The organism is Virgibacillus subterraneus (assembly GCF_900110695.1).
GTDB lineage: Bacteria > Bacillota > Bacilli > Bacillales > Amphibacillaceae > Lentibacillus > Lentibacillus subterraneus.
Window position 1 is genome coordinate 346,029 of record NZ_FOEH01000003.1, and the last position, 57,671, is coordinate 403,699.

Consider the following 57,671-nt stretch of genomic DNA (forward strand, 5'->3'; position numbering starts at 1 on the left):
AGCGCACCTGTTGTGAGCGGGTAGGATTTCCCGTTTGGTCCAATATCTTCAACTGTTACGACGAATTGTGCATCTTCGGTTGTTGTTTTTGCATACAAGGAAGCACTAATAGGCCCAGCCAACACCTTAGCCTCTTCAAATGGTTCGGTCGTATAGGTTAAGCCGCCGACTTGTGATGTCCAGTCATTTCGATCCATAGTTGGTAAGCCTAACAATTCTCCAATGAAACTTGAAGCCCCCATACTCGATTGTTCCGTCTGAAGCGTAAAAGGACTGCTTACCATTCTCCAATCAATATAATCTTTGCCAAAGAGGAACTTAGGTTTCTCAGTAGATAGATAACCGTCATTAAGTGATGGGGCAGTCCACGTTCGTCCATCCCTAAAATAATAAGTCTTTACATCTGACTGTTTAAACGGATAATGAGTAGTGTTGACCCAACGTTTAGAGCGTAATTCAAACGCATGGAGCGGTGTTTTAGTTTTATCAATTCCCGTCTGTTTTCCTTTCAGCCATCTATCAAACCACTGAAGTCGAAGCTCTTTCAGCCGTTCATTTAACAGAGCGGTTGTATGAAACCATGGCCCCATAACGAGTTGATAGCGTCCAGTCACAGGTTGTGATTCCGACATCGGAGCGTTAACTGGCCTGCCAGCATATGCGTTTTGTAAGCTCGAGTAATTCAGTGGTGTACCACGCTGGAAAATATCAAACCATCCGCCAACCATAAATGCCGGAATCTTGTTATCTGCAATTCTATTTAAATAATTATTCGGTGAACGGCTTTCCCAAAATGTCCCTGCGTATGATATTTCTCCTCCAGTTAAAAGATTTGTTACAAGTGGAGTATAGTAATTTCCCAGTTTTCCAGTTCGCTGCAGTTGTGTTTCAATCGCGCCTAATGGGTCCTCAGCTAAATCGTCCGGTGGAAGGAGATCAAGTGCTCCACGTAAACCTAACCAAGGCAGGCTGAACTCCACATTCGGAATACCTCCCTGTGTGACGGTGTCTTTGTAAAGATCGTTAGCAGCAATGACTGGAAAAATAGCTTTTAAAGGAGAATCTTTCCCAACAAGTGCAGCCGTATAAAACTGGTTAATTCCTAAATATGAGGCCCCAGCCAACCCAACTTTACCATTTGAACCGGATAGATTATGGGCACTCCAATTTACAAGTTCTGCACCGTCTTTCCTTTCACGTTCCCCAAAAAATTCCCAAGATCCTTCCGATGAACCTGTACCGCGCACATCCACGGTGACGTTAATATATCCTCGTTTAACTAAGTACGGGAAGTGTCCTGTTGCTCCAGCAAGGTCCGTTGAAAGATGCGAAGTTGTTTTCTTATATGGTGTTTGTGCCAATATCACAGGGAATTCTTCATCAGCGTGCTCTCCAGTCTCAGGGTTAGCTGGTCTGTATACATCCGCTAACAAAGTCACTCCATCCGACATAGTAATGGGTACATTATGTTCCACTGCAATTTCATAGGAAGCGGATTGAGGCTGCCATTTCCCTCCAGGATAAGAGGATGCCTGAACACTCTCCTTATTAAAAAGAGAGTATCCACTGAAGATGAGACTGAATACAAGTAAACAAAATATCAATTTTTTTATCAAAAAAACACCTCTGTAATTTTCTATAAATTATGAGGTGTATTGAATTACTATTCAATCCCTTAAAATGTAGGGTTATCACAGAAGTCAGTCTGGGACAAGGAACCTGTCCCTCATGTCCCGCGTTTCTCTAATTCTGTTCGGATATTCATATGGTCGTCTTTGGTGTATGGATAGAGGAATGTTGCGATTAGTGCCATGATGACGAAGATGCCTGGTGCGATGCTCATTGTCCATTGGATGGTTGTCATGGCTGTTTCGCTTTGAACTTCGTTTGCTGTATAGCCGGACAATTCAAGAATAACGCCGATCAAAAATATGGCTATGGAGTTAGTAATCTTCATGAAGAAAGTCATCACTCCAGCATAGACACCTTCACGCCGTGCTCCTGTCTGGTACTCATCCATATCAACCACTTCCGGCAGCATCGCCCATGGAAGCACGTGCGCAACGCCATATCCTATACCAACAACTGCCCCGATAATATAAACGACGAAATCAGCTGAAGCCTGTGATACCAACAGCCACCCGGCCTGTCCCGCAATCCAGATAAACAATCCAATTATTAGTGCACTTTTCTTACCTATTATTTTGGTAAGCTTTGCCCAAACAGGCAGGGACAAAATACTGATACCAATTACAATGACAAATAGAATCTCCATATCAAATTCACGATTCAGCCAGTATTTCATGTAGTAAATGACGAAACCTTCAATAATATTCGCAGCTGCATAACACCCAACGTATATCCATAATAAATATTTCAATGCTCGATTCTGCCGTAAATGATTAAATTCTATTTTAAATTTAAACGTTTCTGGTTTGGGGGCATCCGCGTTTTCTCTTGTAAAGCCAAACATAATAAGTGCTAACGTCAAAAGGAAAATCCCAACACACATTGCCATGATCGACCATCCGTATTGATCGGCAATCATTTTTGGGATCGTCGCTGCAATCAGCCCAAAAAACAATTGGAAAAAAATCCGGTAATTATTGATGCTCGTCCGTTCATCATAGTCTGTGCTATATTCGGTGATAAGTGAGATGTATGGTACATGGAACAATGTAAGTGATGTCATAAATAATATATAAAAGAGGGCGTAATTCAGAAAAGTTATCAATTGATCATCAAAACCAACCTGACTCCATAGAAGCGAGAAGAAAATCGCAAGTGGAACTGCAGCTACCAGGAAGAAAGGACGTCTTCGGCCCCAGCGTGTTTTGGTCCGGTCAGTAATGACCCCAATGAATGGGTCAGAAATAGCATCCCAGCCACGGCCAATCATGAAGATTGCACCTGCTAATGCCGGTGAAAGACCAACAACATCTGTCATGAAATATAAAAAGTAAAGCCCAAGAATGGTAATCCCAACAACGGAAACACTTTCTCCGGAACCAAACAGCATCTTACGGCCAAATACTTTCATCCTAATTCTCCCTTATATTTTTTTACCATATCTTAAGTACCTCATGAAAATGGTTAATGCAATTCGCTAGAAAAAGGTAGCTTGATTCAATATATGTTTAAGCGTTGTATTTATAATTAAGAATTCTAGATTCATTCTGCGATAACCTCTATTCACTATCATTCAATTACGAAAAAATATTTATCTATTCCATGCCACTTTTTCCCCGCTACATACGATAATAATAGTGACCACCTCTTTCTATATATACAATCGAAGGCCAGGCTGAAAAGGTGGCAATAGTACGTAAAAAAGGGAACTTCTCATCAAAAAGAAGTTCGCTCATTACAAACAATATTGGACTAACATCATTTTGTATTACCGAACGATTCGCCTAACACCAGCAATATATAGCACCCCCAGCATCACGAACAGTCCCAGAAAGCCATTACGAAATCCAATGGTATCGATCATCAGTCCGAACAATGGAAACAGGAGCATAATGATGAAGCTCTCGACTACGCTAATCATCGAAAAGAAGGTAGCACGGACACTGGATTCCAATCCCCCCTGGATGAAGTTCGAAAATATTGGTTCGTATAGTGTCACAAGCTGCGAAAGAATCAGGAATGACAATACGATTGCCCAGTCCGGCGACAAGGTGAATAACAGGAAAAACACAAGATATAATAGATACCCATAGTTTGTAATACTGACAAAGCTCCATTTTGACTCAAGTCTGTATGCTAACTTGGCCATTAAAACACCAAGCAGCCCTTCAACTGTGAAAATAATTCCGATTGTCATCGAGCCGTAACCCAAGCGTGTGAAGTATTCCTGACCATAAAAAGTCAGGATGACGATCGATGTTCCAATCATGATAAAAAAGATGATCGGAATATGGGCAGGCTGATTGGTTCGCCAAATCCTGATGCCTGACTTTAGCTGATTTATCCATTGCTGCTTTATACCGGTATGGGAGCTGGAATTCTTCTCCCGTTCTGGTTCGTGTAACATGGCAATTGGAATCAGGGCCAGCAAATGGGTGATAATAATACCTCCATAAACAAGCTCCCAGTTGATTTCAGCCATCCAGCCACCAGCCAGTTTGGCAAAGCTAAGCGATAGCAATGCAAGTGCCGTCATGTTACCAAATACTCGTGTATACTGTTTTTCCTTACCTTTTTCTTTCAGTGTGTCATAAATAAGTGCTTCTTCTGCACCTGACTGGAATGTGATACTTGTTCCAAGTGTCATGAGCGCCAGGCCGAATAAGGAAAGTGAATCACCGACAAGCATGAAAGTTCCATACCCAACACTTAAGATGTTACCGATAAACAGACTCACTTTCCGGCCGTAAACGTCGGCGATTATCCCGGTTGGAATTTCAAGCAGGACGACACTTAAGTGCATCAGTGCCTCGACTATTCCAATCTCACTCATGCTTAGTCCTTTGTCATTCAAATAAATAACCCATAGAGCCCTGTCAAAAAATAACTGGGCGACAAATATATAAATATAAATAAACCGAATGTTTTTTGTTAAACTTGTTGTTTTCAATGTTAGATCCTCCGTGAACTGACGCAAAAAAACCACAGGCAAAATAACTTACCTGTGGTGCGAGCGAAGGATGAACCTTTCTCGATTACATACCGATAATATCAGGGCAAGAAATTTTTACGTCAGATAAGTTTTTTGAAATGAAAGCTAAAATTAGACATACGTATCCAATTTAGCTGAACAATTCCAAAAACAGTTGCCATGAACGCAATAAATCGTTTCACTTCATGCACAACTTTAACTAACGTAAACATTTCATCTGCCTCCTTTTCTAATAAGTTAATTACATAATAAATCAACTTGGATGAAAAAACAATCCCTGTTGTAGCTATTTTATTATAGCCCAATCAATGGGACAAGGAACCTGTCCCCACGTCCCGCAAAAACAAACATGATTTGTCCTTCTCCTGAATAGCAATATAGAAAGAGGGTCTATCAGGAGGAGTAACTATGCTGCAATTAATGTTGGAAATATTTACGAGCGAACGTATAGCGGAAGACATTTTATCAAATCCAATTACCGAGCTTATTTTCGTGATTCTGTTCATTAGCTTTTTCCTTACCGTTTTGGTTCATCTTGGTCTATTTACGAAGCTTAAAAAAATAAGAAATTATATAGAAACAACAGATCAAATGGATATTGAACCACTTAACACATTTAAGGCACAGTTTGACAGAATTCGTGACAAGGAATCGGTGAAACCGGAGACTTTTGTACAGGAGAGATTTTCCGGTTGGCGTGTGTTTAATGTGCCTGTTGTCAATCTCATCAAAATGGTTCAGATGACCGTTTCCATTTTTATATTGATTGGGGTATTGGGGACGTTTATCGGTCTGACAATTTCACTTGGCAGTATTAATGCGACGGGCGCTCAATTGGTTGAGAATATAGCTGCAGTTTTATCAGGAATTGATGTGGCATTCTACACGAGTATAGCGGGGATGGGGCTTTCTCTAATCATGACCGTACTTATTAAAATCTTTAACACCGAATATATGCTTACGGATATTATGTTAAAAGTAGAATCCAATCTAGATGGGGATGAACAGGAAGGGATGAGCCGGCTGATTGAAGTGTCAGAAACCATAAATCATTCCATTCAGCATTTGCAGGAAACGAATCAGGAATCACTGACAGGGATTGAGAACGCATTTTCAGGCTTTCAGGAATATACAAGCGGGCTGCAGCAATCTGCAAAAGATCTGGCCAAGTTTAATGAAGGGCTTTCCAGCAATCTGCAGGAATTTCAGGAACTGTTCCACCATATGAAAGAGGTGACAGATGGGTTTGGCGAATCAACCAAGAATTTAAATGACAACTTTGATTCACTGTTTTCCTATTTTAAACGAATGGATGGAAAAAATGAGCGTATGGCTAAAGCGTTTGAGAATACCTATGAAAAAGTGAAGGAAGTTTCGACAGCTCAAATGGATACTCTGAATCAATTCGAGGAATCTGTTGTCGAATTAAAATCGTTTACGTCTTCGGTCATGGAAGGGCAGGAATCCATACAAGCTGCATTTGAAAAAATTACGCAGAAAAATAATGACCTGGCAGATAAAATGGATGCGCATAATAAAGAATTTAAACAGGTTTTCGGAAGCGATCTCAGCTCCAAACTGGCCGGAATCATCTCCTACATTGGTGAGCTATCAAAGCAATTTGATAAGATGGGTGATTCGATTGTCCAGTTGCCGCAAGCCCTTGATGTGATCAATCAAACACAGGCTGAATATAAGTATCTGTTAACAGATCGTTTTGACGAGCTGAAAGAATTTAACCGAACGTTTAATAGTCATTTGAAAGCACATTCTGAGGAATCAAAGGCATTTGAAAAACAAATAAATGAAGCAACCCATACGTATGAGAAAGTCGGACTGCAGAATAACCAGCTGATTAACGACATAAACAAGACGATATCCCAGATGAACAATACGTTCAATCAACGCGAAAATCAGTTGGAAGTAAGTGTTGACGCTTTAAAAAATACACTCTCTAACTATGTGGCTAATCTGGAGGGGGTACTCGGAGATAAGCTTGATAAGGTTGCACGAAACATAACTGATTCAATGGAAATGACGAATGAAGGGATCAAGAAGGAATTCCAGGAAATACGGCGTCTATCTGAAGAAATCCAACAAAGCAATTCCCGTTATACCCAACAAACACTTCAGGATCTCGGTCGTGAGATACAAGGGTTAAATCGGCAGCTGAATTCCTATAGCCAGCAACCAAGAAATAACGGTATAGGGTTGAGACAAAATGACTACTAAATACCAGCGACTCTTTAAAAAGGAGCAGGATGACGGACATTTTTGGCCATCGTTTACCGACCTATTGACAATTATCTTATTATGCTTCATCTTAATTTTCATTACCATGATGATCATAAAATCCCTGCAAATCGAAGAAATGAAAAAGACGATTGATCAAATAATGGGAGTACGAGCCAAACTCGTTAATGAGCTGCAGACGGAATTCAGCGGTTCAACTCTGGACATTGAAGTAGATGAGAAGACAGGTGCAATCATCTTTGATACAGAAATTTTATTTGCATATGATAAGTCCGAATTGAAGCCAGAGTCATTTCAGTTTTTGGATGAATTCGTCCCTAAGTATCTGAATATCTTGCTGCAAAACGGCTATGAAGAATATATTGCAGAAATCATTATCGAAGGTCACACCGATCGTGACGGCAGCTATTTATACAATTTAGAACTCGCACAGGAAAGGGCATACAGTGTCGCAGCCTACATTCTCAGCGATGATTTTCAATATAAAAATATTCAAGACCATCTGCAGGAAAAATTAACAGTGAACAGTAAATCTTATACCGACTTTCGCACGAATGAATCAGGTGATTACAGTGCGGCTGATTCCAGAAGGGTGGAATTTAAATTCAGGCTGAAGGATGAGGAGATTCTTGAGAGGACGCGTGAAATTCTAGCGGAATAGGCGGAGGATAAGGGACCCATCTTTCGACAGTTGAGCGGACACTACCTAAAACTCGAAGGGGTTTGATTTCTTTACCCGCACCAACATAATGAAGGTTGCGAAGAAAGATTTAACTTAACTTAGCTTTTTATAAGTGGATATTGGATTGGCCAAAAACTAAAAGACTAGAATTTTTAAAAGGGTTATACAATTGCTGGAGATAAAACAAGCTATCATTTTATAGTCACCAATAGAGGGGCACTATTAGTCACCCTTGCTTTTTCTTTGCTAATTCATCACGGTCAAGTGCTCGTGGTGGCTCTTCCAACCACCCGTATTTAATCATCAATCTAGCCCCTTCATCCGCAAATTTTAAGTTTTCCGCTACAAGTCTGCTGTACATGACTCCAAGATCTCTTCTAGGGCTCACTGACATACTAGCTCCATAATAACCAACACTGATTGCCGTTAAGGCTGTAGTATAGAACAGCATCTTTCTATCAGAAAACGTGTATGTGATTGAATCCGTAACCTCTGTATCCAATGTCGTAGGACTAGGAATATCACATTCGCTTAAATAAGATCCAAATATCTCACAATGTTTTTGTGCTATTTCTTTCCCTCTTAGAATAAATTCAGTTACATCCTTCTTATTTGCAACCTGACTATACCCAATCATAGTGGCTGAGCCTAGTGCATTTCTTTGGAAATTGGCATAAAGATTCGTAATTTCAGTACCAGTTAATGGTCTTTTCTCTCCAAGGTATCCGGCAAGAAAGCTTTTCTTCTCCACAAAATCGAAGTTCTCAGGGGTTGGAAGAAGTGGTGGCTTCATATATAACCCTTTTTTTAACAATAGATCATTGGTCTTCTTAAGAATATCATCTGATTCACGTAGACATTCACTAAAAAAAGTATAAATATCTTCTCTCACCGCAAGTGGTAATGCTACGCTATATGCATTCAGCCCCAATTTACCTAAATTGTTAGTAGAGAATAAAGAATAAGTATCAGTAAATAACCTAGGAGCCGTAACGTCCACATCTTCATCTAACTTAAACCCGTGTGGAATAGGATAGTTTTCATTATTTAGTATTTTTGATATTGTTTCGATATGTGATTTTGATATATCCAAAGCATACTGAAGTAATGCCTTTATTTCCATATCTTCAGCTATATTAACTTCGTATTGTAAATGACAAATGACACCACTATCATTCATATACGTGTTCCACAAATTGGTTATTTCAGCAGAAGTTAACTTCATTTTTTTCATCACCTTTCATTTATTTTTCGTCCAACAAATATTTTAAGTCACTAGTTAATAATTTACCCATAATCATGTGAAATATGAACATCAGTGTTTTTCCTTTTTTTTCATTAGAATCAATTTCATAATTCAAAAATAAAGCAGTAAATCCAAACTATCTGTAAATGCTAGACCTGTTGATTTCCATTGCAGGCGGACGCTTTCACCCTCAGGGTACAAGTGCGACATCAGTTCAAGCTGAAGGGACAGAGGGTCAGGTTCCTTGTCCCTGTTTGGGACGAGGGACCTCACTACGTCCCCATAAAATACTCAAGTATTGCTTAGTGTGTCCAATAAGGAAACGATGCACCTGGCTGTTACCGTTTAGTAACACCAATATTACAGTTTGATGAAAAAAGTAATTGCGAGAATTATGGACAGGAAGAATCCATACATTGTAAGGATGTATTTGAAAATTAAAGGAGTATGTGAAAACACAGAACAGAGCCTTGGAATGTACCATAGTGTAAATGTGAACGTTTAGGTAGCAGCTATGGAGGTGTTTTTAATGGCTTTTTTTATAGGAATATTAATTGCATGGTTGTTCTATTTTAATTATTTAAGAAAACCCGCGGAAAACAGCTACATCCCCTCATTCAAATTAAGGTATGAAAACATTGGTACGGACCAAAATGAAAAACGGGAACGGATTGAGCCAAGCTTCATTACTCGATATATCAATGTACTCGAGGCTGATGGAGGGCGAATTATTAACCTTAGCAGGCAGGTGAAGGAGAATGCTGTGGAAGTGTTCGAATGTGAAGATCAGGATAGTGCGGATAATACAATTGACCTGTTATTAACAACATTCTCAGGATCAGTAGCAGACCACGATGCACGTCCTTTATACATCAACATTACAAATGAAGATCAAATTATACATATAACAATTAGCAACGATAGGGATGACAATGCAATAGAAGTTGTTAAGTGTATGGATGAAAGAGAGTGCAAGGATCTTATCCGAAAAGTGGAATCACATTATGAAAAATATAGACCGGTGCTTGTCTTTATGCGAGGGAGCATATGATTTTTGGAGCCAAATGGATGTGGCGAAATTGTAAGTGTAATGAGTGGATCCCCCCAAATTAAGTATCCTATCCAAAGTGAAGGGTTGGGGACGAACCAATGTTTTAAAAGGAATCTAAAAGTCAGGTTATTTGTCGGCAGATAAGAAAGTATAAATCCTTTCTTACTGCATAAGTGCAACTAGGCTTATCTATATTAAGGCTTGGAGATAAGCCAAGTTTTCTAAGCGGACACAGGAGCCGCTATTTTGCTAAAAAACAGTACTTTTTGGATATAAGCGGACACACTGGACCTTATTTTACATATATCAGGATAAGACGGGGATGTTTTTGCCAAATAAGGGCTCTGGTGGCCGCTAAAGTTCTCTTGTGGGTTTACACCAGTCATCAAGCTTCTATCAATATGCAGCCGAAAAGGATTTGAAAGTGTCAATTTCTTTTGCAAGGGTAGTTTGCATTTTTTCGCCGCATTCTTCGCTGCAGACTGCGAATAAGCCGTCCCATCCATTTTTCTTGGCTTCAGAATCAGCTGTAGTAACGATCATCGGAACACTTGTCCTTCGTGAATTTAAATAAACTTGGACAATCTCCCCTTCCTGATCCGAGTAGTCAATTCCCTCAGCAAACTTGACATTGAGAGCATGTAATGGTTGATCATCAGCAATTTTCTTCATACACCATGCACATCTGAACATTGTCAAATCTCCTTTCTATAAATACGTATTTTTCAACCAGAGAGCAGGGGCATCCTAAACTTCCAACCCTGCAATCCCAAAACCACCGGGTCCTGCATGAGTTGAAATCATAGCTCCAGCTTGCATCCATTTTATATTTTTAAAACCATTTTCTTTAGCGATTTCTTCCACCCGCAGCTTGAGACTTTCATCTAGTCCGATTGAATATTGGAAGTAAAGCTGCTCCCGGTCAATGTCGAATTGATTTAAATAATCATACAAGAGCTTTTCAGCAACGCTACTCATTTTACCGCGATATTTTTTAGTTGAAACCAGTTTTCCATCAATTAATTCAATCCGTGGCTTTAATTTTAACAAGGCCCCTCCAAGATAGGCGACATTGCTTACACGGCCACCTGCTCTTAGAAACTCTAAGCTTCCGGGTACGAATGCCAATCTTGATTTTGGAATAATAGCTTCTATTTTTTCTACTAGACGATCAGGTTCAATTGCAGGTTCATTCTCCAGCAAGGTAGCAGCATACATCACAATAGCTGCTAATCCACCTGTAACGTTTAAAGCGTCAATTAGAAAGAGATCATCAAAGTCCTCAGAGGCGATCACTGCACTTTGAAAAGAAGCGGATGCTTTTGACGTATATCCAATGTGAACAATGATGCAATCAGGATAATCCGCCTTTATATTCGTGAAAAAGTCATGATATTCATGAGCATTTGTGGCAGTTGTAGACGGTATCTTTTTTGTACGATCATAATAGTCATAAATATCTTGTACGGCTAACGAACCATCTAAGTAATCCTTCCCATCCATGATGACATGCATTGGCACCACTTGAACAGCATGCTTCTCCGCCAAATCCTCTGGTAAATCTGCTCCACTTTCTGTCGATAAAATAATTCTTCTCATCGTACATCCCCTTTCGTATAAAAAAGCGACTCTTGTACGTCCTACATTACGTGTGACTAATTATACAGAAAAGGGGGTAGTTATTCATTAAATAGGATAGGAATATTTATCGACACTTTTTCCGCACAACAAATGATTGTTATAGTAAACCTTCTTCTAATATATAATCGAACGACCGGTCTTAAAAGCTGTCATCTAGAACCAAATCTTGTAATAAGGGTATGAGCATGTTGATGTAGAGATGGATAGACTTATACATATTTTTGCATAGTCTATTTCGTTGGATAAAACGAAGTGAAAATAGCGTGTAAAGTGAAATCTTCTAAAAAAAGTCGCACATGTATATAAGTGGAAAGTTATGGGGAATAGTCAAAAACAAAATACGACTATCAAAATATTGGTTTCATAAAGGTTAAATTTTGGGTCGAGATTATGGCTAATGCTAGGAGACTATCGTTTATAAAACGATATGGATTATAGTATTAATGTGAGGATTCATTAGCAGTTTTGGACCTTTGTAAAGGAATTGGACTTTACGATAAATGTGATGAGAGAAATAATTTAGACTTAATATCAGTGCGTTGAAGCAACTGTTCGGCTGACAAGTGTTATTATCCTTCCTAGTAACTTAAGTTCTTTTTACTTTGACATCACGGTATTTAGTGATTATACATTTATCAATTTTTGTATTTTTTACACCAGGGAAGTGATAAAATATACTATATAATATTTTTTATTAGGGGTTTTATATGGTGCATAAACACATAACAATAGATGTAATTGACCTTATGACAGGCATAGAATTTGAGGAATTTATTAGTGATTTATTCACGAAAATGGGATTCACCTGCGAGATAACTCAATATTCAAAAGACCAAGGAATTGATGTGATTGCTTTAAAAAATGGTAGTGGTTTTGCTATCCAGACTAAAAGGTATAAAGAAAGTAGTAAAGTTCCAAATTCTGCTATACAAGAAGTTGTTGCGGGTTTGAATTACTATAATATAGAAAAAGGAATAGTTGTTACAAATAGTTATTTTACAGAATCGGCAAAAGACTTATCAAAATCAAACAATATAATACTTTGGGATCGAAGTGAATTACAATTAAGGATTAATCAATATTATAGTGAAATAGATAATGCATTGTTAAGTGAAACTGAATCTTTAGAAAGGAAATATTTATTGGGTAAAATTGCGTTTCAAAACTTCAAAAATAAAGATGCGGCAAGATGGTTATATGAACCCGCACAGTATCAATATAAGGATGCTAGACATATTTTTTCTGAGTCACTTTATTTAATAGCAAGAAATGAGTATCACAAGAAGAAGGCGATAAGGTGGTATACCCTTGCCTCAAAGTATGGTAATTTGGATGCTCAAAAACAGATTACTCTCCTTTCTTATAAATTGGGAATGGAGTATAAAAACAATAATAATAATGAGAAATCAGTAAATTGGTTCTTATATTCTGCTCGTAATGGGGATGTGAAATCACAATATCAATTAGGCATGAACTTCTTTAATACAAAATCATTCTCAAAATCAATAAAATGGTTTTCCTTGGCATCTAATAATGGTTGTAAGGATGCCACAAGTATGCTTAATCTACTACTTACATTGATCGAAGCAGAACAAGGTAATAAAGAAGCCCAAAATAGCGTCGGAGAAATTTATTCTAGTGGGGATATAATAGACAAAGACCTAGAATTAGCACATTACTGGTTTGAAAGTTCAAGTAAGGAAGGACACCGAGACGCAAAGAGAAAGTTACCGACTTTGCAGTTTGAAATTGGACAATATTATTATAATGGAACAGTTCCCTATAACAAAGACAATAATAACGCCCTAAAATGGTTTACTTTAGCATCTGAAAATGGTCATAAGAATGCAAGTGTGTGGAGAAAATACTTATTATTATTAACTAAAGCAACTAAGGGTAATGCTGAAGCACAGTTTGAAATTTGGGATATGATAACACAAGATGATAATCAGCTTCTTTCACCAGATGAAGAAGCTTTTAACTGGCTTGTATTATCAGCCGAAAACGGTTATGAACGTGCCCAGTTCGTTCTGGCAAAACACTATGAATATATACATAGGACAAGTGATGCAATTAAGTGGTATAAAATTTTAGCAGAAAAAAGTGATGAATTAGCCCAACTTAAATTAGGAGATTATTACTTTTATAATTCGAATAATAATAGAGTGTATTTGTTGGAAGCACTTAAATGGTTTAAGAAGTTATTAAAAAATACTGATAACTTAATAGCCAAAGAGAGAATTCCATCAATACAATATAGGATTGCCGAACAGTTGTTGGAAGATTCTCCATCTATTATTACCATGGAGGAAGCCCTCGAATGGTATAACCATGCTGTTAAGAATGGGTCTTCGATTGCAAAGGAAAAACTGGACATAACAAAATACAAACTAGCTCAACAATACCTTGAGACCAGCGAAGAACAGCTTTATGGCCTTCAATTGTTACGAGAATTAGCTGATACTGGAAATCAACAAGCTCAAAAAGAAATTGGGGATATTTATTTTGAAGGTAAGTTAGGAATAAGCAATTTAAAAGAGGCTTTAAAATGGTATACTCTAGCCGCTGAAAATGATTACTTCATAGCTAGGGAAAAAATGAACAAAACAAAATACAAACTAGCGCAACAATACCTTGATACCGGTGAAGTGCAGCTTTATGGTCTTCAATTGTTACGAGAATTAGCTGATACCGGGAACCAACAAGCTCAAAAAGAAATTGGGGATATTTATTTTGAAGGTAAGTTAGGAACAAGCAATTTAAAAGAGGCTTTAAAATGGTATACTCTTGCCGCTGAAAATGATTATTTCATAGCTAAGGAAAAAATGGACATAACAAAATACAAATTAGCTCATCAACACCTTGAGACCGATGAAGAACAGCTTAATGGTCTTCAATTGTTACAAGAATTAGCTGATACTGGAAACCAACAAGCTCAAATAGAAATTGGAGATATTTACTTTGAAGGTAAGTTAGTAAGAAGCAATTTAAAAGAGGCTTTAAAATGGTATACTCTTGCCGCCGAAAATAATTGTTCTATAGCTATTGAAAGAAAAAAATATCTATTTCTATTATTGGAAGCCACTAACAATAATCCAGAAGCTCAATATCAGGTTTGGGAAAAATACAGAAAGGAGCCAAGTCAAATACTGTTGGATAAAAAACCACTTGAGTGGCTTTTACTTTCGGCAGAGAACGGTTATGAACAGGCACAACTAACTGCAGGAGAATACCTTCTAGATAATCAAAATGTGTTAGACGGCTTAAAATGGTTAAGAGTTGTGGGTAAAAAAGGTAACTGGGTGGCTCAGACGAGACTAGCTAATTATTATGAAAATAGTAATGACAGACGTGAATTTATAAAATGGTATACTAGATTGGCGGAGACAGGAGACGAACTTGCACAATTCAAACTGGTTGAGTATTACGAGGAAAACGAAGAAACTAATGAGGCATTGAGGTGGTATACTGTTTTAGCAGAACGCGGAAATATTTCGGCCCAGTATAAACTAGGAGAATACCACTTTAACAACAATCCTCTAAGTATAGAATCCTTGATAGAATCCTTGAAATGGCTTGAAATTCTAACAAAAAATGGAGGGTCAGCAAAGAATCTGATTCCCAAAGTATTTAATAGTCTAGCTGAAAACATAATAAAAAATAACCCAAATCCACTTGAGGAAATAATTAGATTATATAAGAATAAGGTTGGAAGGACAAACCTAAATGAAATGCAAAGTTCGAATAATTATAATCTTGCTCAACAATATTTGGATACCAAAGATGAACAGTCAATAGGTCTTGAACTGTTGCAAGAATTAGCTGGAAATGGGGATCAGAACGCTCAACTAGAAGTTGGTCACATTTATTATGATGGAAGAATAATAAAACGCAATGTAAGAAAGGCTTTAAAATGGTATGTATTGGCTGGAATTCAGGGTGTTAGAGAAGCTCAGTACCTGGTAGCCAAAATCAATTATTATGGACAGATAAGGGAATCAGATAATAATAAAGAGGTAGCCTATGAATGGTATAAGTTAGTAAGTAGCACAGGTCATTTGAAATCTAAACTTATGTGTCAAATAATTCTAGCAGAAAAAGGTGATCGAAATGTACAATTTCAGCTTGGTAAATCCTACGAGGAGGGCTTATTAGGAGAAACTAATTTTGAAGAAGCTATTGCTTGGTATAAAGAGGCGGCAGATAGAGGGCATAACAAAGCACAGTGGAAAGTTAATAATCACTTTTATAAAATTGGTATGGATTATTACCGAGACAATTTTTCTAATGTCGAAGAAAACAAAAAGAAGGCATTTTATTTTTTTAAAAATGCAGCAAAGTTTGGAAATAAAGAAGCTCAGTATTTTGTTGGAAAGATGCTACGAGAGGGTGATGGGGTTGAAATTAATAAAAGTGAATCCCTCAAATGGCTAGAGATGGCCGCGAGTAATGGATCAAAAAAAGCTAAGCTTATGATTAGGTTAGACTTCTAAAAGTGAAATTATATTGGTGACCTAGTGGAGTAAACCTAATAAAGTATATTGTACCTCCAGAACCTTTGTCATTAATATCTTGCAAAACAGATCTATAATGCAGAACAATTAAGAGCTACGAATACAATTCAAACATATTGATTTGTCACTCGGAACTATTCTGAATACTTCCGAGTGACAGGCACTTCAACTTAAATATATTAATCATGGGTTACGGGCTTAAGAATAACTTCTTTTATTAACGAATCAAAGGGTAAAAAAGGTATTATTATACCAATTAATAAAACTAGCTTTCTGTATTCTGTCTAACTGTTTACCACTATAATACCTACCAAATACGTAATATAGTCCATTCGATTAGGAGAAATCTGAAATTTTATTGCCCAACTCCTGGAAAATTCAATGTTTCTTCTATTTCGTCATCTATACTTATAGCTCTAGATTGTAAAATCCTTTAACCTTTTTTGAAAAAACGAGAAGTAATACAATCAACTAAACCATTTTACACATGAAGAGACGTTATTTATTAGTAAGAATAAAGTAGATAGAAAAATTCAAAAAACTAATAAACGGTATAAATCTTAAGGAATTAAGTTAAATTATTTGTAACTGTTATGGTATTATAATAGTATCGTATTTACCTATAACGGGGGTGCAAATATGAAGGACATTCAGATATTTCTAAAATATTTTCAAAGAGATATGAATTGGGAGATATCAGATAGTAATTATCAAGAGACCAAGATGTCAATGTTAAATAATTTTATGCTCCTTTCAACTGAAGTAAGTGAAATAGCTGAAGAGTTTAGGTCTATTTTCAATGAGACATCTGATTTAGCTAATGAAGGAAACTTATGTGAAGATGAAGCGTTTGATATTGCTAAGGAAAAGTATAAAGTGAATATTGGAAAGGAACTGTCCGACTGTATTGCATATTTGGTTAAATTTGCAAATTACTTTAATATTGACCTTGATGAAAGTTTTTATACTAAAATGGATGAAATAAGGTACAGGAAAAATAGAGATAATTAGAAAATTAATTTGGGGTGTTATTCTTGAACAAGAGTGATTTTATAGAAAAAAACTGGGGGCAGGAATCAATACTTGAATTGTCTGACACCCTGGGAGTTAGTATAAACGAAATACTTAATATTGCATTGGATTTAAAGCTATACAAAATAGATACACCCAATATTGCTAGAAGATGGACAGAAGAAGAAGAAACTTTTTTAATTGAACATTCATACCATTTATCTGTACGTGATGCTAGTAATTTGCTATATCGATCACATTACGCCACTTACCAAAGGATAAGGTATCTAAACTTAAATGAGATGATTAATAAAAGTAAAGGGTGAACGAAATGACCAACTTTCAAGAATTAAGTAATTCACTAAATGGGTTAAAGTTTATTGATTTATTTGCAGGCATAGGTGGTTTTCATGCAGCTCTAAAGGAATTTGGAGCCAAATGTGTTTTTTCTTCAGAATGGGATAAACATGCACAAAAAACCTATAATGAGAACTATGGTATTATGCCAGAAGGAGATATTACAAAAATCGAAGCAGAAGAAATCCCAAGGCATGATATTATCTGTGCAGGTTTTCCTTGTCAGGCTTTTAGTATATCTGGTAATCAAAGAGGATTTGAAGATGCTAGAGGAACTCTTTTCTTTGATGTAGCAAGAATTGCTAAACATCATAAACCTAAGGTAATATTTATGGAAAATGTTAGAAATTTCGAAAACCATGATGATGGTAATACGTTAAAAACTGTTATAGGTGCCTTAGATGATATCGGCTATGACGTTTGGTATAAAGTTTTAAATGCGAGTCATTATGGCTTGCCACAGAATCGGGAAAGAATTTACCTTATTGCAATAAAAAAAGACTTGAATGTGAAGAAATTTGATTTTCCTAATCCGACCTATAAACAAATATGTTTAAGAGATATAACACTTCCTGATGGTGAGACTGAGAAATATACTATAAATAGAAACGATATAAGAGTCGATTATTCAAAAGTTCCAGGTGAATCTCTTTTTAATGACAATCCTCTTAAACCAATTAGGGTTGGTACGATTAATAAGGGTGGGCAAGGTGAAAGAATATATAGTGATCTTGGACACGCAGTAACGCTGTCTGCATATGGGGGCGGTCCAGGCAGTAAAACTGGATGTTATCTTATAAATAATAAAATTAGAAAACTTGCCCCAAGAGAATGTGCAAGATTACAGGGATACCCAGACCATTTTAAAATCCCTGTCAGTGATGCACAAGCGTGGAAGCAATTTGGGAATAGTGTTCCAATTAATGTCTTACAACATATAGTTAAGTCACTTATAATTACACCGGAGTTATCTTCACTGTTTGACTCCGAAAAAAGTGAAGAATATAAAGAGGTTATTGCAGGTTAATAGAAATGCTACTTATAAGATGTAGACTTATAAGTAGCATTTTTTTATGTTGGTAATAGGAATCCACCATTTACTGGAGAGATGAGACTGTGAATTACAGAAAATTGTTAGGTGAAAATATAAAAAAATACAGAAAAATCAGGAGGATCTCACAAGAACAATTAGCTGAAAGAAGCAAATTACATAGAACGTATATTGGTGCAACTGAAAGAGGAGAAAGAAATATATCTATAGATAATATTGAGAAAATATGTAAAGCATTGGACGTTAATTTAAAAGATTTAATTAATGATAGGAGATGAGATAAAATGAAAGATTGGGAAAAGTTTGAAGTTGAATCAACGGAATATTTAAATGAACAATTTAAACATATTCCTGTTTCATTTGTGCAAGAAGGTGGATACAATTCTTATTCCAGTGATATAGGGGTGAAAAATAAAGGCGGAAAAACATTATTTTCTGTTGAAGCAAAGTACTCCCCATGTCAAAGTGGACAATTTGTAGTTAAGGAGGAGCAAAGTACATATAAATTAACCCAAGACAGTATGAGTGAAAATAGTAAGTACACAAGAGAGATAATTGATCAGTTAAATGATAACTTTGCTTCTTATTCACCCAAAGGGCAAAATGCAATCGATATTGAATCAAAAAACGAAAACCTAGCTAATTGGATAAAAGAACACTATAAAGACAAAGAAAGTTACTTTGTTATTTCTTCAACTAAGCTTCAAGATTTTAAGGCAATAGTTCCAATTGATGATATTGATAAATATTTTGATGTCTCAGCTTGTATAAGAAGAAAAAGAAGCGGGACTAGTCATATATCACAAAAGAGAAAAGAGGAGAGTGTAAGGCAGCTGAAGGAGCATTATGAACATTTTAATTTGAATGTTATAAATGTTACTGAAGAAAAAAAAGGAACCGAAAGAAGAACATTAATTGAGTTTGATGAGAAGGTAACTTTTGATAGAAGCGATCTTTACTTCGGCGATGATTTTTTTCTTTCTCCAAAACCCAATACTGATGTCTATTATGTTAAAACGAGAGCAAAAACAAATAACTTAAATGTGATTTTTAGCCTTCAATACAAAGGTGCTGAAAATAACTTCGGTAAAGAAAATTTAGAGAAATTTATTAACAGGGAAATCGGTTAAATGACTTTTGAAAAACCATTAATTACTTATCAATCACATGTAAAACCTTATGGTGAACATTTCAGACTTGTTGTAATAGATGATAAGACACTTTATGAAATTGATCAGTTTGCAAAAAGCATAGTTAAAGTTAAAAAGAATGAAAGCCATCACAAATATGACAATAATTCACATTATAAACGGTATTTTACGGGAACATTGGGTGAAGTTGCTTTGGAAAAGTATTTAAATGTTTCTGGTATTGTTAATTGGTCTATCGGTGATTCAAAAAAATACCATGAACCAGATTTAAAGAATATTGGAGTTAACGCTGGAATAAAGACAGTAGATTATGGACTATTTCCTATAATTTTTAAAAAAAGTTATTCCAATGAAATAATTATGATTAGATGGAAAAAGCGGTATGTATATATATGTGGATTGGCGTCAAAGGAAGTCTTATATAAATATCAATCAGATGATTTAATAAAGGATCCAAAACTAAAAGCTAGAGGAACGAAAACAGGCTTCTATGGATTTGAACAATTGCAAGGCTTTACCAATTTAGATGAACTAAGAAGAATAGGGACATAATAAGTACTAACAAGCAATAGTCTAAAGACTATTGCTTAATTTATAACAAATATTATCAGGTCTCCTTATTCACTATTACTCATACTAATCTTTAACTGCTTTTTAAAACTATCTGACAGTACTTCTTGCTTTAATGCTTCATCTAATAGCTTTAACAAATCTTCCTCAGTGACTTCAAGTGGTCTGAGAATAAGTTTTTCTTCTCCGCTTGGTATATGTTCTTTACCATTATAATATGACTTTTTGGTTGTGTAATGTCCAAATCTTATTTTACTATCTTCTTTAAACCGTAACTTTTCAATAGTATTTAATTTATTATTATCACCGATACTGACTTTTTTTACCGATATAGGTAGGGTATTTTTTATTTTTTTCTCTAATTCTATTACTTCTTTATCAAAGCTAATTAACCCAAATTCCATAAGTAATTTGGAAACTGCTAGGTTAATAAGCGAATTCTTCCTTGTGTTTGTTTGGTTCATTAATTCATTAAGAGCATCATAAAGGATGTCGGTCATATATGCACTATATCGTACTGTTTCGTTGGAATCAGATTGATTCTTAGACAATTAAAATCAAACCCTTCAAATTTATATTGATGTTATTATATAATTATATGTTATAGTTGTATAATTTACAACATTCAGATGTATGGAACCTCTAGGAATGCTCAGCTATTCGATAGTAGAGCAACATTAATATCATAATAATTAAGTATAGGATTTCGGCTAAATCCCCCATAATATAACCATTGGATTTGACTATACACTTCTGTCATGCCCGATAGCCACCGAATTTCCACAGACACATACCAGTACGTTGATATTGTTTTTTCAATATATAATGAGATACATTTATCCGAAGCTGTACAAGGTTTTTAAAATTGATAAATGATTGTTGATAAAAGAAGGGTGATGCCTTATATCTTGGATGTGACTGTAGAAGATCCAATTGCATTCAAATTCAGTTGGGCTGTGGGTTGGAAAGGTGAAGAGGTTTTTACTTGGATTAATTGGAATTGGGACTTTTCGTTTAATCCCCATATGATACATGACGGCAGCTCGTCTTCCTTCATACGTCGAACAGTTTTCTAAACAAGATAATTGGATAAGCTGCCATGGTGTTTTTTTAACGAATAACTGTTGATTACGTTCGATTACTATCGTACTATAGTCAGCATGGGCTACAGGTAGCAACGCCATGGTATCCTGATTGATTTGATAGCTGAGTAAAACTTTATTCACTATTAAAGTTGGCTCCGTACTTGAGGATGGAAAAGTAGGTGAATTAGGGGGGAATAGCGTTTTACTCATGGGATTTATATTCTTTCATTTCTAATTTAATTAAGGCGATTAAGGGATCTATTCTAAAGTTGAGTGCTTCAGACAACTTAACCATTATGACAAAAGATGGTGATTGTAAACCTTGCTCAATTCTTCCTACATATTTATCACTGAGGTCTGTCTTCTCAGCTATTCCCTCTTGAGTAAATCCTTGTTCTATTCTTTTCCATTTTAAATGCTTTCCTAATAGTTGATGAAACAGTTCCTTCTCTTCCAATGGGTATCTTCCTTTTTAAATCAATTATCTAGCTCCCATGAAAGAGGCGCCACAACCTATAAGTAACAATTTGTAAATAATTGTAAAAAAATATATATTATTTTTTAGTGAAAAGGAGTATGCCATTAATTAGCCGGCATTCTCCTTTTAAAATTTACCCCTAACTTCCAGGAGATATAATCAAAATGATATTTACTGACAAGGTCTTTCGATTTTCGACCCACTTTTACCATGGAAAATCAAATTTTATGTCGAAATTTGAAAGTTACGCAGGATGAAAGTTTATCAATCTTCTTCTATGATAAGGAAAATAGTTAAGGAGGAGAAAAAATGAAGAAAGAAGAAAAGCTGACGTTTGACGAAGTTTTCGAGCAAAATGAAAGAAGGATCCACTACCATATGTTGAAGCTGGGAATTAAAGATCCACATCGGGAATTTTACGTAGAGGGGATATACGCAATGTGGATGGCTTACAAGAAATATAACCCAAACAAAGGCCCACTTGGAACCTACTTCAACTACATCATTCGCAACCGCCTCATCGACATGCTCCGCCAGAAAACAAGGGAAGACCACAACCAAAGCAAGATAACCCATAAAGAAATTTGTGAAGTTGATAATGGTAACAGCTGCGGAGAAGCAAAAACTCCAGTGATTGATACGTCGGGCGTTACACTACCGGACTGTGAGTTTTGGCATAGCGTGAAAGAGATGCTAACAGAAAACCAGTGGAAATGGGTGAAATTCTACATTATAGAAGGTATACCATTACAGGAAATCGCCCAGCAGGAAGGTGTCTCTGAGGATGCTGTGAAAAGCTGGGGAAGGCAGACTAGGAGAAAATTAAAGGGTGAAAAAGAAGTTTTAGTAAGGCTCTATAAATAACGGGATTATCAGATTGACCCCAAGCATTTCCCTCTTAAAATGAGGGAGATTTGCTCGGTGAACCTACATAAAGAAAAGGATGGTACCATGAATTACATAAAAGAGATTAACGCATTTTATGATCACATTGAACGAAATCCATTATCCGCATCCGCTGTAACGTTATGGCATGCACTGATACATATTAACAACAAGGCTATGTGGGCAGAGTCATTCACCGTAGCAGCACCGGTTCTACGATTAAAATCGGGACTCACGGATAGTTCGTTCAAACGAGCAAGGACTGAACTAAAAGAAAAGGGCTATATCAATTATCAATCACGGGGTAAAAATCAAGCACCTGTGTATCAGATGGTTAGTCTGACATTGGGTATGGACATTGGGATGAACATGAGTGTGGATCTGGAATCTGACCCTGGAGTGGACGGGTATTTGAGCCATCATACAGACCAGGATGCGAACCAACCTATGAACCAGGTCGTGGACCACCATACGGACCATGGAAAGGACCCATTAATTAAACAAAAGAAAGACAAAAAGAAACGAAACAATACAAAACGAAATGATACTGCTGCAACTACAGACGTTTTTGTGTTTTACCAAGAAAATTTTGGGGTAATCAACCCGTTTGTATCCGATGCATTACAAAATTGGCTGAATGATATGGGCGAGGATCTTGTATTGGATGCCATGAAACGAGCATTAGTAAGGGGCAAAGGGAATTGGTGTTATGTACAGGGAATTCTGCAAGCCTGGGTGAAGAAAGGTATCACTAGTGTGGAGGCAGCAAAAGCTGAACAAGTGGAGTTTCGGCGTAATCAGCAGCGACAGCAGCGTTCTTATGTCGCCGGGACAGAGGAAGTGGTCCCAGGCTGGTTTAAAGAGCAAAAGCGGAAGGAGAAATTAAAGCGAGAGCAGGAAAAGTTGGAGCGAAAATCACGTAATACAGCAGCTGAACGAGAAGAAGTGGAGAGGTTGTTGGCAGCTTATAGGGAGAGGGGAGGAACTCGTGTGGGATAGGTTATCATATATTAAGAATTGCTTTCCAACAAAATGGTATTTTTAAATAATTCCTTCTACGATATGGAAAATCCACTTTGCTTCTTCTTCTTCGTTGTTAATTTAAATGTCTGCAGCCCAATTATCCTCACTCCATTTCTTTTCGTTAACTATGTAGTTTACAGACTCATTCATATTTCGCTGATATTTTGAATCTTAAAATTTCAAGGATGTTTTAGCTATAACTCTATTTTTAGGAATGAGTGAAAAGCTGTTTCACAACATAAATAACAGTGAGTCATACATTATCATATTGGTTAATCGATAATCTGCGACATGTTGACTAGCCTACTTAAAAAGCTAAGTTCCTCACAAAAATATCTTATTCTCAAAATAGTATCAGGTAGTAATGTTCTTAAAACCACTCCAAGAAACGGATACTATCATTCTCATTATATAAGTGTAAATTAGAGTAATTATTCCATTATAGTTATTTACAATATATAGTAATTACAATTTGTTAGTGGTATCATTAATAGTGAATTAAGGAGTAATGTAATTGGAAGTATCTTCACTTCCACCTCTTCAGATTCAGCTTAGATATAATACTAAGAGAGACTTCAACTACTAGACTAATTTTTTTTGGCCAATGATTGATTACAAATAATGTACATAATGTTAATGCACCTGTAAGAAGTTGTTTTTTATCTGAAAATAACTAGGGGTAGTGGCTCAATGGAAAGTTATTAAGAATATGATACCAATAAGGATTTTAAGTTTTTTGAACTTAAAAGAAGGATATTCTTTGTAAAATAAAATTTAGTAAGGAGTTTTTTATGGCACTAATAACTAATATAAAAAGAATAGAAAAAGAAAAAAATACTGTTCATAAACAAGTCGACACAACTTACTCTAGTTTCCTTGAAAAAAATGGTGAATTATATTTTCAAATTGACACTTATGGATCTAATGATAGGCAAATGCGTGGAAAGATAAGTCAGTCTGTCCAACTGGATAAGAATGCTGCGAAGGAATTAATTAAATTACTGAAGAGTGAATTCAAAATCTAAACGTATCTAATTGTCTCCTTAACTTAGTCTCAGGTTATTCATTTATTTGTACACCCTGACTGATACCATGAAAATCATACTAAGTAAGGGGGCAATTAAAATGAAGAAATTATTTATAGGATGTTTAACTGCTATTGGGGCAGTTGTTGTTTTAGGTATTATTATAGCTCTAGTTTCAGGTGGTGATGATACACCGGATACTGCATCGGGAAACAGCGATGATACGAAGCAGGAAGAGACTTCTTCTGACAATAATGGGCAGGAAAAAGATAAAAAAGAAGGAAGGAAAGGTCAAGAAGGCAGGCGTTGGTGAAACAGCTACCGTTTCAAATGTAGGCTTTACAGTTGATAATGTAAAAACAACCGGCGAAATTGACAGTGGAAATGAATTTGTTGAAAATGCTACAACAAGTGGCGAATTTGTCATTTTGGATGTGACGGTTAAAAATGACCAAAAGGAACCACTGACAATTGATTCCAGTTATTTTAAAATCAAGTCAGCTGACGGAACAACATATGAGCCTATTACGGATGGTCAGGTTATGATGGCTATGAGCGATAGTAGGGGAGACTTTTTCCTGACACAAATAAATCCAGGGTTAAGCAAATCAGGTAAAGTTGTCTTTGAAGTATCGAAGGATCTGAAATTAAAGGATTCAGTTCTGCACAGTCAGACAGGATTCTTTGGCACAGAAAGCATAGAAATTAGTCTGAAGTAAAAGTTGGATACGGCTATTCCTGTTGGGAGGCTGTGTTGAGTGGGATAAACCTAAGTGTGGGTTTATCCCTTTTTATATAGGAACAATTAACAACAATCTTCCACAACCCGATAATAAGAGTAAACAACTATTAAGGGGAATGATTCGTTTGCTTGGTCTGTTTAGGAAAAAGGAGAAACCACAATCAAAACCAAAGAAAGAACAAACTAGTAATAAGAAAAACAATGAAGTGGTAGCAGGAAGAAAAGGGGAGATTGGCGAGTATAAGATTGATATTCAGCTGTCACAGCTCCCAAAGGAATACATGTATCTTAATGATATTATGATCAAAAATTCAAAGTCGGCATCCGGCTATTCACAGATTGACCATCTTGTACTAACGCCATATGGCATTTTTGTTATTGAGACAAAGAATTATCAGGGTACAATATACGGTGGTAGAAATCGAAAACAGTGGCTTATCAATGGAAAGTTTAAAATGATAAACCCGATCATACAGAACTATGGCCATATTCAGGCACTTAAAACGCTTGTTGATAAGAAATTTCATTCTAATTTTATTTCGCTGGTATCATTCACAAAACGCTGTAAGCTTAAAATCGACATGGACTTAAGAGAAATCACAGCTGATGAGATGGTCATATACGATATTTATTTTACTGAAACGATCAATAGAAAAGTATCGATTGCTAAATTGAAGGATAAAGAGCCTTTGTTATCAGAGGCAGATATTCAGCAAATATACAATACCTTATCTGATGTAAACATATCAGATCCAACGTTAAGAGAACAGCATAATAAAAGTTTGAAAGAGAAGACCAGCACGTCTAAATCAGCTGCTGCTAAATGCGTTGTCTGCAGTAAACCTGTTTCACAAAAGGTTAGGGATTACTGTATGGCAAATAAAAAATTCGAGGGGAAAGTTTATTGCTATGAACATCAAAGAAGTCGGTAATATATACAGAATAGTGCCTGTCACTCTGAATACTTCCGAGTGACAGGCTCTTCTACTTGCCACTTAATGACAGACTGTTTACCACTTCTTCCGGATGACTAAGGGTTATATTTAGAACCGTTAGTTTTTGGAAACTTGTTATGCACATTTGATGGTTTTCAATAAGATCAGGTTTCCGCCTTTTAGAATGGATATTTATGTTAAAATATTATTATGAATAAATTGAGTTTGTAAAAAGATGTACTTAAAGTAAATAGGGGTGCGATAATGAGTAGATTAATAGATAACAACATATCAATTTATGAGGCTTTACAAAAGATCAAAGAAGGAAAGTATGTAATGCCTGCGTTTCAAAGGCAATTTGTCTGGGGTATGGAGCAAATTGAAAAACTATGGGATTCCATTTTATTGGATTACCCTATTGCTACATTTCTACTTTGGCACGTTGATGATTCCAATGTGTCATGGGATACTTATTTTTGCAGTTTTTTATCAGAGGTTACATTTAATAGCAGAAAACAGGCTGACTCTGTTAATTATGAGTTGACGGGCATAAATGTTAAAGAAACCGATACTGCGGTATTGGATGGACAGCAAAGGCTAACATCACTGTTTTTATCATTGTTTGGACAGGCATATATACGTCCGAATTACGCCAGAAGGAAGTCCGGAGATAAGATTGTAACTAAACTTCTGGTAGAACTGAACAATAATAAGATATCTGTCGATGAGGAAGAGTATAACAGCAAGAAATTTGATATTAAATTTAGTGAAAAAGTTGGAAGACTGAGTCCAACTCAGTTTGAACTGAAAAACATCCTTAATCAGAAATTCCGGGATGACACTACAAGAGAGAATGCAATTGAAGAAGCCATCGTTAATGTTCCAGCAGATAGCAAGGAATACGCACGAAATATTTTGCAAAAGTTGTATAATAAGATTTTTGTAGAAAAGCTGGTTAGATATACTGAAATTACAGACATGAAACAAGATGATGCTCTTGAGATGTTTGTAAGGTTTAATAGTGGTGGTAAAGCACTGCGCAAATCCGAAATAACAATGTCAATTCTTGAGGCATACTGGCCAAGTGCAAAAACGGAGTTTGGAAAAATTTTCGTTGATTCATATGCGGGCTTTGAAACGGATTTTATTATCCGTTCGGCTTTGATGCTATATGGTGATGTTGTGAAATCGAATATTAACAAAAAGATTGCAGAGGATTTGAAAAATGATTGGAGTGGTTTCAAGAGAGCACTTATAAATTTGGAAAGCCTGCTGAAAGAAATGAAAATAGATGTAAGCCGTTTTTCAAGAAGCTGGAATGTACTGTTACCGATTATCTATTACGTTTATTTTAATCCTGATTACGGCAAAAACATCAACGGTGTTCGTGCTTATTTACTTAGAGCGATATTCTTTACTTATTTTCAATCCGGCACTACAGGTAAGTTGCAACAGATGAAGAGTAACATCAACAGTTTTGATTATGAAATTACAATCGAAATGCTCGACCAGATGAATGATTTGAGAGTCACAGAAGGTAAAATTGAAGATGTACTGAACTCGGAAAAAGGTAGTAGAGTTGGCGGCGAGGTTCTTTATTATTTAAATCTTAACTGGACAAATAAGAACTTTAAATATGAACAAGACCATCTTCACCCGGATAACAGGTTTAACGAAAGTAAGCCAGTATCTGTTCCGATAGAAGATTGGAAAAGATGGCGTGGAATGCGTAATAGACTACCTAACCTACATTTGCTTGAAGGCAGAAGTAATGGTAGCAAAAATGATATCCGACTCGTTGATTATTACAACGATATGAATGATGATCAAAAGACAGATTTTTGTAACCAAGCTATGATTCCACAAGATGTTTCACTTGAGATAGAAGACTTTGAAAAGTTTTATGAGGCAAGAAAAGCAATACTTACGGAAAGGATCCGAGAGTTGTTAGGTTGATACTTTTTCTTCAAGTGAGTTGAGAAATGAACATAGATGGCGAATTAGTGCTATTTTCATATTAATTGTTATTCCACAATCAGGCACTATTATATATAGAAAGGCTAATTGCTAAGTGAAATATTGGTAACCCAGCCCCTATCCCTTCTAGATTAATTAATTTTGTAAATCCACAATTCCTTGTCGTTACCATTGTTAAATACAGTGGAAACGAGTGGTAATTATCGCGACAATTACTGGTAAAAAATATGGCAGAAGTGGTCCATTTTAATGCTGTATTCTTTTAATGGATTCATATGTATATTTTATAGATGGAGAAACGGGGGCAGCGCCCTTGCTTGGTAAAATTGAAAAAAAGTGCCTGTCGCCTGAAACGATCCAAACCGTTCCAGGCGACAGGCATGCGGATGTCATTATCGGTATTAGGGCAAAAGACAGACCGAACATGCGAATGGCATAGATAGTTGTCAAATAGGCGAATGACGTTTCAAGTGATAAATGTGTAAACAAAAATGTCGTTACAGTTACAAGATTAACGCAAGCCACTTTATTGTGGGCTGTACTAAAGCTAATAAACAGGGGGAAGAAATATATAAGGATTTTTTGAAGTTAGCAAAAAAATGAGAAAAAATGGTGTTGTGTATTTAGGCAATTGTGTTTTCAGTGGAGGTGGATAGCATCGATAAACCATTTGAGATTATTAGCATAAGTGATCGAGATATAATGTCAGCCATTCAAGAAAATGGTTGGTACATTGACAAGGTAGAAAAAACGCCTGAAAGATGCTTAGAAGCTGTTAAGCAAGATGGTCGTACATTAAGATTGATTCCTAAAAATTTACATTCTTTAGCTTTGTGTCTTGAGGCTATTAAACAAAATGCAATAGCTATAAAATATGTGTCAAAAAAAATAATGACGGATGATATTTGCATAGAAGCTGTTAGAAATAAGGGAACAATAATAGCCAATTCCACGTATATTCCTGATAAGTTCCGAACAAAAAAGCTTTATCTTGAGGCAATAAAGCAAAACGGCAAAGTCCTTGAATATGTTCCAGATAAGTATAAGTCGGATAATTTTTGCAAAATAGCTATTGTGCAAAATGGTTTGGCACTCCAATTTGTTCCGAAGAATATTCTGTCAAAAGAACTATTCATGTTAGCAGTTGAGCAAAACGGATTGGCCTTGGAATATGTGCCATATAAAAACAGAAGCAAAGAATTATGTAATGCTGCTTTTAATAATAATGTATTGGCATTAGAGCATGTACCGAACAGATATAAAAAGACGGAGTTGTGTAATGCAGCAGTAAACTCAAGTTGGAAAGCTTTTCTTTATGTGCCTGAGAGTATGTACACTTTAAATAATTGCCTTGAATTATTTGAAAGGATATTAAGGGAATGTGACGATCTTTCTGTGATGTCGTATAGTGACCGCTCTTGTGTTAGAGAGATAGCAAACCGCTTGCCAGATAGTATAAACAACGATATTCAAATTATCAGAGTGGAAAGACAATTACAGGTAAGGGAATTTAAGAGAAAATACTTTGATAGAGAAACACATAGTTTTATTACGATAGAAAAAATATGGTATAGAGAAGAGGATGAAGTAAGAGAATTTGATTTATTTGTTGACTTTTATAAGCATGTAGATGGGGATTTGAAAAATGCTAATCTGCATGATTATGATTTTAAAGAGGTCAGTCTCGCCGAATTTAATATTGAAGGTGCCTATATTAGCAGCGCTGTATTAATCGAACAACACTTATATGACGATTCTTTTTATGCTGAAAACATCAAAGATTATGAATGCAACACAGAGCTTATGATTTCTGCAGAAAATGAGGTAGTAGAAGCTATCTCTGTTCTTCATGATATTGGTTTGGATTCAAATGACTCACTAAATGACACTTCTCACAAGATTTACTATATTAGCGATATCCACCTAAATCATAAGCTTCTAAAAGCATTCCCAACAAATGCAACTGAATTGGAAGTTAAAATGTATATCAGACAGCTAGTAAAAAAAATGATTGATACTGCTACAGAACATTCTTATGACGACTACTTATTAATAGCTGGAGATATATCTTTTAACTTTGAGATATCAACATTGTTTTATACAGAATTAGTCAAATATATGGAATCGAAGCGTTGGAATCCTCGTCAAAAAGTAGTAGTACTTGGGAATCACGAATTATGGGATTTCAATCGACACGGGGGCGCACATTCTAATTTGCTTACATTGGATGAAATTATCCAGCAATACCGGGATATGTTTTCAAGTCTAGGAATATGCTTTTTACATAATGATTTGCTGCTTTCAAACGGAGAGATTATTTCAGAAAAGCAATTGGAATCCATTGATCAGGACGAGTTAAAGCAAATCTGCTTGAAAAGTGCTTTTGTAATACTGGGTGGATTAGGGTTTACCGGATTAAATTCACAATTTAACGCCACGCAAGGAATTTATCGGCAAACCATTATGTCTTTAGATGAGGACATTAAACAGACAAACCAATTTAAATTCATTTACAATAAAGTTAAAAGTGTTTTATGCAACGATAAAGTTATTATTTTAACTCATACGCCGAAAGAAAACTGGTCGAATGAAGATTACAATCGTAACTGGATATATGTGAATGGACATACTCATCGAAATGATTACTGTTGTGACGAGGAAAAAACTTTTTACTCTGATAATCAAATTGGCTATTTTTCTACAAGCATAGGTTTAAAGCATTTTAAATTATCAAGAGTTTATGATATTTTTAAGTATTATCCTGACGGAATTTATTCTATTTCGAGAGAGCAATATTTGGACTTTAACCGAGGCGTTGAGATTAAAGTGATTTTTAATAGAACAGGAACTATACATATGCTTAAAAACAATAATGTATATTGTTTTATACTTGAAGACCAGAATAAAGGAAAAATATATTTGTTAAATGGTGGGAGGATTCATAACTTAGAACATAACGACATCAATTATTACTTTGAGAGAATGGCGTATTATTCAGATGCCATCAGAGGGTTATTTAGCGATTACAATAAAGCACTAAAATCCATATCTGATAGTATTAAAAAAATTGGTGGTATTGGGACAATCCACGGATGTATTGTTGATATAGATTTCTTTAATCACATTTATGTGAATCCGGAAGACGGAACCGTAACCCCATATTTTGCTTTGTCGATTGTTGATAAGTATATCTATCCACATGTCGAAGAGCTTTTGTTAGCTCAAAGAAAAGATTTATATGATAATTATATGAAACTATTAGACGGAGATAGCGAGGGAGTCAAGCTGTTGAAAGGTGAAATACATGCAGGAAGCATTGAAATATCAAGATTTATTCCGGATACTTATATGTATAGACCATCAAGGATAATGAAGTCATTACAGTACCTGACAGAAGTAAATGTTATAAGGATATGGAATGATCGTATTATGGAATTTCAAAGCAAAAATAATGCAAATGATTTGTGTGATAATAACGACACTTTGTTGCTATCCGCTAAACGAAACAGACGCAATTAACGCCGCTTTTCAGCGGCGTTTCTACGTGATTATGTAGTTGTTTAATGATCTTTTAGATTAAGAAAATTCCGGTTTTGCATAACTAGAGGTTTATAGCGTTATTATTATCTGACATTTCTAATCGTGCAGTACAAGTAGCAAATAAAAATGAAATGACGACATAATGCGATTTTTTACTAACGGGTTAGTTAGTTGAGCAAGAGCTATTATTTACGAATGATCTTTTGCTTCCGGTACAACCATACTGATAATAAATTAAACATCTAGAGACGATCACATTTTGGGTGGTCGTCTTTCTTATTAGGCTAAATACTGTGCAATAGATATTTAATATAATAGGAGGCAATTATTTGTCGATTGTAGATTCTCAACAATGGCAATTTCATTGAACAAGGAAATGATTAATAGTAGCATATCAAGTTGGTTTTACAGGATAAAAATATATTGTTACGAGAACACACGTTTGCTAAAATAAAGTAAACGACAGAGGAGGAGTTTAATGAGCAATTTAGTGCTTCGAATGTGATTGAGGATGACCTTCCTATTTTTTTTAAGCATCAGCAGGATAGTGAGGCAAACCAAATGGCCGCCTTTACAAGTAAGGACCCTAATGATTGGAATAGCTTCGCTGAACACTGGAACAAAATACTTACGAATAAGAATATTATTAAGCAAACGATCATTGTTGAGAACACCGTCGTTGGCCATGTAGTACACTTCGAGCAGTTTGGAGAACCAGAAGTAACCTATTGGATTGGAAAGGAATACTGGGGTAAGGGAATCGCAACCAAAGCCTTACGGGAATTTCTGAAACAAGTTACAATTCGTCCACTTTATGCTCGTGCTGCAAAAGACAATATTGGATCCATAAAGGTTTTAAAAAGATGTGGGTTCATGATTTCGGGTGAAGACAGTGGGTATGCAAACGCGCGTGGTAAGGATATTGAAGAGTTTATTCTCACCCTCAACTAAAGAAATTCAAACTATAGTGTTTATTTCTTTATAGAGCGCGCTTGTCGAACAGGGCGAACCTTGGAACACCCATCTAAAGCTAAAAATGAGCCAAGATTTGAAAGTAGGCTGTCTCAGGTGCAAAAATTGCAAATTGTGAAGTGAGGTACTTAAAGTAACATTATTTCCTTGAATAAGGGAACCGTATTTTCGTTTAACTTTAGAGCAGTTAATATAAGAGTATTTGAATCAAGCTTTACTAAGGCATACTTTCTTCGGTATGTCTTTTTTATGCTCCGGTTAAGGTAGTAAAACTTATAAATCATTCAAACTTTTGCTCACTCCTAGAAAATAATGTGTTAATTTTGCGAAAACTATTGACCTGATAGGTAAATTAAATTATAATAATATTGACCTTAAAGGTAAATAATTTAAATGAAGGTGGTTATCATGCTTCCAAAAGTTTTGAATCTGGAACCCAAAAGAAAAGATGTTATTTTAAATGCAGCATTAAAGGAATTTGCAACGAAGGGGTTTGACGATGCCTCGACAAATGTTATTGCAAAAGAGTCCGGGATTTCAAAGGGGTTAATGTTCCACTATGTAAATAGCAAAAAAAACCTTTTTCTATTCCTTTATGATTATTGCACTGACATGATTAATAAAGAGTATCTTGATTTAATGAATTTTGACGAACAAGATATTTTTGAAAAGTTGCGTCAATCATATCTTCTTCAGATTGAGTTGCTGCAAAAGCATCCTTGGATTTTCGAATTTATTAAAATTACTGCTACTACGAAGTCTGATGAAATCAATAAGGAGCTGGAAGGAAGAGTTAATGAGAAACTTTTATTTTGCCAAGAAACTATGTTTGATAAAGTTGATGAATCTAAATTCAGGGAAGGGCTTGACGTTGAAAGAAGCAAGCAGCTAATTTTTTGGTCGAATATTGGTTTTACCAATCAGATATTAGAGGATATTAGAAGCTCAGAAATTACTGAATTAGATTATGACAATATTCTTGCAGAACTTGATGGTTACCTTAATGAACTCAGGAAAATCTTTTATAAATAAAAATTACTGATTGGAGGTCTTGATATTACCATGAGAGATTATACAAATAAACACCAAGGTGATGCGCCGATTGGACGTTTTTACAATGTGGAAGAACGACACTTGTTACTCGACCACGCTGGGACCGGGAGTCCAGCAGTAGTATTTTTACCGGCAGCCGGCATGGTCGGTCTTGATTATCTGAATATTCACAATCAAATTAGTCAACGTACAACATCAATGATCTATGATCGAGCGGGAACGGGCTGGAGCGATCAGGTTAAGCTGCCTCGAAGTGCCCTCGAGGTCACTGATGAATTGCGGAGTCTTTTATATACCGCCGGAGTACCAGCTCCCTATCTATTCGTCGGTCACTCGTTGGGTGGAATTTACGCACGCCGGTATGCTCAAAGGTTTCCAGATGAGGTAGCCGGAATGCTTCTGTTAGAACCGCCTCACGAAGACTTTCTCCCCCATACACCAAAGCTAAAGAAACGCTATTTACCTCAGCAGAGTTTTGCGATCGTTCGGACACTCCTAACTTACAAGCGATCCTTTCGCGGGTTATTTGATCAAATGTTTGCCACGTGGCCGGATTCGATACGTGAACCGTTGATTGACTATCATCTCAGGACATTATCGAAAACGATTACGGAGAAGAAGAACTTGAACAGCGAACTCTATAACGAAGTACGTAAAGGAGGAGATATGCCGGATATCCCGTTGATCGTCTATACAGCGATGGGAGTCGACCCATTTACGACTCAGATCACGAGTAAATCATTCTTGCGCGAGACTACTGATCCATTCAATAATGTAAAAAATACGATTTATACCAAATTAGCCAATTCAGTTCCACGTGGGGAGCATCGTATACTCGAAAATGCTGGTCATGCTACGATTCATACAGATTGTCCAGACGAAGTCGTCAAAGCAATCTGGGACTTACTCGACTTAAGTAAAACGCATGAAAAAAGTTCACAATAGAATAAATAAAGAGATGTGAATCCTCAACTAAAATACACTGTTTTTCGCTATATAAAAATGGCCAGAATGAACAGGAGGTCGAGGGATGATATGGATCGTCAATAATTAGCCCTTATTATCTTCCAGAACAATTAACTATGTAAATCCGCACTTCCTTGACGTTACCATGGGTAATTCTTGTCACAGTCGCTGGTAAAAACATGACAGGTACATTTTAATGTCCGGAATCAGTTAATGAATTATTTTATAGGTGGAGAAATGGGGGTCTGCTCCCTTTGCTCGGTAAAAATTTTTACCCAAAAAAGTGCCTATCACTGAATCAATCTAAATTGTTCCAGGCGATAGGCACTTTTTCATATTACCTCATACTCGCATCTTCCCCATGAATTTGCCGCACAATCTCTTTTTTTGGCGGATGAAGAAATAGTGCCAATATAAAGGCGGTGAATGCAAGGACAGTACTGCCCATAAACGCCCATTCATCCAACAACTTGTGCTTGCTGGCCGATTACCTCATTTGTGGCGGGTGCTTCTGGTTCAAAGCTTTTTATCCCCATGGAAACAAGTGTTACCAATATAGCAGTACCAATCGATGCAGACATTTGCTGCAGGGTATTGGCCATGGCTGATCCGTGTGCATACCATTTTGACAGAAGCAGGTTCATAGCGGATTTCAAACGCTCCGTTTTTGTGATAGTATTCTGTTCAGGTACTCAGGGCCACAGCAAATGATGCCTCCATTGCTCACCGTTACGCTGGTATTGTACCCGCATGTGTTTACGGTCTGGATCACCTTGCCAGAATTCGATTTCATCAGCAAGGACAGCAAAAAGCTTCCAGTTGGGACTTATCGTTTCAGGGGTTTGATTTACCAAGTCTTTCGTTTTTAACAGTTCACTCTCTAAATCTTCTCGTTTATCCAATGTTTTACTCTGATTTCCGATTAGTGCCATTGCCTGAGCTGCACTCGACCTCTTCAAAAAATCCTCAGTGTTTCTCTCTTTTGTCATTTCGGTAGCGACTCCACGTATTCGAACCTGCCTGCCTATTTCAGACCAATAAAAAGTTAAGGCGACTTTCTGGTTCACTTGCAGCTGTTCTCCTTTTCGGCTTGCCATTGATGTTGCAAAATACCATCTGTCACGGGTTACATCTTTTAGAATTAATACTCTGGCGTCAGGAGCTCCTTCCGCATCGACAGTGGATAGTGTCATTGCATGAGGTTCGGGAACACCTTCTTCAATCGCTACGTTTAGCCATTGCAAAAACAAATCTGACGGATTGTCCGTTATCTCATTTGGATGAAAATCCGGTAAGGGACCTGCCAATGATTTTAAATTGCTTAATAAATCCTTTGCTTGCTTCATAATTCTGCTCCTTTCATTATTAATCTAGCATCTTGTTTTAACATAAAAGATTTAATATCATGAATCAACTTTAAGGGTGAATAGTAATAGTATTGCTATTGTTTTTAATGAACGGGTGTTTATAATCAAAAATAAGAACCCTATACTCCCGCAATAGGGCCATATTGTCGAATAAAAGAGTAATAATTAAAATTAGCCAAGACTACCCATCTGCCCAAAAAAAATTTTTTTTATATACCCGTATCTTTTCGTTTTGATTTAACGTTTATAATAAGTGAAAGACTAAAATTGAGGAGTGATTTGCAATGTGGCCGCATGTACAAAAAACTCTCGCTGAAGCGAATGAAAACTTTGAGAATGCTGTTCAACCATACCTGAAGGACTTGAAAAACTATTGCCAATCCTTGAGGAAATCAACATGGGATGGAGAAGACCTAATGCAAGAAACATTGACGAAGGCTTATAAAAGCTGGCTTGGAAAACCAAAGACAATGTCCAAAGCTTATTTATTTCGAATTGCCTCTAATACATGGATTGATGAATACCGTAAACGTAAGCCGAATGTAGATTTTAATCAGGATATGTCCGAACTGATGGCAAAGAAATGAATTTGGATGTTATGTATAGTGCAATGGAAATGTTATTGCGTGATCTTACGCCTAAACAACGCGTGGCCATGTTGCTGTCTGGAATGGACTACACAGCAAAGGAAATCGCAGAGATGACCGGAACAAGTGAAGGGGCAGTGAAGGCAGCTATCCATCGTGCTCGAAGAAGATTGAATCGGATGAAAAACAAAGAAGATTTGAACATGGGCCATGACAGGGTTATAACGTATGTCACTGCAATACGAAATGGGACACCGGAAAAGATAATAGATCTCTTTCAAAAAGAAATGTTGGAACCCCACCAAATGTCCTTCCAAAATGTTCAAATGGTTTCTGGACCAAGGGTGGGAATACAACAAATTTCTAGAGTAGGTGTGTCATACTTACTTGTGACAATCCAGGTTAAGAATGAAAATCTCTTATTTATACCGTTTTATCGGTCAGAATGGCTGAGTTCGTTGACGTGGTTGACGCAGGAGTCTTTATTTGCGTCATAAAGGAGGGGTTATCCGGGATGTGTACGACAGGCACTTTTGGAATCGTTTTGCAGTAGTCTAAATTTAACTAGTTTTCAAGATAAAGAAAAAGGTTTTTAGGGGTATTTCACCCTCATATTTCGTTTATTAAAAAATGAGAGTAAATTTGATTCACATATTTATGAATCTGTTTGCACTTACACCATTATTTTATAGGGGGAATAGCATGGACATCTTAATTTTAGGTGGCACACGGTTTTTAGGTAAGTTTTTAGTGGAAGCAGCTATAGAAAGAAAGCATAATGTGACGCTATTTAATCGTGGAAGCAACCCTGACATCTTTCCTGAAATTGAACAGTTGAGAGGGGATCGTGACGGGGACCTGGAAATATTAAAGGGACGTAAATGGGATGCTGTAATTGACACTTGTGGTTTTATCCCAGGAACTGTCTCAAAGTCTGCAAAAATTCTTAATCATGTTAACCATTATACATATATATCAAGTGGTTCTGTCTATAAAGACCTAAGCGAGCCAGGTATAGATGAGACTGCAGAAGTAAATACGTTGGATTCTGATAAATTGGAAGAAATAACTCGTGGAACTTCTGGTCCAATATACGGTGAATATTATGGTCATTTAAAAGCTTTAAGTGAAATAGCCGCTGAAAAAGAACTACCTGGAAAGGTTTTAGTAATTCGCGCTGGTCAACTTGTTGGTCCTTATGATTATACGGATCGATTACCATATTGGATTAACAGAATATCACAAGGTGGGGAAATTTTAGCTCCAGGTAGACCCCAACGTCCAATTCAAATCATTGATGTAAAAGACTTATCACAATGGATTATTCGAATGATGGAACAAAATATAACGGGTACATTTAATGCTGTTGGTCCAGAATACACGCTTACTATGGAACAATTACTCCAAGAGTGTACCAATGTAATTAATAGCGATACTAGGTTTACTTGGGTGAATGAAAAATTTTTAATGGATAATCAAGTAGAGCCTTGGGGAGAAATGCCTTTATGGATACCCGAAGAATATCCTATGCCGGGTGAAGATAAACCATGGATAGGTTTTTTAACGATGAGTAATAAAAAAGCAATGAAACATGGATTATTATTCCGTTCTCTTTCAGATATCATTAATGATATTTTTGCTTGGGAAAAAACACGTTCGCAACATGAAGTTAGAAAAAGTGGTATAGATTTAAAACGTGAAAGTAAACTACTGGAATTATGGAAGGACTTAAAAGAATAATAATTTATTCAACTAAGACAGAGACATCGTATCGTATAATTTTGGAATCGGTATAAAAAAGCTAAACGAGGTGAAGTTCCTTTAAAGTATTACTAGTTCAATAATATGGTGCATTTCCGGAGTAAGGATCTGCGCCTATATTGCAAAAGGGCTTTTTAATAAAATTGGATATTTATGATGAAATTGATATAAAGTTTGGAGGAAGTTTAAATTAAAAACAGGATTATTCTAATTATTGTAGAAATTAGGTAAGAACCCAAAAACAATTAGGAGAGAAATTAATGATTATTTCCTGTACGGCTGGTGATGCGACTTGCCATGTCTATGAAATCATGAAGATTAAAGTATCTTCCATTAACCGGCGCAATCATTGAATAAATGGTTGCTTTTCTTTATATACTGGGACAGACTGTAGAGTAACTCTTGTATTACGTATTAGACTAATACTGTGCAACAAATAACTTAGTTTATTTTTTGAAAGAATTTACTAAGTGAAGTAGCAGCTTTTAGGTAATGTGTTCAACAGGTGCTGGAATTGGAGTAATTTTTGAAAAAAATTTAAACACCTTTTCACAAACTAAAGAGGCAGGTGAAATAAAACCATTTATCACAAACTGTCTATTGACTGAAGGCTTTTTAGTTAGATTGTCTAACACTTAAGATAGTGATAGTGGCTAAAATAATGAGCATGCCAACAAGTTGAACAATAGTCAAACTATCTTTAAGAACCAATACGCCAAACAAGGAAGCTGTAACAGGCTCTATCATAGCGATCATCGAAGCAGTTGAAGGTGTAGTCCATTTGATACCGACTATATAGAAAACAAACGACACCCCGGCTCCGACAAGACCTAACAGGAGAAACCATCCTACATCACCCGAAGTTATAACAGAAAGTGCTTCATGGTGGTCGATAAACAGTAAAAGTATCAAGGAAAATGCAAAAAAAGCGATGGTTAATATTGACTGTGGCTTACCAAAAGTAGAGGCATTTTTAAAACTGAAAATAAACAAAGCATACGAAAAACCAGAACCGAGTCCTGTAGCAGCGCCTAGTAGGTTGACAGATGATGAGCCAGACTTATAAACACCTGTAAGTAAGAAGGTTCCCAATAGTATTACAACGATACATCCCCATTTTAACCAAGTGGAGCGCTCTAATCTTAGGAGAAACGAAATTAATAGTACAAACACTGGTGCAGTGTACATTAATGTAGCTGCGATAGCTATGCTAGACGCTTCAATACTCAGAAAATAAAAGGTGAAATTTCCAGCTAAACCAACTCCTGCAAGGGTAGACCATACGTACACAGATGAAGAGCTAGGCCAATTTTGTTTTGCCCGGAAAAGAAACCATGAAAAGATACATATAAGCCCTATGGCTCCACGATAAAATGATATAACTGTAGGGTTCCAACCTTTGTTCATTAATATTTCAGCGATTCCTCCGGTGATGCCCCAAAGTATAGCTGCCAACATAACCAAGCCTATTCCACCATATTTCATTGTTGACCTCCTGTTACCGATATTGTTATTAAAATTGCTATCTAGGGTTTATTCCATTTGAGAAGAGCATTTAAACCTAAAATCATTTATGTTAATTGCTGTTTTTCATGTTTCGACCTAAAACATACTATCCCAATGAAATAAAGGGCTATTGGGAGGGAGTGGATAATGAGCATATATTTAATATATATGAGGGTTAAGGAAGTAAGTATCTTGATTTCAATTCTTCCGCTTAAGGTGTATATGACACTGTATTGGCAGTATATTTATAATACTAAATGTATTAAATATCATAATCGATTATGTATAAGAGACGAGTGCTTATTTTTAATATGGGAGACTGTTAGACAGTCTTTTTTGTGTTCAAATTTAGCACATGTAAATAAAGCTTATAGTCGTTTTGATTCCCAATAGAGTGAACTTTATTGGGAAAATTTTTGTATTATGTGTTTGCCAGGAGTTGGAGTGTCTCATATACATGATCCAATTATACTCTGCTGAATCAAGGTGTATTTAGCTAATAACTATCAGTAGAACTAATGTATCCCCTTTTATTGCGCAGTACAAAGATACTGGTAATAGATTAAAATCTAGAGACGATCACTTATAGGGTGGTCGTCTTTGACAATTACTGCGCAGCAAATAAATTCATTCCAGCCGAATTTGTGAAAGGTTGCACTTAGACTACACTTTATTCTTGAGAAAGAATAAAGTTTTTTTGTTTCCTGTATGTGTAACTTTTTCTATGGCACGAGAGGAGAAAATCACATAACGGATAAATCTTAATAGTTTTTTAAGATTTTGATAAGTGTATTATAAAATCGCCGTGTAATAATTGTTAGATAACGTAGGAGGGATTATTTTGGGAAATAAAGCAGTTGTTGAATTGATCAATGTTAAAAAACAAATTGGAAAAAGTACTATTATAGATGACATATCTCTAAAAGTTTTCCAAGGGGAAGTTTTTGGTTTCTTGGGTCCTAATGGTGCAGGGAAAACAACAACCATTCGGATGATGGTTGGATTGATAGGGATTACAGAAGGTGAAGTTCTCATCAATGGGATTAGCATTAAGAAAAATTACGAAAAAGCAATTTCGAATGTTGGAGGTATTATAGAGAATCCAGAAATGTATAAGTTCCTGTCTGGCTATGATAATCTAGTTCATTATGCCAGAATGGTTCCAAAAAAGATAACAAAGGATCGAATTAACAAGGTTGTTCATCTTGTAGGTCTGGAAAAAAGTATTAATAATAAAGTAGGCAGATATTCATTAGGAATGCGACAAAGGTTGGGACTTGCTCAAGCATTACTTCATTCCCCTTCACTGTTAATTTTAGATGAACCTACAAATGGTCTCGATCCAGCAGGTATCCGTGAAATTCGAACTTATATACGAAAAGTTGCACATGAGGAGAATATGGCAGTTTTTGTATCCAGTCACTTACTATCTGAAATGCAATTAATGTGTGACCGGATTGGGATTATTCAAAACGGAAAGTTAGTTCGTGTGGAGACAATTGGAGACATTATTGATATTTCCAAAGAAGCAACCATTCGATTTCATGTGGATCCACTAGATAAAGCCTTGCATTTTTTACAATCTTTTTATGAAAAGACGGATATGGAAATAGTAGATGATTATATTAAGATAAGTTTGAAACAGGAACAAATTCCTCAATGTAACAAGGGTCTAGTGGAAAATGATATCAGGGTTTATGGAATTACATCTACCCAGGCTACATTAGAAGAAAAATTCTTAGAAATTACGGAGGAAAAATAGATGGTTTCACTAATTCACTTAATAAGAAATGAAAATATGAAGTTATACAAACGTACTGGTACTTGGGTGATGATTGGATTAATCATACTAGCAATAGTTGGTGTTGGACTTTTTTCGAAATTTGTTTTAGATTCAGACGCGCAAATAAATTGGAAAGAGCAACTGAAAGATGAGAATATGCAGTTAGAAAGAACAATGAAAGACACAGAAAAAATGGGGGTCGGAAATAATTATGTAAAACAACAATTAGCCATCAATAATTACAGACTTGAAAATGATTATCCGCCTGTCCATTCTCAATCTTTGTGGGGCTTCATGATTGATGCAACGAATTTCACTGGCTTTGTCGCATTATTTACCATTGTCGTTGCAGCAGGTATTGTGGCAAGTGAGTTTTCATGGGGAACCATTAAATTACTACTAATTCGACCAGTAAGCCGTTCAAAAATATTACTTTCCAAATATATTACTACCATTTTATTTGCATTATTTATGATATCATTATTGTTTGGATTATCCTTTATATTTGGTAGTCTGTTGTTTGGATTTAGCGGGCTAGAACAACCTAACTTAGTGTATCAAGAAGGTCAGGTTGTTGAGCAGAATATGATAACCTATATCATTAGCCTATATGGATTTAATAGCATTGATCTCTTCATGATGCTTACTTTTGCGTTTATGATTTCAACAGTGTTTCGAAGCAGTTCGTTAGCTATTGGTATTTCTATCTTTTTAATGTTTACAGGTCCTCAACTTGTGCAATTGTTAAGCAATTATGAATGGGTGAAGTATGTCTTATTTGCTAATACTAATTTACAGCAATATACAAATGGAATTCCTATCGTGGAAGGAATGACAATGACCTTTTCGGTTAGTATGATTATTATCTATTTTGTTATTTTTATTGCGTTGTCTTGGATTATTTTTGAGAAGCAAGACGTTGCATCATAATAAGAAGTTATTAAAGGTGGATTACCAGTGAATGCAGATCGAATTTTAATTGTAGAAGATGAAGCAGAACTTGGCGAATTAGTAAGAGATTATCTTACAGTAGAAGGATACCAAGTGCTTCTTGCTGACAATGGAGAAGAAGGAATGCAATTATTTCATCAGGAGCAGCCAATTCTGGTTGTTCTTGATATTATGTTACCTGGTATAGATGGAACAGAAGTATGTCGTAGAATTAGAGAAGAATCCACTATTCCCATTCTAATGATGAGTGCCAAACAACGGGATACGGATAAAATCATTGGTCTAGGAATTGGTGCCGATGATTATATTACAAAACCGTTTAGTCCAGGAGAATTAGTAGCTAGGATTAAAGCTCACATTAGGCGTTATAAACACTTTTCGGGTCAAAAACAGGACAACGGAATCGTTTCATATGGAGATTTAAAGCTTGATAAAAATAGGTTTGAAGTATATGTGAAAGAAAAGAAAGTCGATTTAACGGCGAAGGAATTTCAGTTACTGTATATTTTAGTATCTAATAAGGGACAGGTCTATACAAAAGAACAATTGTATGAGCAAGTATGGGGATATAGTCATATTGGTGATGTAAATACAGTTACGGTATATATTCGGAAAATCAGAGAAAAAATTGAGAACGATTCCTCCAGACCAGAGTATATTCAAACCATTTGGGGAATCGGTTATAGATTGAATGATGCGCTATGAAATCAAGCTTGAAAAATAGGTTAATTCTCGCCTTTTTATCTATTATAATCATTCCTATTCTTGCTACAATTGTTTCTTTTTTGGTAGGAGCTAAAAATTTTGAATCTCAAGATGAGGACCAGCTTAATGTCTTATTTACTGATGTAAAAACGGCGATTAGAAATAATGAAGATTCCCTTTCGAATAAGCATCTTTTTTACACAAAGCTCGTTCCTTTATTAGACCATTACGATATTAATTTGACTATCCATGGACAAAAGAATCAATTGCTATTTGACTCTAAAGAATTCCGACCTCGTGATAAAAGTCAGAAATTTATTATTGATATTGATACGTTTACAATAGATGTACAGACTGCCTCAGGTAAATTATGGAAGGTAGAAATCGAAGCAAATTCCTTTCAAGCTGAACCCTTTAGTGTTTTTCGTGATGTTTTACAAGTCATGTTTGTAAGTCTAGGAATTGGTCTATTTATTTTAATATTGTTAATTATTTTATGGGTTTGGTACATAACAAGGACAGTAATCTATCCAATAAGAATTATTTATCAAGCTACAGAGGAAATGAGGGAGGGGAATCTTGATTATGCCATACCATATAATAGGAAGGATGAGATTGGTAGGTTTATTCAAGGTTTCAATTTGATGAGAGAACATCTTAAAGAATCTTATGCAAAACAAAAGCAATATGAAGATTCACGAAACGTGTTGATAGCCAGTATCTCTCATGATTTACGAACCCCTCTCTCGTCAATAAAAGGCTATGTAGAAGGGCTACTAGATGGAGTTGCAAAAGATGATGCAATGAGAGAAAGGTATCTGAGAGTTATTCACGATAAATCAAATCACTTAGATAACCTCATTGAGGACCTGTTTGAATACTCAAAAATTGAATTAGAACAACTCCCTATTCATAAAGAAGTTGTTGATGTAAATGATTACTTTATAGAAATGCTGGAAAAATTAAAATATGATTTGAATAATAAAGATGCGGAGCTTGAATATGTTATGAACGTCCCGTCTTTTCAAATGGAATTTGATCCTAAACGTATGAAGCAAGTGTTTAATAACTTAGTTGATAATGCTATTCAATATGGTAGTGATAAGGTATTTATTCAAGTGGAACAAATAAGCAAATACCTTATTGTAAAAGTGAAAGATAACGGTCAAGGTATTGAGGAAGAAGATTTACCATACATTTTTAATTCTTTTTTTCGTGGCGAAAAGTCTAGATCTAAAAAACATAGTAGTGGCTCAGGCTTAGGCCTTTCTATAGTTAATTACATTCTGAAAGCTCATCATGGTTCTATTAATGTCGAAAGTCAAAAAGGGAAAGGAAGTCTTTTTACACTCACTCTTCCATTTAACTAACGAATGAAAATTATATCTAGATTTTAGTTTAATTAAACAGTATACAGTAAGTAGTAATACGATATAGGGGAGGAGGGTGCACTAAATGAGAAAAACTGAATTGTTAAAAGGGAGTACAAGTATTATTCTGTTATCGTTACTATCGGAAAAAGAAATGTACGGCTATGAAATCACCGAGAAAGTCCACCAGGTAAGTGAAGGGTATTTGAGTTATAAGGAAGGAACTTTATATTCAGCTTTAAAGCGACTAGAGTTAGCTGGTTTGGTGAGAGCTATTGGCAAAAATCAAGTGATGGACCACGCAGGAAATAATACCGTATTACTACTTCAGGAAAAAGTCACTGTCTGATCAAAGCAGGAGTGGGGTCTGTTTCAAAAGGTCATGTATCGGATTGTGGGTGATGTCAATGTCAAAACAAGTATCGATTAAAGAGTTTGATAGCTATATGAAGAAAATCACTAAAGAATTACGCCTAGACGAAATAGAAAAGAAATAACTTGCGGAAGAATGGAAGCAGCATCTCTATGATCATTATTGTTCACTTCTCAGGGACAATGTAGATGAAAAAGAAGCAATTCAAGCTGTTGACGATGATTGGAAAAGTCGAACTTACAACTCCAGTCATTATAATACTAACTACTATTAGTATTGTTTTAGTTATTATGAATGTTGTAAATAATACGAAGGGAACCAAACAAGAATAAAGTCTACACTAACGAGGGCTTGTCTTGAACAGTAAGGTAGTTGCACGATTTAGTTTTATTAAAGAAGCAAGACCCAAATAAGTGCCTGGCGATAATGTGTCAGACATTTTATTTTTGGGTCTTTTTTATTTTGTTAAGACTAAAAAATTATTCCTTGTTAAAAAAAATTAAAGTTTGCCGAAATAATAAGAGGATAGGAAAAGTATTCTTGAATTACCATTTTATTATTTAGAATAATTATTGCAGGAGGAAACGTAATGAAAAAATTGAAATTTATAATCTTTGCTATTTTGGTGGTGTTTTTCATTTTTCCGGTGAATAGCTTGCAGGCAGAAGAACTGAAGACATATGACAAACTAACCTTGGTAGACGAAGATTACCAAAATGATTCACTACTTCGAGTATACAAAGATAAAGATGGGAATGTCGTTTTTCATTCTATTTTTATTCAATCGGAGTTAAGTGACACCATTAAGGCAAGCGAGGACCAAGTTTTGACAGCCAAAAAATTATTGCTTGCATTTTATATGAAGTTCGATTTAACCAATAAAATGAATGAATTATTACATAAGTCCTTTCCTGAATCCAATCCTAGAACCGATATGGAAGTAAAAACAATTGAAATCTCCCCCGACTATTTGGATAGGTTGGAAGAAACAGAATCAATATCACTTGCATATGCGAAAGATCAAAAAGCAAAATTTGAACAGTTAAGTGAAGCAGAGCAAGAAGCACAAAAAGGGTATACCTTTTATTATTACGATTACGGTGAGGAATATTTGGGAACAACGGAGGAGTATATAAAGCGTTTAGATGTTGAAATTAAGGAAAGTACAGATCATTCGATTACGATAAGTTGGTCTGCTAATAACACAAACGTTCCAGACGGAGTTCTTTATATGTATGTATCCCTTGGTTCAAAATGGAGTGAATGTTTTCCGATAGGCGCTGTTTCACCTTGTAGAATTAAGGTGGACGGAGAACAGCAATTTACACTGGATAATTTAGAACCTTCAACCACATACAAAATCAGAATTGGGGGAGGCGTATTTTCGGAAGATTCAACTGCATCTAAGTCCGTTGAAGCAACAACAGAACCAAAAAGTAAGAATGAAAAAGAGAAATTTAAGGGAGACGATGTTTCTCTAAAAAATCATATTACTGTTGATCCAAACATTACGAAGAATACGGCAAAACTTCCAATGAATGTAATTGATTTACTTGCGAACGAAGGATTATTAACCGTCAACTTGGAAAAAATGTCTAATAAAAAGAACTCAACTATTCAATTTAGTTCAGAGGAAATGGATGAATTGATACAACGTAAAGCAACCATCCAGCTTGATCATAGTGAGGTTGAACTTTCCGTACCATCTACTGTATTACAAAACTCAAAAGTCACAAAAATAAACTTGGATAAATTGGAAGCTGTTAATGGTTCTCTTAGCGCTGTATTTGACTTTAGTATTACCCAGGAGAATCAAGTTATCAGTCAATTTGATCAACCAATTACACTCCGTTTCCCAGTAGATCAAGAATTGGTCGAGGACACGAGTAATCTAGCAATTTACTTCCATAATGAAGAAACAAATGAGTGGGAAAAAATCGGTGGAACTTACGAAGATGGAAACGTAACCGCCACAGTTAATCATTTCAGCACATATACTGTCTTTGAAGAATCTGTAGAAGAACCTACAACTAACGAAGTCCCTACTATTAATGATAGTGGAGTAACTGGAAAAAAACTACCAAATACTGCAACAAATGCTATGAACTTCCTAATGCTTGGTTTGTTATTCAGCCTTCTAGCTAGTGCGTTGGTCGTTTATCAGAATAAAAGAGGAAGAGCTTAAAAATTTTTGTTTCCCCTCCTACCTTTAGGAGGGGATTAGTAAATTATTAGTTCACAGTTAAGATGTAAATATCATAACAGGAGTTGAAATGTTATGTCAGTAAAGAAAAAGAAGGTCAGCATGATTGTATCCATCCTATTTACTTTAGGTGGGATTTTCTTGTTATACGGATCGTGGCTAATGGTAGACAGTAAACTTTCACAGGATAAAGCACATGAAATAGCAAAATCCAAAGTGGTATCTAGCTCAGCACAAGTGATTACTAAAAAGTCGACTTCACAATCCTATCATTTTGAAAAAGGAGAAATTTTTGGTGTTTTACACATACCTAGCATAAAGGCAGAGCTTCCAATAATAGAAGGTACAGGGGAGCAAGAACTTAAACAAGCGGTCGGGCATTTTATCGGTTCTTCTTTCCCGATGCAAAATAATCAAATTGTTCTTTCGGGTCACCGAAACACAGTGTTTCAAAATTTAGGTGAGCTTGTTATTGGCGATAATATAGTTGTTGAAATGCCTGACGGAGAGTATAAGTATGAAATAAAAAATACGGAAATTGTTGATGCAGATGATCGTACAGTGATTCGTTCGACAGCACCTAATGAAATACTTACGTTAACAACTTGTTATCCATTTAGCTATATAGGAAGCGCTCCTAAAAGATATATAGTTTATGCCGAACCAGTTTTTGTAGAGCAATCTGGTGAGAGAGGTTAATATATAGAACTTTAACCTCTCTTACAATAGATTGTTCCGATCCCCCTTCAAAAAAATTCTCATTTTGAAACGAGAAGTACAAGAGTTACTTAATGGAGATGGAAAGATGTTAGAATTTAATACAAGAAACAATTAATGATTTTGATACCAATTTATCCTATATAAATCTAGATTTTAATGTACATAATTTTGTTGAAAAAAATTTTTTATCTTCTGTTAAGTGTAGAGGACATGAAGGTAATTAGTATTGTCATAGATGGACCATTTAAACTTAATTGTTTTTGATGTGGATAGTGTCATTGCATGAGGTTCGCGAACACCTTCCTCAATGGCTACGTTTAGCCATTGCAAAAACAAATCTGATGGGTTGTTCGTTATCTCGTTTGGATGAAAATCCGGTAACAGACCGGCCAATGACTTAAATTGCTTAATAAATCCTTTGCTAGATTCATAATCCTGCCCCTTTCATTATGAATCTAGCATCTTATTTTAATATAAAAGAATTAATATCTTGAATCAACTTTATCATTATTTTAAAGGTAGATAGCAGCAGTATTGCTAATGTTTCTTATGTAATCAAAAATAAGAACCCTAATCTGCAGCAATAGGTCCAGATTATTGAGCAATCGAGAAGAAATTCTTCGCAATAGTATGTGATAGACTTAAGAAAACATAAGGGGGTAATAAGTTTAATCCGTCTATAAATGAATGTGTTAACAGGTGCATTCCCGGAGTAAGAAACTGCTCTTTAATTACTTAAAGCAAGAGAAAGGTATGGTTTAATTACCGATATTTGCAGGAACTACAAAAGAGTGAAATCAAAAAGAAAGATAATTAATAAAATTACTGGAGGGACCAAAATGATAACCCAAGTCGAAATAACCCATACTTTCAATGCTACACGTGAACTAGTGTTTAGGTCATTTACAGAATCAGAGCATTTACAGAACTGGTGGGGGCCGAAAGAGTGGACGTTTCATGTTGCAAAAGCAGATTTTCGTCCGGGAGGTGTCTTTCATTACAGCCAGAACCCTGCTGATGGCGATGTAATGTGGGTTAAATTTATATACAATGAAATGATTACACCAGAGAGAGTCGTTTACACCAGTTATTTTTCTGATGAGGATGGAAATATTGTGCGTGCACCTTTTAACGAAAACTGGCCATTGGAAACATTGAATACACTGACGTTCACTGAAAATGGGGGTAAAACAACCCTTACAGCAATAGTAGCTCCTGCTGCATCAGCAACTGAAGAGGAACTGAAGACCTTTGGAGAATCACAAGTTATGGTTCATGAAGGATTTTCAGGAACCTTCAATCAATTAGAAGATTATTTATCAAAGGAATTAAAATAATCCGGACCATGCAAGAAAATCACCGACTAAATTAGCGGTGGTTTTCTTTTTGAGGTGGAGAATATAATTGATTTAATTTCAGACATACACAAACGGTGGCAAATCAGGAATAAGTGCCTGCGTCTAAATTTTATATAAGCATTTTTGTTAAGGAAAAAGGATTTTAAGACAAACGAAAAGAAGTAATTATGATAAGCAAACAGAAAGGAGTATATATTATGAGTGAGGATATTAGCGTAAATCTTCCCGAGATTGTCACGCATGATGACTGGCTTGCGGCTCGTCAGAAGTTATTAACAAAGGAGAAGGAGATTACTCGTAAGCAGGATGAATTGAGTGCTGAGCGTCGCAGGATGCCCATGGTTGAAATCGACAAAAATTATATTTTTGAAGGACCAAATGGCGAAGTAAGTTTACTTGATTTATTTAAGGAGTGTCGCCAGCTTATTGTCTATCACTTTATGTTTGATCCGACTTGGGATGAGGGTTGCGAGGGTTGCTCCATGATTGTTGATAGCATGGGACACCTTTCTCATCTGTATGCTCGTGGTACTTCTTTAGTTTTAGTGTCCCAGGCACCTTTGAGCAAAATCGAACCTTTTAAAGAACGTATGGGTTGGGGGATACCGTGGTTTTCTTCTTTTGAAAGCGAATTTAATTACGATTTTGAGGCTACATCAAAGGATGGTGCACAGCTTCAACACCAGGGATTGAGTGTTTTTCTGCGTGATGGAGACCGTGTCTTTCACACGTATTCTACTTATTTACGAGGTCTCGATACACTCTTTAGTCCTTTTAACTACCTTGACCTAACACCATTTGGCAGACAAGAAACTTGGGAAAAATCGCCCGAAGGCTGGCCGCAATCTCCCCCGTATGAATGGTGGCGTCTCCATGACGCTTACGACTACACTGAAGTTCCAGGTTCATGTTGTCATTCAAGAAGCATCACTCGTAAATAGTTGTATTTTCGGTACAGGGCAACAAACTGGCGCGTTTATCTCATAACGCGTCTATTTTGTATAGGGCGTTAATGTTGATTAAGTACGACGAAAATACAACATATCTATTTATTGCGTAGTGCAACCATACTGGTAACAGATAAATCTTAATAGTTTTTTAAGATTTTGATATGCGTATTATAAAATCGCCATGTAATAATAATTGTTAGATAACGTAGGCGGGATTATCTTGGAAAATCAAGCAGTACAACGATACTATGTAATAGAAAAATGATATTCAAGAATTGTGCACGGTAATCAAATAAGAGCCGTAGCCTTTAAGTTGTATCATTTTAATTAAGCAACAGAAGGCCGGAATACTGACTGGGAGGGTCAATGATGAGTCTTGGAAATGAGTATTTAAAAGTTGTTCAAGAAAGGTTTAAAAGTATCAAAGACCTCGGGGATAAGACAATAAGTCAATTGTCAAACGACGAAATTCACTGGAATTTCAATGATGCTTCAAATAGTGTCGCTGTTATAGCTAAACATTTAAGTGGAAATATGGTGTCCAGATGGTCTGATTTTTTAACATCGGATGGAGAAAAGTCATACAGGAATCGTGATCAAGAATTTGAGAATGATATACCATCAAAACAGGAATTGATAGCAGTTTGGGAAAAGGGTTGGAAGACTCTTTTTGAAACATTAAATGGATTAGAGGGTCAGGATTTATTGAAAAGTGTGGTTATTCGTGGTGAAAGTCATACGGTATTAGAGGCAATTGAAAGGCAAATGGCACACTATGCCTACCATATAGGGCAAATCGTTTATATTGGTAAACAAATAAAAGATGAGAATTGGGAAACGCTCAGTATCCCTAAAGGAAAATCAGAAGAATATTAACAACAAATGCTGATAAGAAATCAGAAATAAAAAAGGGGTTAGCCCTTATTTTCACGAATAGGATTATGAAGTATTCTATTAATAATCAATAAGTAAAAAATTAACGAATAGGGAAAGGGGATTAAACATGGATGTAAGATTTCCAATTGGGGAATTACAAGTTCCAAAAAAGGTAACATTAGGAAATATTCAAGAATGGCTAAAGGAGATCGAAACTTACACGATTCGATTAAGAGAAACTGTTGACTCATTAAGTGATGAGGAATTAAGCAGAACATATCGTGATGGTAGCTGGACAGTTCGTCAACTTGTTCATCACATTGCAGATTCTCAGTTGAACATGTATCAACGTTTGAAGCTGGCTTTAACAGATGAGAATCCAACAGTACTAGCTTTTGATCAAGAAAAGTGGGCTATTCAACCCGATACAGAGCTACCCGTAGAAAGTTCTATTAAAATGCTAGAGGGTATAAATGAGCGCATCGTATCTTTAGGGTATAGTTTAACGGAAGACCAAGTAGATCGAGCTTTTACTCACCCGAAAAACGGTGAAATACAAGTTGCAGCAAAAGTTGCAAAATTAGCTTGGCACGAAGAGCACCACTTAGCCCATATAAAAATCGCATTATCAAAATAGCAAAATATTTATGGAATTGGCTTATCGAACTTCGATAAGCTAATTTTTTTAAATAAGAATAATTACAGAAGTTTTATTCAACTAAATGGTGTGATAATAGTAAAGGATTTTTATTAAATTTCGCATTTGTTCGTTTCCGATGTCACAAATCAGAGTCTTACATTGTTATATGTATGAAACTTAAAAAGGAGCTGAGGAATAATGGACGACTTGACATGTATAATTATCGGAGGCGGTTATGCAGGGCTTAAAGCACTCAAACAAATACAGGAGACAACCCGGGACATGGCAAACGGACGGCGGATTCGGTTTGTGCTGGTCGACAAGCAGCCCGGTCATCTGCGCAAATTGAGGTTATTTCGGCCAACTACGGTCGAGGAAGAAATTATGATTCCTTGGAATGATTTAGTTTTAGGAGAATTTGAATTTGTGCAAGGTACAGTTAGATCTGTGGATAGTGAAAAAAAGTGGGTTCAATATGTGGATGTGCAAGGAAATGATGCCCAAATTCATTATGACCTTTTAGTCGTGGCGGTTGGTAGCACCGTTCGGCGACCAGATACCGACCAAGGTGGGATCGTCTTGACTGATCAACAATCCGCGGCAGCCATCCGGGAGCGCTGGCATGTCAGTTTACGAAAGGCTGCTGAAGAGACGAATCCTGAAGAACAAAAGCGTCTAATGACAATCGCGGTTGCTGGAGCGGGTATCAGTGGCATCGAGACGTCTGCGGAGCTGGCACTCTCTATGCAGAAGGAAGCAGCTGCGCTAGGGCTGAATTCGTCCAATATCTCCGTATATTTACTGAATTCACATGAACGACTGCTCTCAGAAGTGTCGGAGAAATTTAGGCGGAAGTTGGATCAGGAGCTCAACAAATGTGGAGTGACCGTACTTCACAATCGTAAGGCGATGCGGGAGGAAACAGGAGAGGTGACGCTAAATAATGGAGATTCACTGAAAGTTGGCCTATTGATATGGATGATTGGTCTGATACCGAATCCAGCCCTGAGCGGTATGGGCTTACCGCTTACACCTGATGGTCAGGTACTGGTAGATGAATGTTATCGTGTCCAAGGGGCGCCGGAGGTATACAGCATTGGCGACTGTGCGAGAATCGTCGATCCGAAAACCGATAAGGCGGAACAGAAGACGTGCTTTGAAGCTGGATTACAAGGGATTCGACTGGGGAAGATTGTGAGTGCCGATTTGGAGGGTCAACTTGCACCGGTTCACAAAGCATCGAAATCCAATATGGATGTCTATAATATTGGTCTGGGTCAAAAAGGGGTGTTTTGGATACGTAAATGGGGAATTGATATGGTGATGACAGGAAAGACTCCAGGGAAGATCAAGAAGCTGGTAGAGGATAAAGCCAGTTACCTTCGATAGAAACAAGAGACCAGGATGCAATAAATTTATAACATTCAAGAAAGGAGGGACAGTGAGATGGAAGAACTATACGACCAATATAAAGCGCTGCTGTTTACGCTGGCATATCAGTTGACAGGGTCTGTTGCAGACGCGGAGGATGCGGTACAGGACGTATTTTTTAAAGCGTACAAAGCACATGTCGAACGTTTAGAGGAGCCAAAAGCGTATTTGTGTAAAATGGTGACCAATCGCTGTCTCAATCTGCAGAAGTCAGCACGAAAGAGGAGGGAAGCATATGTCGGTCCGTGGCTCCCGGAACCAATTCGGACGCAAGAATCGGATACACTTGAGATGATGATTGTCCGCCGCGATTTGCTGTCTTACGCCACGCTCGTAATGTTGGAGAGGTTGACACCTACAGAACGGGTAGTTTTCGTCTTGCGTGAAGCGCTGGGATTCGATTATCCCGAAATAGCCGAACTGCTCGGCAAGAGAGAGGCGAATTGCCGCAAGCTGATGAGCCGGGCGAGAAACAAGATGGGAATATCAGAGGAAGAGACAGTTGCGACCGAAGCGATAGAATTGGAATGGGTTAACCGGTTCCTCACTTCCCTTGAACAAGGTGACGTGGATCATATACTGTCTCTGCTGACTGAAGACGTCATGCTCGTCACTGACGGAGGAGGAAAAGTAAAAGCATTCAGGCATCCAGTACAAAAGCGTGATCTCGTAGCTCGATTCCTGTCTGCTGCGCTTGAAGGGATGGCTCCCTTTTATCAGGAAAGTCTTCACTATGAAATTACTTCTTTGAATGGTGAGACCAGTATAGTACTCCGTTCTGGTGATGAAACAGTAGCCGCTATATGTGTACAACTCCGGCACGGAAAGTTTGCAAGTATTATCTATGTCGTACGGAACCCGGATAAGCTTACTCGGGTTTAGGTAGCCGATTACAATCTCTAGAAACACTTGTTGGAAAGATACTAACTTCTACAAGAATTATATTTACTGTTGGCAGTCAACAATAACTTTAATAGAGGGTGGCTAATAAATGCCAACTAAAAATGCATAGGTTACTCCAAGCTCATACTTGTATCCAAGAACAGGGCAGTTATTCTATTTACTTTTAAATTATCTGAGGAGTTAAAATGAAATTTGTTGTCCTCTTTCCAGTTTTATTGGGCAATTCCAGTTGTAAGTATTAAAATTGTTTTCATTAATACATATTATCGAAATGTGTTTACACAAAATTATTAAAAAGATAGCAACCATGAGAAATCAAAATAACTTTTAAATGATATAATTGAAAAACAAGTAATCAAAAATACATGAACAGGAGGGGGATTATGACCAAACATAAGATCTTTACAATGAGTGTCGCAAGTGTCTATCCCCATTATGTTACGAAGGCAGAGAAAAAAGGACGTACGAAAACAGAAGTCGATGAAATCATCCGTTGGTTGACAGGGTATAGCCAGGAAGAGTTAGAAGCGCAACTGGAAAAACAGGCAGACTTTGAGACCTTCTTTGCGGAAGCTCCCCAACTGAATCCTTCACGGAATCTGATCAAAGGTGTAATCTGTGGTGTCCGAGTGGAAGACATCGAAGAACCAACTATGCAGGAAATTCGCTATTTGGATAAGCTGATTGATGAGTTAGCAAAGGGAAAAGCGATGGAGAAGATTTTGCGGAGATAATAATTATAAACGAAGAAACACTGATTCTATGGGGCAGATTGTTGAGTAAACACCCATGACTGAGTAAACGACAAACTTAAGGTCTGAAAAATAAATTTTTCACAGTAAATAAATAAAGCCCAATTAATTGTGTAAGTTGGAACTAAGAGATTATCCGCTTGAAAGGAGGGAATTTGCTTGGCAAAATGGGACAATATGCTAGCTATCGTTTGGCTGTTAAGATCAAGAAACAGTATGACGGCGGAACAACTTTCTGAGAGATTGGAAATTAGTGTTCGGACGGTTTATCGCTATATTGACGCACTTTGTGCAAGCGGGGTGCCCATTGTAGCAGACCCGGGACATGACGGGGGCTATCATTTGCCGAAAAGTTTTCGGGAAGCACCGCTGTTTTTTAATCTTAATGAATTGAAAAGTCTTTTTCACGCCGCCTCATTTGCACGGGGAGCAGGGTATCCGTATGAAAAGGATTTAAGCCATGCCCTTGAAAAAATCCAACAGAATTTGAACTACAAACAGAAGGCCTATTTGGACCGCCACATGAGTGGTTTGGATGTCATGTTTTCACGACATGATGAATTGATGCACCGTTGGCTTAAGCAACTTGAACAAACCGTGGCAGAGGGGCAAACCATTGATATGTTCTATGATAAACGGAAGGGAGAAGGACCAGTTGAACGTCGGATTGATCCATATGGGTTGGTGTACCGACAAAATTATTGGTATGTGGTCGCCTTCTGTCATTTGAGACAAGAGCTGCGTACGTTTCGTATAGATCGAATCAGCTACCTGTCATATTCTGGTTTATTTTTTGAGCGACCGTCCGATTTTTCGGCGAGCAAGTATTTACAAAATCAGTGGAGCTTTGAATGGGAAGCAAAAGAGCCAACTACTATGATCCATGTTCGGGGGATACCTGAGGTTATGGATTATCTGTGCCAAAATATGCACCATTGCCTGACGGAACGAGGAGATGAAGAGGCACATTTCAAAATCAATGTTGAACGGATGGAAAATAAATTGCCTGCGTTCCTTCTTTCGTTTGGAACAGGTATTCAAGTATTGGAACCACAGGCGTTAAGGAATAAGATGGCAGAAAAGGCCCGACAACTTGCAAACTATTATGAAACAAATGAGTACCTTGACGGAGGTGAGAGGTAAGTAGGATTCCGAGTCACTTTTTAAATTAAATGGAGGTGGATACCATGAATTATTACAGTACATTTATATTAATTTCTGATGATAGCCCTGTTCAGGCAAGTAAAATACCTGTATCTAATCGAGAAAAGAGGACAATCTCTGAAATTGAATATGCGCTGCTTCATGAGAACCCAGGCTACTATACGCAAGATGAGTTACAATTTGAGGTACATATGATACACAAAGGAATTCCAAAAGAAAACCGTCACGGGGAAAAGATACTTTTTTTAGAGAAAAGTCGTGCTTGTATGCGAGCTTCTTCTCTACCGAAACGTTTTGGCTGGGGAATTTACTTTGATACATACGGAAACGCTGAAATGATTCCAGTTGAAACGGAGAAATATCAAGAGCTTAAACAACAGGATCAAATTAAGAAGGTAAAGGCGATGAAGTCTAAAAAATAAATAAATTGCCATCGTTAGTTATTGAATAGCCACTTCAAATGGAATGGCTTTTTGCGAACGGGATAGTAAAAGACAATACGGCAATTAGTAACTTTTTGTAAAATGATAACATCCCCTGACAGCATTTGTCAGGGGTATTGTTTTATGATTGTCACATTCCCAGTGAAAAGTGAATAAACAAGGAGGATTTTCAAATGAAACATCAAGCATTACAGCTGTATGATTATCACGTTTGGGCAAACAACAAATTTTTCGGACATTTAAAAGAGCTACCTGAAGAAATATATTCACAGGAAATTGAAAGTGTTTTTCCTTCAATTGCAGAAACGCTCTCCCACATTTACATCACTGATACCGTTTGGCTCGGTGTTATACAAGAAGACAATTTTGATCAAGTTCAGGCTTCCGGCGTTAAAGCAGCTGAAGCAACGAAAGGTAAAAATCTTGAGGACCTGGAAGTCATGTTTACAGAACTTTCTGAACGCTACAAAGACTTTCTTAACAGCGAAAATGATCTCGACAGACCTATGGAACTTGAACATCCACATTATGGTCGTTTGGAAACACAACTTTCCAATTTGGTCCAGCATGTTGTCAATCACGGGACGTATCATCGTGGTAATCTGACAGCCATGATTCGCCAATTGGGGCATCCAAGCGTCCCAACCGATAATATCCTTTATCTGTATGAAAAAAATGCTAAGAACTAGTTAATCCGCTGGAAAAGGGGTTCTTTAGTGGAGTTAAGGTGTCTATCTTCATTAGTCTGACGCCTTTCTCTAATAAGGAACAGTGCTAGTATCGCATATTCATAAGGGATACTAACAATATTTTTTTATTATGATGGTGCACTGAAAATAAAACATTCCGCATTGTCTCTAGAGAGATCTGTCCTTTTGAATAAATTATGGAGGTGCTGACATGATTACCGTTTATAATTACGTACTGGATACGTTATCCGACTGGGAACTTGGATATGTGACGGCTGAGCTTAATTCGGGTCAATACTTTAAAAAGCAA

57 protein-coding genes (2 of these 57 cut by a window edge) are annotated in these 57,671 nt (G+C 36.5%); 44 read left to right on the forward strand and 13 right to left on the reverse strand.

Annotated elements, in window-relative coordinates:
* The 4 genes from BMY13_RS11365 to BMY13_RS19935 all read right to left on the reverse strand — a co-directional run.
* A protein-coding gene (locus BMY13_RS11365; protein WP_092504676.1) for a CocE/NonD family hydrolase crosses the window boundary here: on the reverse strand, positions 1-1,616 show its 5' portion. The gene continues 367 nt to the left of window position 1, outside the view; only the first 1,616 of its 1,983 coding nucleotides appear in the window; it begins with the start codon at positions 1,614-1,616; its stop codon lies off the left edge, out of view.
* A gap of 110 nt (positions 1,617-1,726) precedes the next feature.
* Positions 1,727-3,040 (reverse strand): MFS transporter, encoded by a 1,314-nt coding sequence (locus BMY13_RS11370; RefSeq protein ID WP_092504679.1) that lies wholly within the window; start codon positions 3,038-3,040, stop codon positions 1,727-1,729.
* A gap of 357 nt (positions 3,041-3,397) precedes the next feature.
* A complete protein-coding gene (locus BMY13_RS11375) occupies positions 3,398-4,579 on the reverse strand; it encodes an MFS transporter (RefSeq protein WP_092493748.1) in 1,182 nt (393 codons plus the stop codon).
* A gap of 122 nt (positions 4,580-4,701) precedes the next feature.
* Entirely contained in the window at positions 4,702-4,833 is a 132-nt protein-coding gene (locus BMY13_RS19935) for a hypothetical protein (protein WP_281243697.1), read from the reverse strand.
* Positions 4,834-5,029: 196 nt separating this feature from the next.
* On the opposite strand from BMY13_RS19935, the gene BMY13_RS11380 reads away from it, so the two are divergent.
* Positions 5,030-6,853 (forward strand): MotA/TolQ/ExbB proton channel family protein, encoded by a 1,824-nt coding sequence (locus BMY13_RS11380; RefSeq protein WP_092504681.1) that lies wholly within the window; start codon positions 5,030-5,032, stop codon positions 6,851-6,853.
* Positions 6,843-7,535 carry an OmpA family protein gene (locus BMY13_RS11385; RefSeq protein WP_092493750.1) on the forward strand — a complete coding sequence of 231 codons (693 nt, stop codon included), beginning with the start codon at positions 6,843-6,845 and terminating at the stop codon, positions 7,533-7,535. The genes BMY13_RS11380 and BMY13_RS11385 overlap by 11 nt, the downstream gene beginning before the upstream one ends.
* Positions 7,536-7,782: 247 nt before the next feature.
* Here BMY13_RS11385 and BMY13_RS11390 read toward each other — a convergent pair whose 3' ends face one another.
* Complete coding sequence (locus BMY13_RS11390; protein WP_092493751.1) at positions 7,783-8,781, reverse strand: DUF3231 family protein; 999 nt, start codon at positions 8,779-8,781, stop codon at positions 7,783-7,785.
* A gap of 550 nt (positions 8,782-9,331) precedes the next feature.
* Here BMY13_RS11390 and BMY13_RS11395 point away from each other — a divergent pair.
* Positions 9,332-9,853, forward strand: a complete 522-nt coding sequence (locus tag BMY13_RS11395; RefSeq protein WP_092504686.1) for a hypothetical protein — start codon at positions 9,332-9,334, stop codon at positions 9,851-9,853.
* A 396-nt stretch (positions 9,854-10,249) separates the two neighbouring features.
* On the opposite strand, the gene BMY13_RS11400 is transcribed toward BMY13_RS11395, so the two are convergent.
* Together BMY13_RS11400 and BMY13_RS11405 are read right to left on the reverse strand one after the other, a co-directional pair.
* The gene (locus BMY13_RS11400) at positions 10,250-10,546 is read right to left on the reverse strand and encodes a hypothetical protein (protein ID WP_092504688.1); all 297 of its coding nucleotides are present in this window, start codon (positions 10,544-10,546) and stop codon (positions 10,250-10,252) included.
* 54 nt (positions 10,547-10,600) lie between these two features.
* The gene (locus tag BMY13_RS11405; protein WP_092504691.1) at positions 10,601-11,452 is read right to left on the reverse strand and encodes a DegV family protein; all 852 of its coding nucleotides are present in this window, start codon (positions 11,450-11,452) and stop codon (positions 10,601-10,603) included.
* Positions 11,453-12,201: 749 nt separating this feature from the next.
* On the opposite strand from BMY13_RS11405, the gene BMY13_RS11410 reads away from it, so the two are divergent.
* The 7 genes from BMY13_RS11410 (at position 12,202) to BMY13_RS11440 (ending at position 20,130) form a co-directional block, all read left to right on the forward strand.
* On the forward strand, positions 12,202-15,987 hold the full coding sequence (locus BMY13_RS11410) for a restriction endonuclease (RefSeq protein ID WP_092504693.1): 3,786 nt from the start codon (positions 12,202-12,204) through the stop codon (positions 15,985-15,987).
* A gap of 660 nt (positions 15,988-16,647) precedes the next feature.
* A complete protein-coding gene (locus BMY13_RS11415) occupies positions 16,648-17,019 on the forward strand; it encodes a MazG nucleotide pyrophosphohydrolase domain-containing protein (RefSeq protein ID WP_092504695.1) in 372 nt (123 codons plus the stop codon).
* A gap of 23 nt (positions 17,020-17,042) precedes the next feature.
* Positions 17,043-17,345 carry a hypothetical protein gene (locus BMY13_RS11420; protein WP_092504698.1) on the forward strand — a complete coding sequence of 101 codons (303 nt, stop codon included), beginning with the start codon at positions 17,043-17,045 and terminating at the stop codon, positions 17,343-17,345.
* A gap of 5 nt (positions 17,346-17,350) precedes the next feature.
* On the forward strand, positions 17,351-18,403 hold the full coding sequence (locus tag BMY13_RS11425) for a DNA cytosine methyltransferase (RefSeq protein ID WP_092504700.1): 1,053 nt from the start codon (positions 17,351-17,353) through the stop codon (positions 18,401-18,403).
* Positions 18,404-18,492: 89 nt separating this feature from the next.
* Entirely contained in the window at positions 18,493-18,705 is a 213-nt protein-coding gene (locus BMY13_RS11430; protein ID WP_092504702.1) for a helix-turn-helix domain-containing protein, read from the forward strand.
* A gap of 6 nt (positions 18,706-18,711) precedes the next feature.
* Positions 18,712-19,557, forward strand: a complete 846-nt coding sequence (locus BMY13_RS11435) for a PDDEXK family nuclease (RefSeq protein ID WP_092504704.1) — start codon at positions 18,712-18,714, stop codon at positions 19,555-19,557.
* Positions 19,558-20,130 (forward strand): hypothetical protein, encoded by a 573-nt coding sequence (locus tag BMY13_RS11440; RefSeq protein ID WP_092504706.1) that lies wholly within the window; start codon positions 19,558-19,560, stop codon positions 20,128-20,130. It abuts the gene before it with no gap.
* A 65-nt stretch (positions 20,131-20,195) separates the two neighbouring features.
* Here the strand turns inward: BMY13_RS11440 and BMY13_RS11445 are convergent, their stop codons facing one another.
* The 3 genes from BMY13_RS11445 to BMY13_RS11455 form a co-directional block, all read right to left on the reverse strand.
* Positions 20,196-20,699, reverse strand: coding sequence for a hypothetical protein (locus tag BMY13_RS11445; protein WP_092504708.1), 504 nt, complete (start codon positions 20,697-20,699; stop codon positions 20,196-20,198).
* Positions 20,700-20,984: 285 nt separating this feature from the next.
* Positions 20,985-21,443, reverse strand: coding sequence for a competence protein ComK (locus BMY13_RS11450; protein WP_281243699.1), 459 nt, complete (start codon positions 21,441-21,443; stop codon positions 20,985-20,987).
* Positions 21,436-21,690, reverse strand: coding sequence for a helix-turn-helix domain-containing protein (locus BMY13_RS11455; RefSeq protein WP_092504710.1), 255 nt, complete (start codon positions 21,688-21,690; stop codon positions 21,436-21,438). The genes BMY13_RS11450 and BMY13_RS11455 overlap by 8 nt, the downstream gene beginning before the upstream one ends.
* A 330-nt stretch (positions 21,691-22,020) precedes the next feature.
* Here BMY13_RS11455 and BMY13_RS11460 point away from each other — a divergent pair, with 330 nt between their 5' ends.
* The 11 genes from BMY13_RS11460 (at position 22,021) to BMY13_RS11505 (ending at position 34,808) form a co-directional block, all read left to right on the forward strand.
* Positions 22,021-22,575, forward strand: coding sequence for a sigma-70 family RNA polymerase sigma factor (locus BMY13_RS11460; protein ID WP_092504712.1), 555 nt, complete (start codon positions 22,021-22,023; stop codon positions 22,573-22,575).
* Positions 22,576-22,632: 57 nt separating this feature from the next.
* Positions 22,633-23,595, forward strand: coding sequence for a DnaD domain-containing protein (locus BMY13_RS11465; protein ID WP_175476781.1), 963 nt, complete (start codon positions 22,633-22,635; stop codon positions 23,593-23,595).
* 815 nt (positions 23,596-24,410) lie between these two features.
* Positions 24,411-24,644 (forward strand): hypothetical protein, encoded by a 234-nt coding sequence (locus tag BMY13_RS11470; protein WP_092504716.1) that lies wholly within the window; start codon positions 24,411-24,413, stop codon positions 24,642-24,644.
* 100 nt (positions 24,645-24,744) lie between these two features.
* Complete coding sequence (locus tag BMY13_RS19505) at positions 24,745-24,957, forward strand: hypothetical protein (protein WP_175476782.1); 213 nt, start codon at positions 24,745-24,747, stop codon at positions 24,955-24,957.
* Positions 24,899-25,363 (forward strand): DUF4352 domain-containing protein, encoded by a 465-nt coding sequence (locus BMY13_RS11475; protein WP_175476783.1) that lies wholly within the window; start codon positions 24,899-24,901, stop codon positions 25,361-25,363. Before BMY13_RS19505 ends, BMY13_RS11475 begins: the two co-directional genes overlap by 59 nt.
* A 139-nt stretch (positions 25,364-25,502) precedes the next feature.
* A complete protein-coding gene (locus BMY13_RS11480; RefSeq protein WP_092504720.1) occupies positions 25,503-26,318 on the forward strand; it encodes a nuclease-related domain-containing protein in 816 nt (271 codons plus the stop codon).
* Between the two features lie 267 nt (positions 26,319-26,585).
* Positions 26,586-28,277, forward strand: a complete 1,692-nt coding sequence (locus BMY13_RS11485) for a DUF262 domain-containing protein (RefSeq protein WP_092504722.1) — start codon at positions 26,586-26,588, stop codon at positions 28,275-28,277.
* A gap of 723 nt (positions 28,278-29,000) precedes the next feature.
* Positions 29,001-31,817 (forward strand): DUF4116 domain-containing protein, encoded by a 2,817-nt coding sequence (locus BMY13_RS11490; RefSeq protein WP_092504724.1) that lies wholly within the window; start codon positions 29,001-29,003, stop codon positions 31,815-31,817.
* Positions 31,818-32,339: 522 nt separating this feature from the next.
* On the forward strand, positions 32,340-32,789 hold the full coding sequence (locus BMY13_RS11495) for a GNAT family N-acetyltransferase (protein ID WP_092504727.1): 450 nt from the start codon (positions 32,340-32,342) through the stop codon (positions 32,787-32,789).
* A gap of 429 nt (positions 32,790-33,218) precedes the next feature.
* The gene (locus tag BMY13_RS11500) at positions 33,219-33,842 is read left to right on the forward strand and encodes a TetR/AcrR family transcriptional regulator (protein WP_217633973.1); all 624 of its coding nucleotides are present in this window, start codon (positions 33,219-33,221) and stop codon (positions 33,840-33,842) included.
* Between the two features lie 30 nt (positions 33,843-33,872).
* On the forward strand, positions 33,873-34,808 hold the full coding sequence (locus BMY13_RS11505) for an alpha/beta fold hydrolase (RefSeq protein WP_092504729.1): 936 nt from the start codon (positions 33,873-33,875) through the stop codon (positions 34,806-34,808).
* 479 nt (positions 34,809-35,287) lie between these two features.
* On the opposite strand, the gene BMY13_RS19235 is transcribed toward BMY13_RS11505, so the two are convergent.
* Positions 35,288-35,473, reverse strand: coding sequence for a multidrug efflux MFS transporter (locus tag BMY13_RS19235; protein WP_139184820.1), 186 nt, complete (start codon positions 35,471-35,473; stop codon positions 35,288-35,290).
* Positions 35,474-35,521: 48 nt separating this feature from the next.
* A complete protein-coding gene (locus BMY13_RS11515) occupies positions 35,522-36,175 on the reverse strand; it encodes a pyridoxine/pyridoxamine 5'-phosphate oxidase (protein ID WP_092504731.1) in 654 nt (217 codons plus the stop codon).
* Positions 36,176-36,480: 305 nt separating this feature from the next.
* On the opposite strand from BMY13_RS11515, the gene BMY13_RS11520 reads away from it, so the two are divergent.
* The 3 genes from BMY13_RS11520 to BMY13_RS11530 all read left to right on the forward strand — a co-directional run bounded on the left by BMY13_RS11520 (position 36,481) and on the right by BMY13_RS11530 (position 38,523).
* Positions 36,481-36,783 carry an RNA polymerase sigma factor gene (locus BMY13_RS11520; RefSeq protein WP_092504733.1) on the forward strand — a complete coding sequence of 101 codons (303 nt, stop codon included), beginning with the start codon at positions 36,481-36,483 and terminating at the stop codon, positions 36,781-36,783.
* Complete coding sequence (locus tag BMY13_RS11525) at positions 36,780-37,280, forward strand: sigma factor-like helix-turn-helix DNA-binding protein (protein ID WP_092504735.1); 501 nt, start codon at positions 36,780-36,782, stop codon at positions 37,278-37,280. Before BMY13_RS11520 ends, BMY13_RS11525 begins: the two co-directional genes overlap by 4 nt.
* A gap of 205 nt (positions 37,281-37,485) precedes the next feature.
* The gene (locus tag BMY13_RS11530) at positions 37,486-38,523 is read left to right on the forward strand and encodes a Rossmann-fold NAD(P)-binding domain-containing protein (protein WP_092504737.1); all 1,038 of its coding nucleotides are present in this window, start codon (positions 37,486-37,488) and stop codon (positions 38,521-38,523) included.
* 636 nt (positions 38,524-39,159) lie between these two features.
* On the opposite strand, the gene BMY13_RS11535 is transcribed toward BMY13_RS11530, so the two are convergent.
* The gene (locus tag BMY13_RS11535; RefSeq protein ID WP_092504739.1) at positions 39,160-40,029 is read right to left on the reverse strand and encodes a DMT family transporter; all 870 of its coding nucleotides are present in this window, start codon (positions 40,027-40,029) and stop codon (positions 39,160-39,162) included.
* 862 nt (positions 40,030-40,891) lie between these two features.
* On the opposite strand from BMY13_RS11535, the gene BMY13_RS11545 reads away from it, so the two are divergent.
* From BMY13_RS11545 to BMY13_RS11630, 20 genes are all read left to right on the forward strand, one after another.
* Positions 40,892-41,812, forward strand: a complete 921-nt coding sequence (locus BMY13_RS11545) for an ABC transporter ATP-binding protein (protein ID WP_092504743.1) — start codon at positions 40,892-40,894, stop codon at positions 41,810-41,812.
* A complete protein-coding gene (locus BMY13_RS11550; RefSeq protein ID WP_092504745.1) occupies positions 41,813-42,763 on the forward strand; it encodes an ABC transporter permease in 951 nt (316 codons plus the stop codon).
* 27 nt (positions 42,764-42,790) lie between these two features.
* Positions 42,791-43,489, forward strand: a complete 699-nt coding sequence (locus BMY13_RS11555) for a response regulator transcription factor (protein ID WP_092504747.1) — start codon at positions 42,791-42,793, stop codon at positions 43,487-43,489.
* The gene (locus BMY13_RS11560; protein ID WP_092504749.1) at positions 43,486-44,859 is read left to right on the forward strand and encodes a sensor histidine kinase; all 1,374 of its coding nucleotides are present in this window, start codon (positions 43,486-43,488) and stop codon (positions 44,857-44,859) included. The genes BMY13_RS11555 and BMY13_RS11560 overlap by 4 nt, the downstream gene beginning before the upstream one ends.
* A gap of 85 nt (positions 44,860-44,944) precedes the next feature.
* Positions 44,945-45,208, forward strand: a complete 264-nt coding sequence (locus tag BMY13_RS11565; protein WP_245736089.1) for a PadR family transcriptional regulator — start codon at positions 44,945-44,947, stop codon at positions 45,206-45,208.
* 212 nt (positions 45,209-45,420) lie between these two features.
* Positions 45,421-45,564, forward strand: coding sequence for a hypothetical protein (locus BMY13_RS19510; protein WP_175476784.1), 144 nt, complete (start codon positions 45,421-45,423; stop codon positions 45,562-45,564).
* Positions 45,565-45,821: 257 nt separating this feature from the next.
* On the forward strand, positions 45,822-47,417 hold the full coding sequence (locus BMY13_RS11570) for a fibronectin type III domain-containing protein (RefSeq protein WP_092504751.1): 1,596 nt from the start codon (positions 45,822-45,824) through the stop codon (positions 47,415-47,417).
* Between the two features lie 93 nt (positions 47,418-47,510).
* Entirely contained in the window at positions 47,511-48,134 is a 624-nt protein-coding gene (locus tag BMY13_RS11575; RefSeq protein ID WP_092504753.1) for a class D sortase, read from the forward strand.
* Positions 48,135-48,433: 299 nt separating this feature from the next.
* Positions 48,434-48,556, forward strand: coding sequence for a hypothetical protein (locus BMY13_RS19945; protein ID WP_281243701.1), 123 nt, complete (start codon positions 48,434-48,436; stop codon positions 48,554-48,556).
* Positions 48,557-48,994: 438 nt separating this feature from the next.
* Positions 48,995-49,492, forward strand: coding sequence for an SRPBCC domain-containing protein (locus BMY13_RS11580; RefSeq protein ID WP_092504755.1), 498 nt, complete (start codon positions 48,995-48,997; stop codon positions 49,490-49,492).
* A gap of 218 nt (positions 49,493-49,710) precedes the next feature.
* Positions 49,711-50,454: a DUF899 domain-containing protein gene (locus BMY13_RS11585; protein ID WP_092493809.1), complete on the forward strand. Its 744-nt coding sequence runs from the start codon at positions 49,711-49,713 to the stop codon at positions 50,452-50,454.
* Positions 50,455-50,832: 378 nt separating this feature from the next.
* A complete protein-coding gene (locus BMY13_RS11590) occupies positions 50,833-51,339 on the forward strand; it encodes a DUF1572 domain-containing protein (protein ID WP_092504757.1) in 507 nt (168 codons plus the stop codon).
* A 127-nt stretch (positions 51,340-51,466) separates the two neighbouring features.
* On the forward strand, positions 51,467-51,976 hold the full coding sequence (locus BMY13_RS11595; protein ID WP_092504759.1) for a YfiT family bacillithiol transferase: 510 nt from the start codon (positions 51,467-51,469) through the stop codon (positions 51,974-51,976).
* A gap of 201 nt (positions 51,977-52,177) precedes the next feature.
* Positions 52,178-53,368: an NAD(P)/FAD-dependent oxidoreductase gene (locus BMY13_RS11600; protein ID WP_092504761.1), complete on the forward strand. Its 1,191-nt coding sequence runs from the start codon at positions 52,178-52,180 to the stop codon at positions 53,366-53,368.
* A gap of 57 nt (positions 53,369-53,425) precedes the next feature.
* Positions 53,426-54,292: an RNA polymerase sigma factor SigJ gene (gene sigJ / locus BMY13_RS11605; protein ID WP_092504763.1), complete on the forward strand. Its 867-nt coding sequence runs from the start codon at positions 53,426-53,428 to the stop codon at positions 54,290-54,292.
* Between the two features lie 404 nt (positions 54,293-54,696).
* Positions 54,697-55,047, forward strand: a complete 351-nt coding sequence (locus BMY13_RS11610) for a DUF2200 domain-containing protein (RefSeq protein ID WP_092504765.1) — start codon at positions 54,697-54,699, stop codon at positions 55,045-55,047.
* A 177-nt stretch (positions 55,048-55,224) separates the two neighbouring features.
* Positions 55,225-56,208, forward strand: a complete 984-nt coding sequence (locus tag BMY13_RS11615; protein ID WP_092504767.1) for a helix-turn-helix transcriptional regulator — start codon at positions 55,225-55,227, stop codon at positions 56,206-56,208.
* A 44-nt stretch (positions 56,209-56,252) separates the two neighbouring features.
* Complete coding sequence (locus BMY13_RS11620) at positions 56,253-56,651, forward strand: DUF6157 family protein (protein ID WP_092504770.1); 399 nt, start codon at positions 56,253-56,255, stop codon at positions 56,649-56,651.
* A gap of 194 nt (positions 56,652-56,845) precedes the next feature.
* Positions 56,846-57,361 (forward strand): DinB family protein, encoded by a 516-nt coding sequence (locus BMY13_RS11625; RefSeq protein ID WP_092504772.1) that lies wholly within the window; start codon positions 56,846-56,848, stop codon positions 57,359-57,361.
* A 211-nt stretch (positions 57,362-57,572) separates the two neighbouring features.
* Positions 57,573-57,671: the 5' end (the start) of a DJ-1/PfpI family protein gene (locus BMY13_RS11630; RefSeq protein WP_092504774.1), read on the forward strand. The gene runs 528 nt beyond the window's last position; only the first 99 of its 627 coding nucleotides appear in the window; it begins with the start codon at positions 57,573-57,575; its stop codon lies off the right edge, out of view.

What these genes read in the sequence shown, in the direction of transcription:
- BMY13_RS11370 (WP_092504679.1), bottom strand. Translation starts at nt 3,040, where the DNA reads ATGAAAGTATTTGGCCGTAAGATGCTGTTTGGTTCCGGAGAAAGTGTT.
- BMY13_RS19935 (WP_281243697.1), bottom strand. Translation starts at nt 4,833, where the DNA reads ATGTTTACGTTAGTTAAAGTTGTGCATGAAGTGAAACGATTTATTGCG.
- BMY13_RS11380 (WP_092504681.1), top strand. Translation starts at nt 5,030, where the DNA reads ATGCTGCAATTAATGTTGGAAATATTTACGAGCGAACGTATAGCGGAA.
- BMY13_RS11385 (WP_092493750.1), top strand. Translation starts at nt 6,843, where the DNA reads ATGACTACTAAATACCAGCGACTCTTTAAAAAGGAGCAGGATGACGGA.
- BMY13_RS11390 (WP_092493751.1), bottom strand. Translation starts at nt 8,781, where the DNA reads ATGAAGTTAACTTCTGCTGAAATAACCAATTTGTGGAACACGTATATG.
- BMY13_RS11395 (WP_092504686.1), top strand. Translation starts at nt 9,332, where the DNA reads ATGGCTTTTTTTATAGGAATATTAATTGCATGGTTGTTCTATTTTAAT.
- BMY13_RS11400 (WP_092504688.1), bottom strand. Translation starts at nt 10,546, where the DNA reads ATGTTCAGATGTGCATGGTGTATGAAGAAAATTGCTGATGATCAACCA.
- BMY13_RS11405 (WP_092504691.1), bottom strand. Translation starts at nt 11,452, where the DNA reads ATGAGAAGAATTATTTTATCGACAGAAAGTGGAGCAGATTTACCAGAG.
- BMY13_RS11410 (WP_092504693.1), top strand. Translation starts at nt 12,202, where the DNA reads ATGGTGCATAAACACATAACAATAGATGTAATTGACCTTATGACAGGC.
- BMY13_RS11415 (WP_092504695.1), top strand. Translation starts at nt 16,648, where the DNA reads ATGAAGGACATTCAGATATTTCTAAAATATTTTCAAAGAGATATGAAT.
- BMY13_RS11425 (WP_092504700.1), top strand. Translation starts at nt 17,351, where the DNA reads ATGACCAACTTTCAAGAATTAAGTAATTCACTAAATGGGTTAAAGTTT.
- BMY13_RS11435 (WP_092504704.1), top strand. Translation starts at nt 18,712, where the DNA reads ATGAAAGATTGGGAAAAGTTTGAAGTTGAATCAACGGAATATTTAAAT.
- BMY13_RS11440 (WP_092504706.1), top strand. Translation starts at nt 19,558, where the DNA reads ATGACTTTTGAAAAACCATTAATTACTTATCAATCACATGTAAAACCT.
- BMY13_RS11450 (WP_281243699.1), bottom strand. Translation starts at nt 21,443, where the DNA reads ATGAGTAAAACGCTATTCCCCCCTAATTCACCTACTTTTCCATCCTCA.
- BMY13_RS11460 (WP_092504712.1), top strand. Translation starts at nt 22,021, where the DNA reads ATGAAGAAAGAAGAAAAGCTGACGTTTGACGAAGTTTTCGAGCAAAAT.
- BMY13_RS11470 (WP_092504716.1), top strand. Translation starts at nt 24,411, where the DNA reads ATGGCACTAATAACTAATATAAAAAGAATAGAAAAAGAAAAAAATACT.
- BMY13_RS19505 (WP_175476782.1), top strand. Translation starts at nt 24,745, where the DNA reads ATGAAGAAATTATTTATAGGATGTTTAACTGCTATTGGGGCAGTTGTT.
- BMY13_RS11475 (WP_175476783.1), top strand. Translation starts at nt 24,899, where the DNA reads ATGGGCAGGAAAAAGATAAAAAAGAAGGAAGGAAAGGTCAAGAAGGCA.
- BMY13_RS11480 (WP_092504720.1), top strand. Translation starts at nt 25,503, where the DNA reads ATGATTCGTTTGCTTGGTCTGTTTAGGAAAAAGGAGAAACCACAATCA.
- BMY13_RS11485 (WP_092504722.1), top strand. Translation starts at nt 26,586, where the DNA reads ATGAGTAGATTAATAGATAACAACATATCAATTTATGAGGCTTTACAA.
- BMY13_RS11490 (WP_092504724.1), top strand. Translation starts at nt 29,001, where the DNA reads ATGTCAGCCATTCAAGAAAATGGTTGGTACATTGACAAGGTAGAAAAA.
- BMY13_RS11500 (WP_217633973.1), top strand. Translation starts at nt 33,219, where the DNA reads ATGCTTCCAAAAGTTTTGAATCTGGAACCCAAAAGAAAAGATGTTATT.
- BMY13_RS11505 (WP_092504729.1), top strand. Translation starts at nt 33,873, where the DNA reads ATGAGAGATTATACAAATAAACACCAAGGTGATGCGCCGATTGGACGT.
- BMY13_RS19235 (WP_139184820.1), bottom strand. Translation starts at nt 35,473, where the DNA reads ATGAACCTGCTTCTGTCAAAATGGTATGCACACGGATCAGCCATGGCC.
- BMY13_RS11515 (WP_092504731.1), bottom strand. Translation starts at nt 36,175, where the DNA reads ATGAAGCAAGCAAAGGATTTATTAAGCAATTTAAAATCATTGGCAGGT.
- BMY13_RS11520 (WP_092504733.1), top strand. Translation starts at nt 36,481, where the DNA reads ATGTGGCCGCATGTACAAAAAACTCTCGCTGAAGCGAATGAAAACTTT.
- BMY13_RS11525 (WP_092504735.1), top strand. Translation starts at nt 36,780, where the DNA reads ATGAATTTGGATGTTATGTATAGTGCAATGGAAATGTTATTGCGTGAT.
- BMY13_RS11530 (WP_092504737.1), top strand. Translation starts at nt 37,486, where the DNA reads ATGGACATCTTAATTTTAGGTGGCACACGGTTTTTAGGTAAGTTTTTA.
- BMY13_RS11535 (WP_092504739.1), bottom strand. Translation starts at nt 40,029, where the DNA reads ATGAAATATGGTGGAATAGGCTTGGTTATGTTGGCAGCTATACTTTGG.
- BMY13_RS11550 (WP_092504745.1), top strand. Translation starts at nt 41,813, where the DNA reads ATGGTTTCACTAATTCACTTAATAAGAAATGAAAATATGAAGTTATAC.
- BMY13_RS11560 (WP_092504749.1), top strand. Translation starts at nt 43,486, where the DNA reads ATGAAATCAAGCTTGAAAAATAGGTTAATTCTCGCCTTTTTATCTATT.
- BMY13_RS11565 (WP_245736089.1), top strand. Translation starts at nt 44,945, where the DNA reads ATGAGAAAAACTGAATTGTTAAAAGGGAGTACAAGTATTATTCTGTTA.
- BMY13_RS19510 (WP_175476784.1), top strand. Translation starts at nt 45,421, where the DNA reads ATGAAAAAGAAGCAATTCAAGCTGTTGACGATGATTGGAAAAGTCGAA.
- BMY13_RS11570 (WP_092504751.1), top strand. Translation starts at nt 45,822, where the DNA reads ATGAAAAAATTGAAATTTATAATCTTTGCTATTTTGGTGGTGTTTTTC.
- BMY13_RS11575 (WP_092504753.1), top strand. Translation starts at nt 47,511, where the DNA reads ATGTCAGTAAAGAAAAAGAAGGTCAGCATGATTGTATCCATCCTATTT.
- BMY13_RS11580 (WP_092504755.1), top strand. Translation starts at nt 48,995, where the DNA reads ATGATAACCCAAGTCGAAATAACCCATACTTTCAATGCTACACGTGAA.
- BMY13_RS11585 (WP_092493809.1), top strand. Translation starts at nt 49,711, where the DNA reads ATGAGTGAGGATATTAGCGTAAATCTTCCCGAGATTGTCACGCATGAT.
- BMY13_RS11590 (WP_092504757.1), top strand. Translation starts at nt 50,833, where the DNA reads ATGAGTCTTGGAAATGAGTATTTAAAAGTTGTTCAAGAAAGGTTTAAA.
- BMY13_RS11595 (WP_092504759.1), top strand. Translation starts at nt 51,467, where the DNA reads ATGGATGTAAGATTTCCAATTGGGGAATTACAAGTTCCAAAAAAGGTA.
- BMY13_RS11600 (WP_092504761.1), top strand. Translation starts at nt 52,178, where the DNA reads ATGGACGACTTGACATGTATAATTATCGGAGGCGGTTATGCAGGGCTT.
- sigJ (WP_092504763.1), top strand. Translation starts at nt 53,426, where the DNA reads ATGGAAGAACTATACGACCAATATAAAGCGCTGCTGTTTACGCTGGCA.
- BMY13_RS11610 (WP_092504765.1), top strand. Translation starts at nt 54,697, where the DNA reads ATGACCAAACATAAGATCTTTACAATGAGTGTCGCAAGTGTCTATCCC.
- BMY13_RS11620 (WP_092504770.1), top strand. Translation starts at nt 56,253, where the DNA reads ATGAATTATTACAGTACATTTATATTAATTTCTGATGATAGCCCTGTT.
- BMY13_RS11625 (WP_092504772.1), top strand. Translation starts at nt 56,846, where the DNA reads ATGAAACATCAAGCATTACAGCTGTATGATTATCACGTTTGGGCAAAC.